Below are 57,217 nucleotides of genomic sequence, written 5' to 3' on the forward strand. Positions count from 1 at the left end.
ACGCCGCTGGGCCTGGCGTGGCGCCTGCACCGTGGCGCCCTGCTCGGCTGGACCATCGGGTATGCCGTGCTCGGCCTTGTCGTCGGCAGCATCGCCAGGTCCGTGGACCAGATCGCGACGAGCCCCGGCGTCGAGGAGATGCTGCGCAGCATGAGTGGCGGCCAGGGCACGCTGCTCGAGGTCTTCTTCGGCACGGAGCTGCGATTCCTGGCCATCGGCGTCGCGGGCTACGGCGTGGCCACCGCCCTGCGGCTGCGGTCCGAGGAGGGCTCCGGTCGCGCAGAGGTCGTGCTCGCGACCCCGGTGAGCCGACCCCGATGGGTCGCCAGCCACGTGCTCGTCGCGACCCTGGGCGCCCTGTGGTTGCTCGTCGTCGTCGGTGTCACGGCGGGGACGTCGGCCGCGTCCGCGAGCGAGGTCGGGATCGGCGACCTGCTGCCGGCCGCGCTCGCGACCGCTCCTGCGATCCTGCTCTGCGTGGCGCTGACGGTGCTGCTGTTCGGCGCGTTGCCGCGGTGGGCGAGTGCGGCATGGGCCCTGCTGGCGGTCTTCGTCCTGCTCGGCGAGCTGGGCGTCCTGCTGGGGCTGCCCGACTGGGCGCTGGGGCTGTCTCCGTTCGACCACCTCGGCAGCCTGCCCGGCGGCGACGCCAACGGCACCGGGCTCGCTGGGCTGCTGGTCGTGTCGCTCGCCGTGGGTGCCGCTGGTTTCGCGACCTTCCGGCGCCGCGACCTGACGACCTGATGGGCCTCGCGCCCAGCACAGGTTGGTGAAATCCGGACAGCCTGGAACCTGTCCAGATCTCACCAACCTCTGCTAGCAGGGGTTGGTGAGGTGGGTCAGGTGAGGTCGGTGCGGCCCTCGGCCTTGAGCTGGTCGACGACCGCCTTGACGTCCTGGGCGCGCTCGCGCGACATCACGAGCAGGGCGTCCGGGGTGTCGACGACCACCACGTCGTCGAGCCCCACGACGGCCACCAGCCGGTCACTCCCGGGGACCAGCACGCCGGTCGCGTCGACCAGCCGCACGGCGGAGGCGTCCCCGAGGACGTGCACCCCCGGCATACCGGCAGCCTCGGGGAGCAGGCTCCCCAGGGAGCTGAAGTCGCCCACGTCGTCCCACCCGAAGCCGCCGGGCACGACCGCGACCTTGCCCTGCTCCGCGGCGGGCTCGGCGACGGCGTGGTCGATCGCGATCTTCTCCAGTCCCGGCCACACCTCGTCGAGGCGCGAGGGGTCCTGAGCGAGCGTCCGCAGCCCCGCGGCCAGGTCGGGGTGCCACAGCGCGAGCAGGTCGAGCAGCACTCGGGCCTTGACCACGAACATGCCGGCGTTCCAGCGGAAACGTCCCGTCGCCAGGTACTCCTCGGCCCGGCTCCGGTCCGGCTTCTCGACGAACTGCGTGACGGCGCGCGCAGGCCCCTGGCCGAGAGGCGAACCCATCTCGATGTAGCCGAAACCCGTTGCGGCGTGGGTCGGTTCGATCCCGATGGTGACCACGAGGTCGAGCTGCGCGGCCTCGACAGCGGCAGCCACACAGGAGCGGAAGGCGTCCTCGTCGTCGATGACGTGGTCGGCCGCGAACGACCCGAGGACCGCCTCGGGGTCACGCGCCTCGAGCACCGCCGCAGCCCAGCCGATCGCGGCCATCGAGTCACGCGGCCACGGCTCGGCCAGCAGCTGGTCCGCGGGCAGGCCGGGCAGCTGGCGGCTCACGGCGTCCTCGTGGGCGCGCCCGGTCACGACGAGGATGCGCGCCCCGGTCAGGGGTTCGAGCCGGTCCCACGTGGCCTGCAGCAGCGACCGGCCGGTGCCGGTGAGGTCGTGGAGGAACTTCGGCGAGGAGGCTCGGGACAGCGGCCAGAGCCGGGTGCCCGCACCACCTGCGGGGATTACGGCCCAGAAGTGCTCACTGCTCGGCTCGGACATGCCCGGAACGCTAGCCCACGCACCAGCCCGTCATCCTCCCGTCACCCGACACACCCCGGTCCGTCGCCGCCCCCTCACCCGCGGTCAGGAGTCTTGAACCGTGCGGGTCGCGATCGTGTCGGAGTCCTTCCTCCCCAGCCTCAACGGGGTGACGACCAGTGTCTGCCGGGTGGCCGAGTGCCTGCGCGCGGCGGGCCACGAGGCCGTGATCCTCGCGCCTCGCCCTGCCCCCGACAGCTACGCCGGGTATGCCGTGCACGGCCTTGCGTCCGTCCCCGTCCGCCAGTTCCCGGTCGGCCTGCCGTCCGGCGAGGTGGAGGCCGCCCTGGCCGCGTTCGCCCCGGACGTCGTCCACGTGGCGTCACCGTTCGTGCTGGGGGCCAGTGCCCTGTCTGCGGCCCAGCGGCTCGGGCTGCCAGCCGTGGCGATCTACCAGACCGACATGCCCAGCTACATCGCGCAGCACGGCCCCGGGGCGGTGGGTCGCGGGGCAGCCCGAGCCGCCTGGCGGTGGGTCCGCCGGATCCACTCCATGGCCGACCTCACCCTCGCCCCGTCCACGGCGGCGCTGGCCGAGTTGGAGGCACACGGCATACCCCGCACCGCACTGTGGGCCCGCGGCGTGGACGCGGCCCAGTTCAACCCGGGCTGGCGCCTCGACGCCGGCACGCGGGCTCTGCGCCGCTCGCTGGCACCGCGAGGCGAGGTGCTGGTGGGCTACGTCGGCCGGCTCGCCCCCGAGAAGGAGCTGCACCGCCTCACCGCCCTCGCCGACGTCCCGGGGGCCCGGCTGGTGGTCGTGGGCGACGGCCCCTCCCGCGCCGAGGACGAGGCGACCCTGGCCGCCGCCGGCGTGGACGCCGTGTTCGTCGGCCGGCGCGAGGGGGACGACCTCGCGAGGGCGTATGCCGCGTGCGACCTCTTCGTGCACCCCGGCACGCGCGAGACCTTCGGACAGACCCTGCAGGAGGCGGCCGCCACCGGTCTGCCCGTCATCGCCCCCGCCCGGGGCGGCCCGCTCGACCTCGTCGACCACAGCCGTACCGGGATGCTGTTCGACCCGGACAGCGAGACGGCGCTGCGCGACTGCCTGAGCCACCTGGTCGGCGACCGGGTGAAGCGCGAGGCCCTCGGCGAGGCCGGGCGCGCCCGTGTGGCCGGTCGCTCATGGGCAACCCTCACCGACCAGCTGCTGGGGCACTACGCCGCGGCCCGGCACTCCCACACCCTCGTCGGCTGACCCTGCGCCCACCGCGGACGGCCGAGACGGGCCGCTGGTCAGCCCCAGAGGTGACTGGGCGGTAACCGGACCTGTTCCATTTCTCACAGGTGGGCCGTGCGCGACCGGACCGCCCATGCCGATAGCCTGACGGGCGAACTACGGCTGGTCCCGCCCCCTGCCCCGGCACCGGACAGCGACCGCCGTGACACTTCTGCTCGAAAGGGACGCGCAGTGGCGCAGGCAGCCAACGGGACCCTCTACCGCGGCCGCGAAGGCATGTGGTCGTGGGTGGCCCATCGCATCAGCGGGGTACTCCTCTTCCTCTTCCTGTTCGCCCACGTGCTCGACACGGCGCTGGTGCGGGTCTCCCCCGAGGCCTACAACGAGGTGATGGAGGCCTACAAGAACCCCATCGTGGGTCTCGGCGAGGCCGGGCTCGTGGCGGCCGTGATCTTCCACGCCCTCAACGGTCTGCGGATCATCGCGGTGGACTTCTGGTCCAAGGGGCCGCGGCTCCAGCGCCAGCTGTTCTGGGGCGTGGTCATCGGGTTCGTCGTGCTGTTCGCGCCCTTCGCGATCCGGCACCTGACCGTCGTGTTCACGCACTGAAAGGCCACTCACCCATGAGCGCACCCACGAGTGAGTCCACCAACTACCACGCCGGGCCCGACGCGGTCTCCAAGGCGACGTCGCGGTACCGCCGGGTCTCCAAGGGCCGCGGCAACTTCGAGCTCTGGTCCTGGGTCTTCATGCGGGCCAGCGGCGTCCTGCTGCTCGTGCTCGTCTTCGGCCACCTGTTCGTCAACCTCATGCTGGGCGAGGGCATCCACGGCGTCGACTTCGCGTTCGTCGCCGGCAAGTGGAGCAGCCCGTTCTGGCAGGTCTGGGACATGCTGATGCTCTGGCTCGGCATGCTGCACGGCTTCAACGGCGTCCGCACGATCGTCAACGACTACACCGAGAAGGACCGCACCCGGTGGGTCCTCAAGGGGCTGCTGGTCACGGCCACCGTGTTCACGATCGTGCTCGGCACGCTGGTCATCTTCACCTTCGACCCGTGCCTCGACCCGAACTCCACCCTCTCCGTGTGCGCCCGGTGACACCGGTGTCCACGATGACCTCGAACGCCGCGATCGCGAAGTAAGGAACAGCACAGATGCAGACGCACAGGTACGACGTCGTCATCGTCGGAGCGGGCGGCGCAGGCATGCGGGCAGCGCTCGAGTCGAGCAAGCGCACCCGCACCGCCGTGCTGACCAAGCTCTATCCCACCCGGTCCCACACCGGCGCGGCCCAGGGCGGCATGTGCGCCGCCCTCGCCAACGTCGAGGAGGACAACTGGGAGTGGCACACCTTCGACACGGTCAAGGGCGGCGACTACCTCGTCGACCAGGACGCTGCCGAGATCATGTGCCGCGAGGCGATCGACGCGGTCATCGACCTCGAGAAGATGGGTCTGCCGTTCAACCGCACGCCCGAGGGCAAGATCGACCAGCGCCGCTTCGGCGGTCACACGCGCAACCACGGTGAGGCCGCGGTCCGCCGCTCGTGCTTCGCCGCCGACCGCACCGGCCACATGATCCTGCAGACGCTCTACCAGAACTGCACCAAGCAGGGCGTCGAGTTCTACAACGAGTTCTACGTCCTCGACCTGCTGATGAACACCGGCGCCGACGGCATCCAGCGCGCGGCCGGTGTCGTGGCCTACGAGCTCGCCACCGGCGAGATCCACGTGTTCCAGGCCAAGTCCGTCGTCTTCGCGACCGGTGGCACCGGCAAGGTCTTCAAGACGACCTCCAACGCGCACACCCTCACCGGTGACGGCATGGGCGTGGCCTTCCGGCGCGGGATCCCGCTCGAGGACATGGAGTTCTTCCAGTTCCACCCGACAGGCCTGGCAGGTCTCGGCATCCTGCTCTCCGAGGCCGCCCGCGGCGAGGGCGGCATCCTGCGCAACGCCGACGGCGAGCGCTTCATGGAGCGCTACGCCCCCACCATCAAGGACCTCGCACCACGCGACATCGTCGCCCGGTCGATGGCCAACGAGGTGCGCGAGGGTCGCGGCGCCGGGCCCAACAAGGACTACGTCCTGCTCGACCTGACCCACCTCGAGCCGGCCCACATCGACGCCAAGCTCCCCGACATCACCGAGTTCGCCCGCACCTACCTCGGTGTCGAGCCCTACACCGAGCCGGTCCCGGTCTACCCGACCGCGCACTACGCGATGGGTGGCGTGCCGACCAACGTCGAGACCGAGGTGCTGCGCAACAACACCGACGTGGTCCCCGGCCTCTACGCCGCCGGCGAGGTCGCGTGCGTGTCCGTGCACGGCTCCAACCGCCTGGGCACCAACAGCCTGCTCGACATCAACGTGTTCGGGCGGCGGGCCGGCATCGCCGCCGCGGAGTATGCCGCGAACGCGCCGTTCGTCGACCTCCCCGCCAACCCGTCCGCGCTGGTCGACGACATGGTCGAGGGCATCCGCAGCCGCGAGAGCGGCGAGCGCGTGGCCGACCTGCGCAAGGCGCTGCAGGAGACCATGGACCGCAACGTCCAGGTGTTCCGCACGGAGGCGTCGATGAAGGAGGCGCTGGGCGTCATCGACGAGCTCAAGGAGCGCTACGCGAACGTCGTCGTCCAGGACAAGGGCAAGCGCTACAACACCGACCTGCTCGAAGCCGTCGAGCTCGGCTTCCTCATCGAGCTGGCCGAGGTCATCACCCTCGGCGCCCTGGCCCGCAAGGAGTCGCGCGGCGGTCACTTCCGCGAGGACTACGAGGCCCGCGACGACGTGAACTTCATGCGCCACACGATGGCCTACCGCGCTCCCGTCACCGCCGACACCCTCCAGTTCGCCGACGAGGTGCGCCTCGACTACAAGCCCGTGACCGTGACCCGCTACCAGCCGATGGAGCGCAAGTACTGATGACTGCCACCGCTGAGGCAGCGCCCAAGGCCGGCGCCGTCCCCTCCTTCACCGTCACCCTCAAGATCGCGCGGTTCAACCCCGAGGTCGACAGCGAGCAGCACTGGGAGACCTACGAGGTCACCTCGCACGCGACCGACCGGGTGCTCGACGCCTTGCACCAGATCAAGTGGGAGCAGGACGGTTCGCTGTCGTTCCGCCGGTCGTGCGCCCACGGGGTGTGCGGCTCCGACGCCATGCGCATCAACGGCAAGAACCGGCTGGCCTGCAAGACGCTGATCAAGGACGTCAACCCGGACAAGCCGATCACCGTCGAGCCGATCAAGGGCCTGCCCGTCGAGAAGGACCTCATCGTCGACATGGAGCCGTTCTTCGACGCCTACCGCGAGGTGATGCCGTTCCTCATCACCACGGGCAACGAGCCCACGCGCGAGCGCATCCAGAGCCAGGCCGACCGCGACCGGTTCGACGACACCACCAAGTGCATCCTGTGTGCGGCCTGCACGACGAGCTGCCCGGTGTTCTGGAACGACGGCCAGTACTTCGGCCCTGCCGCCATCGTCAACGCCCACCGCTTCATCTTCGACAGCCGTGACGAGGGCGCCGCCCAGCGTCTCGAGGTGCTCAACGACAAGGAGGGGGTGTGGCGCTGCCGCACGACCTTCAACTGCACCGACGCCTGCCCGCGAGGCATCCAGGTGACCCAGGCGATCCAGGAAGTGAAGCGGGCGCTCCTGACTTCCAGGTTCTGACCTCGGTGACCCGTCGCGACTCGTCGCGCACCCCGGAAGGGGCGCTTGCACCTCTCGCAGGCTCGTCTTACGGTGCGGCGCGCCCCTTCCGGCGCACACTCCTCGGGCTCTTGGTCGCGGCGGTCGCTCTCTCCCTGGGCGCTGCAGACGCAGGGTCCGCCGCCGGGGCGACCACGCCGAAACCCACGCCCTCGGCGACCACGCCGACGCTGCCGGTGCCGAGGGCGACGGTGGACCCGCAGGTCGCGGTGGGCGGCGAGAAGCTGGCCGGCATGGGGGTCATCGCCGACCTGCCGCCCGGAGTGCCTGCACCGCCGAAGCTGCGGAACGTCTCGTGGGTGCTGGCCGACGCGGACACGGGTGAGGTGATCGCGGCCAAGGCGCCGCACGCGCGGCTGTTGCCCGCGAGCACGCTCAAGGCACTCACCGCGCTGGTGCTGATCCCCCAGGTACCGCCGACGACGGTGGTCCGGGCCACCCCGGAGGACGCGAACGCCGACGGCACCCGGGTCGGCATCGTGCCGGGGCTGGACTACACGGCCAAGCAGCTGTTCCAGGCGCTGCTCATGGCGTCGGGCAACGACGCGGCATACGCCCTCGCGGAGGCGGGAGGCGGACGCGAGGCGACGCTCACGGCGATGAACGAGCGGGCCGCCTACCTCGGCGCGCACGACACGGTCGCGAAGGACCCCGCCGGCCTGGACGCTCCCGGTCAGACGTCGAGCGCCTACGATCTCGCGCTCATCGGGCGGGCGGCGCTGCAGGTGCCGGAGCTGCGCGGCTACGTGGCGACCAAGCAGGTGGACTTCCCGGGGCGGGTCGACCCGAAGACCAGGAAGCGGGCGACCTACAAGGTCAACAACCACAACAAGCTCCTCTACAACTACGAGGGCACCATCGGTCTCAAGAACGGCTACACGGAGAAGGCCCACCGCACCTTCATCTCGGCAGTCACGCGGGGTGGCAAGACGTACCTGCTCACCGAGATGTACGGGCTCGACGGGTCGTGGCGGCCCCAGGCGGCGATGTACGACTGGGCCTTCGCGCACGGCGACCAGGCGACTCCGATCGGTGAGCTCGTCGACCCCGGGACGGTCACGACGCCACCTGAGCTCGCACCCACCAGCCCGCCCACACTGACGGGTGCGATGCCGCCCGCCGCAGGGGACCGCTCCGCCACGAGCCCGGCGACGGTCGCCGCGGCTGCCGTGCCCCGCCTCGACCTGCTCGAGAGCCGGGCCGCACCGTGGGTCGGTGTCGTGTCACTCGGTGCGATCGTGCTGCTCCTGCTGGGGTTGTCCGCGGGCGCGCGGCGACGGCGCCAACGACCCCGCCACTGACAGGTCGCGGGGTCGGCCGGGTGGAGCCGCGTCAGCGTCGCCGGGTGAGGCTGCGTATGCCGCGGGCGAGGGTGCCGACCGCGACGGCGCCGAACACGCCGAGCACCGCGCCTGCGGCGACTGAGGTGCGGTCAGCGGCGCGCTGGCCGAAGGTGGGCAGCCCTGCGTCGGTGCGCTCCTGAATGGTCCGCAGGGGGCGCTCCTGTGGCCCCTCGGTCGCCTTGAGGGCCTGAGCCGAGCCCGGCCGGGGCACGATCGCAGCCGTGTCGAGGTCGTTGGCCGCCCACGCCGCCGAGATGAGGATGATCCGCGACATGAAGTTGAGCCACACGAGCAGGCCGACGACCGTCGCGATGGTCAGGAAGAGCGGGTTGGACGTCGTGCTCGAGAGCAGCAGGGCGCCGAACTTCTTGAGGAGGGTCAAGCCGATCCCGCCGAAGATCGCGGCGTTGCGCAAGCCCCGCCACGGCACGTCGACGCCGGTCAGGACCCGCAGCATCAGCATGATGATCGCGGCGTCGAGGAGCACACCCACCACCAGTGCGACGATCGTGAGCAGCCACGCCTGCGACTCCAGGCCGACCAGCTCGGCGGCCCACTGCGCCGCGGCTCCGGCGATGCCGCCGACGACCGCGGACAACAGGATCGCGACGCCGAGCAGGACGAGGACGCCGAGGTCGCGCAGCTTGGCGACGACGATGTTGCCCGGGGCGCCCTCGACCCCGAAGATCTGCCGGATGGCGTCGCGCAGGGCCGACAGCCAGCCCGTGCCGGCAAGGACCAGGCCGACACCGGCCACGATGCCGCTGATCGACAGGGCCGCCTTGGTCGGGGCGTTGACGTCGATGATGCCGTCAGGGTGCGACGCGGTCTTGACGAAGCCCGGGAGCATGCCGTTGATGGCGTCCTTGACCTGGTCGAGCAGGTCGGGCTGGCCGCGCAGGACGAACCCAAAGATCGTGAATGCCAGCAGCACCGCCGGGAAGACGGAGAAGAAGGCGAAGTAGCCGACCCCGCCAGCGAGCAGGTTGCCCCGGCTGTCGCCGTAACGCTTCCACGCCCGCCACGCGCCGGTCGACTGCAGGCGGGCCCACCACTGCTTCAGCGTCTGCACGTCAGGCCTCCGCAGTGCCGAGGGCGAAGGTGCGCACCGGACGCCAGACACCGTCCGAGCCGTGCTCGTAGAGGTGGAACTCGGTCACGTCGAACGTGCACTCGAAGTCGGCGAGCTCGGTGAAGGCGCGGTCGAGGTTCTCGTCCGGCACGTGGTGGGCCACCGTGACGTGCGGGTGGTAGTAGAAGTCCAGCTTGCGCTTGAGGGGCCCGCGCCGCACCCGCTTCTCGAGCAGCTCGCAGTCCGCGAGCCCGCCGGACACCTGGACGAACACGACGGGCGAGATGGGGCGGAAGGTCCCCGTGCCCCGCAGGACCATCCGGAACGGGTTGCCCTGCGCGGCAGCGCGACCCAGGTGCTCGACGGCGGAGTCGAGCTCGTCGTCGGCCAGCTCGGTGGGCGGCAGCAGGGTGACGTGGGTGGGGATGGACTCGGCGAGCGGGTCGCCGAAGGACGCCCGCTTCGCCTGCAGCATCTGTGCGTGCGGCGACGGGATGGCGATGGACACACCGATGGTGGGCACGGTCGCGACCTTACCGGGGTTGTCGTCGGGGCTCTCGGCCGCCGTCGTCAGCGAGCGCTCGGGAGCAGGCCGACGCGGCTGCGAACCCGTGCCATGGTCGCGTGGGCGACCTCCCGCGCCCGGTCCGCGCCGTCGGCCAGGATCTTGTCGAGCTCGGCGGGGTCGTCGAGCAGCTCGGCCATCCTGGTCTGGAACGGGGCCACGGCCTCGACGACGACCTCCGCCACGGCCTTCTTGAGGTCGCCGTAGCCCTGGCCCGCGAAAGCGTTCTCGAGGTCGGCGATCGGCGTGCCGGTCAGGGAGCTGTGGATGACCAGCAGGTTGGACACCCCCGCCTTGGTCTCGGGGTCGTAGCGCACCTCGGACTCGGTGTCCGTGACCGCGGACATGATCTTCTTGCGCAGCCTCGCCGGCTCGTCGGACAGCAGGAGCAGCCCCTTGTCCGGAGAGTTCGTGCCGGACATCTTTGAACTCGGGTCGGTGAGCTCCATGATCTTGGCCGAGCCCTTGACGATGTAGGCGTCGGGCACGACGAGGGCCTCGCCGAAGCGCGTGTTGAACCGCTCCGCGAGGTCACGGGTGATCTCGAGGTGCTGGCGCTGGTCCTCGCCCACCGGGACGTAGGCGGCGTCGTACATGAGGATGTCGGCAGCCATCAGCATCGGGTAGGCGAACAGGCCCACGTTGGCGTTCTGGCCCTTGGCCGTCTTGTCCTTGAACTGCGTCATGCGGCTGGCCTCGCCGAACGCCGTGAGGCAGTTCATCACCCAGCCGAGCTCGGCGTGCTCGGTGACGTGGCTCTGGCAGAACACGGCCGAGCGACGCGGGTCGACGCCACCGGCGATGAACTGGGCCGCGGTGACCCGGGTGCGGTGGCGCAGCACCTCGGGGTCGGTGGGCACCGTCAGCGCGTGCAGGTCGGCGACGAAGTAGTAGGCGTCGAAGTCGTCCTGCAGCTTGACCCAGTTCACCAGCGCCCCGAGGTAGTTGCCGAGGTGGAGGGAGTCGCTGGTCGGCTGCATCCCGGACAGGATCCGGGGCAGCACAGCGGGCGCGGACGTGTCAGGCATGCCGGCCATTCTGTCAGGTCAGGTGCATGAGGAATCCTTGGGCAGGTGAGAGCACCGGGAGCGCCAGGCCCACGTGTCCCAGCGCCGCTCCACTGACCGTGATGCCTTCCTCGAGGGCCAGGTCCCACCAGCTGGGTCCGCGTGCTTGGCTCACTGCGGGCAGCCCAGCTTCGCGACGCACTCGCAGGGTGTAGGTCCGCTCCGGGTCGAGCCCGGGCAGGGTGAGCAGGCCAGGCACCACCGAGGGACCGGTCCGGGTCCGCAGGACCGTGTATGCCGCCTGCTCGCCACCGGGCGCGACGGTGCCGGTCACGAGCAGGCCCTGCTGGTCGGGCAGGTCTGCGCGAACGAGGTCACCCGTGTGCAGGAGGGGCCGGAGCTCACGGAAGAGCGCCGACCACTCGCCCAGGGCGGTGAGCTCGTCGGGGGTGCACGTGGTGATGTCCCACTCGAGGCCGGCATGGCCCTGCAGCGCCAGGAGCATGCGGAAGGACAGGTCGATGGTGCGGTGGGTGGTGTGTGCGGTGGCGGGGCCGACATGGGTGCCCATCAGCTCGGCCGGCACCAGCAGCGAGGTCCAGCGCTGGATCTGCGCGCGCTCGAGCGCGTCGTTGCAGTCGCTGGTCCAGATCCGGTCCGTGCGGGCCAGGACCCCGAGGTCGACCCGGGCGCCACCGCTCGAGCAGGACTCGATCTCCAGTGCCGGGTGGGCAGCCCGCAGCCGGTCGAGGAGGGCGTAGAACGCGGTCGTCTGCGCGTGGACCGCGGGGCGATCGACCCCGACGGCTCCGGTCCGGACCGCCTCGTGCAGGTCGCGGTTGTGGTCCCACTTGATGAAGTCGATCCCGAGCTCGTCGACCCGGGCGCTGATCTGCTTTTCCACGTGGCTCGCTGCGTCCGGGTTGGCCAGGTCGAGCACGTGCTGGTGTCGTGAGGCACGTGGGTGGCCGGCACGGGGCCCCAGCACCCACTCCGGGTGCGCGCGCACCAGGTCGGAGTCGAGGTTGACCATCTCGGGCTCGAACCACAGCCCGAACTCCATGCCCAGACCCTTCACGTGCTCGACCAGGGGCTGCAGGCCGTGCGGCCACATGTCCTGCGAGACGACCCAGTCACCGAGCCCCCGGTGGTCGTCCCGCCGACTGCCGAACCAGCCGTCGTCCAAGACGAAGCGCTCCACGCCGATCCGCGCTGCCGTGTCGGCCAGCTCCGTGAGGCGGCCCATTTCGTGGTCGAAGTACACCGCCTCCCAGGTGTTCAGCACCAGTGGTCGGACGCCGTTGCTGTGTGTTGCCGTCGCGCGCTGGCTGCGGTGCAGCCGCCGGGACAGCCCGTCCAAGCCATCGGTGGCGTGGACGAAGACGACGTCCGGCGCCGTGTACGTCTCCCCCGGCCCGAGCCGCACCTCGCCGGGCTCGAGGAGCTCGCCGCCCCCGAGGACGGCGGCATGCACACCGGCTCCGTCGGGCAGCCGCTCGGCCAGGTGCTCGTGGTTGCCGCTCCAGGCCACGTGGACGGACCACACCTCACCGGACCGGAAGCCGAAGCCGGCCGTGCCGACGGTGAGCAGCAGGGTGGCGTCGTGACCGGTCCGCCCGCGGCGGGAGGCGCGCAGGTGGCTCCCGTCCTGGAGGCTCGACCGCTGCGGGGATCGCTCGCGGCACCAGCGACCGGTCAGGTCGAGGACCTCGGTGGCCCGGGACGGCAGCGGCAGCAGGGCGCGCAGGGCGCCGAGGTCCAAGGGCGCCTCGTCGCTGTCGTGGTCAGCGGTGTTGGTGACCGACAGCGACACCCGCAGGACGCCGTGCACGTCGAGGCTGTGGCGCACCACGACCCGGGTTGCACCATCGAGCGCCGTCGCCGTGAACGACTCCTCCTCCTGTGTGGTCGTCACCGACCAGCGGGGCGCTGCCGAACCGCCGCCCCGGTGCGTGGCATAACCGGGCGTGCCCAGCCAGCCGTCGCCGGTGGTGGGCAGGAGGGTCAGGCGCCACGGCTCGTCGAGGGCGTTGTGCGGAACCGGCCCACTCACGAGGCCGACGAGCTGGGACACGGCCTCGTCAGGCAGGTCGGCACCCCAGTGCAGCACTGTCGGCAGGCCCTCTTCGGGGACCTCGTAGACGAGGCACGTGCCAGCGGACCGCAGGACGATGGTCTGCGACTGTGAGGTCATCCCTTGGTGGCTCCGAGGGTCAGGCCCGCGACGAACTGCTTCTGCAGGAGGAAGAAGACGACCAGGGTCGGGATGGCGATGACGACCGAGCCTGCGGCGACCAGGTTGTTGTCGGTGAAGAACTGGCCGCGCAGGTTGTTGATCGAGCTGGTGATGGGGTACTTGTCCCCGGACTGGAGGAGGACCGTCGCCCAGAAGAACTCGTTGTAGATCCAGGTGACCTCGAGAGTCGCAAGGGCCGCCAGCGCCGGCCGGCACAGCGGCAGGGTCAGCTGGAGGAACTGGCGTAGCACCCCGGCTCCGTCGACGACCGCCGACTCGTAGAGCTCCCGCGGCAGGGCCTTCATGTAGTTGGACAGGACGAACGTGCAGAAGCCCGTCTGGAACGCGACGTTGACCGCGATCAGGCCCCAGTAGCTGTCGAGCAGGGTGCCCGAGCCACTGAACCAGAACGGCACCTCGACAGCGCGGAACATCCGGTACACGGGGATGAGCAGCGACTGGGGTGGCAGGAGGTTGGCCGCGGTGAACAGGCCGAGCAGCGCCAGGTTGAACCTGAACGAGAACCGCGCGACGACGAAGGCGACGCAGCAGGACAGGAACAGGGTCAGCAGCACGGCGGGAATGGTGACGATCGCCGAGTTGAGGAAGTGCCGCGTGAAGTCACCCTGCTCCCAGGCGTGCTTGTAGTTGTCCAGCGTGAAGCCGCCCCACGACACGTAGCCGTGCTGAGCGGTGAAGGCATAGTCGCGGAACGAGTTGACCAGAGCGAGGACGAGCGGCCCGAGCCAGAGCAGCGACACCGCCAGGAGGAACAGGGGAACGCCCCAGCGCGTCCCGCCCTTCGGCCCGCCCTCACGGGGCTTGCTCGTGAGGGTCTGGGTGGTCGCGGTCGTGGTGGTCATGAGTCCTCCCGCATGATGATGCGCAGCTGGATGGCGATGAAGATGGACGAGAAGACGAGCATGATCGTGGCGAGGGCCGAGCCGAAGCCGATGCGGCTCGCCTCCCCGACCACGTTCTGCACCACCAGTGCGCCGATGAGCTCCAGCCCGTTGCGGCCCTTGTTGATGACCCAGACCAGGTCGAAGGCCCGCAGCGACTCGATGACCGTGACGGTGAGGACGATCATGTTGATCGGGCGCATCACCGGGAAGATCACGCGGAAGAAGATGGACTTCTCGCTCGCGCCGTCGACCCGGGCGGCCTCTCGCAGGCTGGGGTCGACACCCTTGAGGCCCGCCAGGTAGAGCAGCATGATGTAGCCCACGTGCCGCCAGGTCTGCGCCACGAGCACGGCCCACAGGTTGACGTTCGCGTCGCCGTACCAGTCGGTCGTGCCGCCGGTCATCGCGTTGAGGATGCCCTGGTCGCGGCTGTAGATGAGCTGCCACATGAAACCGACCAGCGCGGTGGAGAGCACCACCGGCATGTACAACGTGGTCTGGTAGAAGCGGCTGCCGCGGACACCCTTGTCGATGAGCACTGCCAGGAACATCCCGAACGGCGTCGCGATCAGGAACATCACCGCGAACCAGATGATGTTGTGGCGGATCGCCGGCCAGAACGGCGGGTAGATGGACGCGACGTCCGAGTAGTTCTTGAGGCCCACCAGCTTGGCCCCGCTGACCGGGCCGATGCCGTCCCAGTTGGTGAAGGAGAGCAGCACCGACCCGATCGCGGGCACCCAGACGAGAGCGACGACGATGGCGGTCGGCACGAGCACCATGAGTGAGACCACCGCCCGGTCCCGGCCCGAGACCTGGTTGATTCCCTTGTACTTCGACACGCCGAGATCCCGTCGTCGACCCACGCCTCAGGAGGCGAAGATGCTCTTCTTCTGGTTCTCAATGCTGTTGCAGAGCCCGTCGATGTCCTTCGGGTTCTTGATGAAGGACTGGATCGCCGGGATCATCACCGTCGAGGCGAAGTCGGGGCGTGTGTCGCGGTCCATGAACTGGGCGATCGACTTGGCCGACTTCACGAACTCGACCGACTTCTTCTGCAGCGCCGTGTAGCCGGCCTGGTCGGCCTGGTCGTTCGTGGCGATCACGCTCGGGTCGGCCTTGACCGCGATGCCCTGCGCCTGCGCACCGCCGAGGTAACCGAGGAGCTTCTTGGCGCCGGCCTCGTTCTTGGGCCGCTTGCTCAGCATGTAGCCGTCGATCGGTGCCTCGATCGCGTCGCTGCCGATCGTGCTGTCGATCTCCGGGAAGGTGAAGAAGTCCAGGTCGTCCTGCTCGGCACCGGCCTTGAACTGCTGGGCCACGAAGGACCCGAGCAGGTAGGTGCCGCCCTTGCCCTGCTGCAGGGTCTGGGCCGCTTCCTGCCAGGTACGACCGAGGGAGTCGGCCTGGTGGAGGTCCAGGATCCCGGCCCACGTGTCGAACACCTTCTTCACCTTGTCGCCGTTCCAGGGCTCCTTGCCGGCCATCAGGTCGACGTGGAACTGGTAGCCGTTGACCCGGAGGTTGAGCTGGTCGAAGGTGCCCATGGCCGGCCAGCCGTCCTTGTCGCCGAATGCGATCGGCACGAGGCCGTCCTTCTTCATCGTCGCGCCGAGGGTCTTGAACTCGTCGAGCGTCTTGGGCACCGCGTACCCGTGCTTCTCGAACACGCTCTTGCGGTAGAAGAGGGCCCACGGGTAGTAGGTCGAGGGGACGAAGTACTGCTTGCCGTCGTCGCCGGTCGACGCCGTCTTGAGCGCGTCCGACATCCCGCCGAGGTTCTTCCAGACGTCGCTGACGTCACCGGCGAGCCCCTTGCTGGCGAAGAAGCGCATCCGGTAGCCGGAGAACCAGGTGAAGACGTCGTCCGGCGAGCCCTGGAGGTAGTTGTTGATGTTCTCCTGGAAGGAGTTGTGGTCGATCGTGTTGATCTTGACCGTCAGACCCGAGTTGGCCTTCTGGAAGGCGTCCATCACGGACTGGACGGCTGCCTTGGGCACGGCGTCGGACTGGTTGGACCCGAGGGTGACCGTGCCGGTGGCCGCGCCGCCGGAGCTGCCGCTGTCTCCGCCGCACGCGGCGAGCAGCGAGGGGGCCGTCAGGAGAGTGCCGGCGCCGATCGCGCCGCGCAGGAGGGTCCGGCGGCTGACACCGCGGACAGAGGCAGGGACGAGGCTGGCGAGGTACTCGGCCTCTGAGGTCGGGCGGGTCATTTCGGTCTCCTTTGACACGGTTCCACCGGCGAGATGGCTAGTCCGTCATCGGACAGATTCGATCAAAAACCATCAACAACAACCGAGGATGAACGTGGCCCCGGCCGATGTCAAGCGTTTCAGCGGGCGGTCTTTAATCGTTACCTACCAACGGAATCCGTGAAGCGAGGGCCATGCAACGTTGTAAATGCTCATTTCGGGTGCGCCAGTCTCCTCGCTCGCCCAATGTCGTTTTTTGTTGACATCTGTTCCGGCGGAGGACGACACTGTCGGCCATGCGTCAGTGGCCGAGCCGTCGAATCGCCCTGGGAGGCGACTACAACCCCGAGCAGTGGCCCCGGGAGGTCTGGTCCGAGGACATGGAGCTCATGCGGGAGTCGGGGGTCTCGTTCGTCACGCTCGGCGTCTTCTCCTGGTCGTGGCTCGAGCCCGCCAAGGGCGAGTACGACTTCGCCTGGCTCGACGACATCATGGGCCTGCTCCACACCCACGACATCGCCGTGGACCTGGCCACCGCCACCGCCACCCCGCCACCGTGGCTGTCAGCTGCGCACCCGGAGATCCTGCCCGTGGACCACGAGGGTCACACGCTCTGGCCCGGCAGCCGGCAGGCGTGGTGCCCGAGCTCGTCCCTCTACCGCGACTACGCGCTCGCCCTCACCACGCAGCTCGCCCAGCGCTACCACGACCATCCCGCCCTGGCCATGTGGCACGTCTCGAACGAGTACGCGTGCCACAACATCCCGTGCTACTGCGACAACTGCGCCGCCGGCTTCCGGGCGTGGTTGAAGGTGCGCCACGGGACCCTCGAGCACCTGAACGACGCGTGGGGCACGGCCTTCTGGAGCCAGCGCTACACCGACTGGCAGCAGATCCTGCCGCCCCGCCTCACCACGACGTTCGGCAACCCGACGCACGTCCTGGACTACAAGCGGTTCCAGTCCGACACCCTGCTCGACTTCCACCGCAGCGAGAAGGCGATCCTCGCCGAGCTGTCGCCGGGAGTCCCCGTGACCACGAACTTCATGACGCTCGCACACTTCGACCACCTCGACTACCACCAGTGGGCGCCCGAGCAGGACGTCATCAGCACGGACCACTACATCGTGAACGCGCTCGAGCACCCGAGGGCTGAGCTGGCCTTCAGCGGCGACCTCACCCGCGGTCTTGCCGGCGGCGCGCCGTGGATGCTCATGGAGCACTCGACGAGCGCTGTCAACTGGCAGCCGGTCAACCCCGCGAAGGCACCCGGACAGACCGTTCGCGACAGCCTTGCCCACGTGGCCCGTGGCGCCGACACGCTGGGCTTCTTCCAGTGGCGGCAGTCGCTGGCCGGGTCCGAGAAGTTCCACTCGGCGATCGTGCCGCACGCGGGTCGTGACAGCGCGCGGTTCCGCGAGGTGGTCCAGCTCGGTCAGGTCGCCCAGCGACTGGGTGAGGTCGTGGGGTCGCGAGTCCAGTCCGAGGTCGCCATCCTGTGGGACTACCAGGCCCAATGGGCCGCCTCCGGCCCGGCGATGCCGTCGAGCGAGCTCGGCTACACGACCACACCCCACGCGGTCCACCGGGTCCTGCGGGCTCGCGGCGTCACGGCTGACGTCGTGCATCCGAGCGCGGACCTCACGGCATACAAGGTCATCGTCGTCCCCACGCTGTACCTGGTGAGTGACGAGCACGCGGCCGCGGTGGCGGACGCGGCGGACGCCGGAGCACAGGTGCTGGTGACGTTCTTCTCGGGGATCAGCGACGAGGCGGACCACGTTCGACTGGGCGGCTACCCCGGTGCCTTCCGCGACCTGCTCGGGGTGCGGGTCGAGGAGTTCTTCCCCCTCGTGGACGGCGAGGAGGTGTCCGTCGGTGGCGGCACCGGTCGTCGATGGAGCGAGGACGTCGCTGCCGTCGACGCCGAGGTGCTCGACCGCTATACCGACGGACCGCTGGCGGGACGCCCTGCGATCACGCGGCGTGACGTCGGGGCGGGCGCTGCGTGGTACCTCAGCACGCTGCTCGACGACGCCTCGCTCGGCGTCCTGCTCGACTCCGTGATGGGCGCAGCAGGGGTCGCGCCGGCGGCCGACGTGCCCGAGGGGGTCGAGGCGGTGCGCCGCACGAGCGGTGAGGGGTCATGGCTCTTCCTCGTCAACGACACGGACCGGGACCAGTACATCGCGGTGACGGGTCACGACCTCGTCGCCGACCGTCCGTTCGGGCCGGACACCGCCCTTGCCGCCGGTACGGTGGCCGTCGTCAGGGAGGCCTAGTGCTCGCCAGCCAGCGCCGCGCCACCATCCTCGGCCTGGTCGAGGACCGGGGCGCCGCGCGCGTCTCTGAGCTCGTCGACCAGCTCGGCGTCTCTGACATGACCGTGCGCCGCGACATCGAGCAGCTCGCCGCCGAGGGCCTGGTCGAACGCGTCCACGGCGGTGCGCTGTCCATCGGCAGGCGCAGCAGCGAGGAGCCCGGGTTCACCGCGAAGTCCGCACTGATGCAGCTGCAGAAGATCGCCATCGCCCAGGCCGCCGCCCAGCTCGTCGAGCCCGGCGCGGCCATCGGCATCTCCGCCGGTACGACGACGTACGAGTTCGCGCGCGCCGTGCGGGACGTCCCGGACCTGACCGTCGTGACCAACTCTGTCCCCGTGGCGCAGCTGCTCCACGAGTCCGGTACGCCCGGTCAGACCGTGGTGCTCACCGGCGGGGTTCGCACACCGTCCGACGCCCTGGTCGGTCCTGTCGCCGTCGCAGCCTTGCGGATGCTGCACGTCGACCGGCTGTTCCTCGGGGTGCACGGCATGGACGCCCGCGCTGGACTCACCACGCCGAACCTCGTCGAGGCCGAGACGAACCAGGCCCTCGTCGACACTGCGCGCCGGATCTGCGTCCTGGCCGACCACACCAAGTGGGGCACGGTCGGCCTGAGCACCATCATCCCCCTGTCCGAGGTGGACCTGCTGGTGACCGACGCCGGACTCACGCCCCGGGCCCGCAAGTCCGTCAGCGACTCCGGGGTCGAGATCGTCCTCGCCACCCCCACCACCACCACCGGGATGCAGCGGTCACAGCGGAGGCAGGCATGACGGCGCGGCGCACCAGCCGCCGGCTCGCCGACGGGCGCGAGATCATCTACTTCGACGAGTCCCCGGGGGCGCCGGAGCGCATCGCAGAGGACACCCGCCCGCTGGGCGAGCGGGCCGCGTCGGGAGAGATCCGGCACGATGCCCTCACGGGCGACTGGGTCGCCGTGGCCGGGCACCGCAACGACCGCACCTTCCAGCCCCCCAAGCACGAATGCCCCCTGTGCCCCACAGGGACCGGCAGCGTCCCCTCCGAGGTGCCGGAGGCGGCCTACGACGTGGTGGTCTTCGAGAACCGGTTTCCCTCGTACTCACCGGTTTCCGATCACGCCGCAGCAGGGAGCGCTGGCGACCTCGTCCAGAGCCGCCCGGCCCTCGGCCGCTGTGAGGTCGTCTGCTTCACCAGCGACCACGAGTCGACGTTCGCAGACCTCACCCCCGAGCGGACCCGAACCGTCATCGACGCCTGGGCAGATCGCACCGAGGAGCTGGGTGCAGCCCCTGAGATCGAGCAGGTCTTCTGCTTCGAGAACCGGGGCCAGCAGATCGGCGTCACGCTCAGCCATCCGCACGGTCAGATCTACGCCTATCCCTACGTGCCGCAACGATCTGCCGCCCTCCTGGCGCAGGCGACCGCGCACCACGCCCGGACCGGCCGGCTCCTGGGAGCTGACATCCTGGCGGCCGAGCTGGCTGCCGAGGAACGGGTCGTCATCGACACCGACCACTGGACCGCCTATGTGCCCTTCGCCGCACGATGGCCCGTGGAGGTGCACCTCGCCCCGCGCCGGGACGTCCCGGACCTGCCGTCACTGACCGACGCGGAGCGCGACGACCTCGCCCGGGTCTACCTCGACCTCATGCAGCGGCTTGACCGCTACTACGTCGCCAAGGAGGGCAGTCCGATCCGGCTGCCCTACATCGCCGGGTGGCACCAGTCCCCCTCGCGCCAGGGCCGTGACGTGTCACGGCTGCACCTGCAGGTGATGTCGGTGCTGCGTTCGCCCAAGAAGCTCAAGTACCTCGCCGGCTCCGAGTCCGGTGTGGGTGGTTGGGTCAACGACGTACCACCGGAGCAGATCGCGGCCCGGCTCCGCGACGTCGCATCATGAGCGCCGACGTGGCATCCCAGCTGTTCCGCGACACCTTCGGCGCGCCGCCTGAGGGCATGTGGTCGGCGCCCGGTCGCGTCAACCTCATCGGTGAGCACACCGACTACAACGCCGGGCTCTGCCTGCCGATCGCCCTGCCGCAGCGCACCTTCGCGGCCGTGCGCCGACGCGACGACGACCTCGTCCGGATCGTGTCCGCCCAGGGCGACGGCGTGGTGGAGGTCGCCCTCGACGACGTCGCCCCGGGTCGCCCGGGTGGGTGGGCTGCCTACGTCGCCGGTGTGCCCTGGGCCCTGCGCCGGGCCGGGTATGCCGTGTCCGGCCTCGACGTGGCCGTGGACGGCCGCGTGCCGCTGGGTGCCGGGCTGTCGAGCTCGGCGGCCCTGGAGTGCGCCGTGGGCGCCGCCGCCTCGGATCTCGGCGACCTCGGCCTGATGTCGGACGCTCGTGGCCGGGCGGCGCTCGCCGCGGCCTGTGTCGATGCCGAGAACACGATCGCCCAGGCCCCTACCGGGGGCATGGACCAGTCGGCCTCCCTCCTCGCCACCGCTGGCCACGCGCTCCTGCTGGACTGCCGCGACCAGCACACCGAGCAGGTGCCGTTCGACCTCGAGGCCGCGGGGCTCGCGCTCCTCGTCGTCGACACCCGCGCAGAGCACGCCCTCGTCGACGGGCAGTACGCCGAGCGCCGTGAGTCGTGCGAGCGGGCCGCCGCCGAGCTCGGGGCCGAGAGCCTGCGCGAGGTGGACCCGAGCACCCTCGGGCAGTCGCTTGCCGCCCTCTCCTCAGATCTGTTGCGCCGCCGCACGAGGCACATCGTCACCGAGATCGCGCGGGTCGTCGCCGCCCGGGAAGCGTTGGCAGACAATGACTTCGAGACCCTCGGGCGCCTCTTCCTCGAGTCCCACGCCTCGATGCGCGATGACTTCGAGATCTCCGTCGCCCAGCTCGACACCGCCGTCGAGGCGACCGTCGACGCCGGAGCGCTCGGGGCCAGGATGACCGGTGGTGGATTCGGCGGGTCCGCTATCGCCCTGCTGCCGGCTGAGCGCGTCGAGGCGGCGACGACCGCGGTCGAGCAAGCCTTCAGCGCGCGCGGTTTCCACGCACCACGGTGCTTTGCCGTCACAGCATCAGCCGGCGCGGCGCGCGAGTCCTGAGGGCCCTGTCCCGAGGGTCCTTCGCGACAGGGATCATGGGAGCGAGGGTCAGTGGGCCGGCACCTGCACGACGTCGTAGTCCGTCCCGGCCGGCGCAGGCGCGCCGAGCGGAGGCGGGAAGCCCAGGTCGAACCGGGCGTTGACGACGACGATCCGGTCGCCCTGGACGTCCATCGTGGTCGGGATCCGGAACAGGTCACTCTGGGTCACCCGGGCCAGCGTCCCCGAGGACAGGTCGGCGGCCAGGTCCAGCTCCACGACCCGGTTGGCGAAGTTCTCCACGACCCACAGCGTCCTGCCGCGCAGCAGGATGCCGTCGGAGACACCGGACGGCACGGCGCCCGCCGGCAGGTCGATCGCGGTGCTGGTGCCCGAAACCGGGTCCACGGTGTACATGCCGCCGAGGAGCGTGTGGCCCACGACGAGCAGGTGGCCGGACTCCGTGGCGTCGATGCCGTTGAGGCCCGGGAAGCCGAGGTTCGCCCCAGCGGGCCCGGTGACGGCGAGCTCGTGCGGCGCCCCCACCGCCCCGCCCGACCCCAGGGGCACGACGAACAGCCGCGGCGTGAACGAGTCGGTGACGTAGACCGCGTCGGACGTGACGACCAGGTCGTTGAGCAGGGACGCTCCGGGCGGAGCCACCGCGACGTCGGCGAGGGTGGCGCCGGTCCGCGTGTCGTACGCGAAGACCCGGCCGCTCAGACCTCCGGCGACCCAGAGCCGGTCGCCCGCGACCTTCATGCCGGCCGCCTGCATCCCCGGCGGGGTGCCGGGCGGGTTCGCTCCCTGGCCGAGCGGCGGGCGATCCACCAGGATCCGTCCCGCGCCGGTGCGCAGGTCACCGGTGTAGATGTCGCCGTCCCACAGGGAGCCGGCGAAGAAGGTGTTGCCGTGCCCGACCGCGACCCCCTCCGGTGCGAAGTCGTCCGGCAGGGGCACCGACGGAGGGAAGGGAGCGGCAGCGGCGCCGAGGGACAGCGAGGCGGCGGCCAGCAGGGCGGTGACAGCGGAGATGCGGTTCATGGCGACCTCTTCAGGTGGGGGACCCTGCCTCCCACCGGGCTATCACGGGACCCCTGCCGAGGGATCCGCCAACTGGACTAGGCCCGGCGGTCGCCCGGCATGGGGCCGACGACAGGCTCGAGCCCACCACGACGGGCAGCAGCGCGGATTCCGTTGACGTTGGCCGAGATCAGACGCGCCCACCATTCTCCGTCTCGCCCCTGACACCAGCGCACTAGGGTGGCCCGCATGGCTGACGAGCAGCAGAAGGCGACGACCGGTGAGGCCCGCGCCGAGGGTGCGACCACCGCGACGACCACCGACACGACGACGGTCACGACGACCCCCGCCCCGCCCAAGGACGACCTCGTCACCACGAGGCACGCCCTCAAGGTCGGACGTCGGACCCTGCGCTACACCGCGACCGCAGGGCGCGTCGTGCTGCGGGAGGAGGTCTTCGAGGACGGGGTCTTCAAGGGGCACCAGTCCAAGGCCGAGATGGGCATCACGGCCTACGTCCTCGACGCGCCGGCTGGCAGCCAGAGGCCGGTCACCTTCGCCTTCAACGGCGGTCCGGGTTCCAGCTCCGTCTGGCTCCACCTGGGTCTCCTCGGCCCCCGCCGCGTGGACTCCGGCGACGTCGGCGCCCTCACCCCTCCGCCCTACGGCCTGCTCGACAACACCGAGACGCTGCTCGCGGTGTCGGACCTGGTGTTCATCGACCCGGTGTCCACCGGCTACTCCCGAGCCGTCGAGGGCGGCAAGGCCAAGGACTTCCACGGGTTCAAGGCCGACATCGAGAGCGTGGGCGAGCTGATCCGGCTGTGGACCACCCGCAACAACCGCTGGCTCTCCCCGAAGTTCATCATCGGCGAGTCCTATGGCACCACCCGGGCGGCCGCTCTCGCCGAGCACCTCCAGTCGGTGCACGGCCTGTACCCCAACGGGATCATGCTGATCAGCTCGGTGCTCGACTTCGCCACGATCGACTTCGACTTCCGCAACGACCGCGCCCACGCGGACTACCTGCCGACCTACGCCGCGACCGCGCACTTCCACGGCAAGCACGGGCGCAAGGCGCTCAGGACGGTGCTCGCCGAGGCGCAGGAGTATGCCGAGCGGGACTATCCCTGGGCCCTCTCACGCGGGTCGCGGCTCACCCCCGCCGAGCGCGCCGACCACGTCAGGCGGCTGGCTGCCCTGATCGGCCTCGGCGAGGACTACGTCGACCGGGCCAACCTGCGGATCGAGCACGTGCGGTTCTTCACCGAGCTGCTGCGCGACGAGCGGCTGGCCGTCGGCCGGCTCGACACCCGCTTCACCGGCCCGCTCGCGTCGGGGACCGCGGAGAAGTGGGACGCCGACCCCTCCCACGACGCCATCGCCGGCCCGTATGCCGCGGCGTGGAACCACTACGTGCGCCAGGAGCTGGGCTTCGAGAGCGACCTGCCCTACACCCAGATCTCCTCGGTGGCCCACCAGGAGTGGTCCTACAAGGAGTTCGAGGCCAAGCCGGTCGACGTCACCGGTCAGCTCTCCCGGGCGATGCGCGGAAACCCGCACCTCAAGGTCCACCTCGCCTACGGCTACTTCGACGGGGCCACGCCCCACTACGCGGCCGAGGACGTCGTCGCCCACCTGGACATCCCCGCCTCGCGGCGGGACGACATCCAGCACCACTACTACGAGGCCGGCCACATGATGTACGTGCACGAACCGAGCCGGCTCAGGCAGTCCCGCGACCTCGCGGAGTTCGTGACCCGGTCCAGCGGGGTCGCGTCCGGCTGACCAGCCGCGTCAGCGCCGGGCGCCCGCCCCGGCCCTGGCGCTCCGCTCCTGGGCCGGGGCGTTCAACCCCCGCGACCCACGAGCCGACCTGCCCTGTCGCGCCAGCTGGGCGGCCTTGACGCCCTCGGCCGCGGCCAGCGCGTGCTCGACAGCCGGGGCCGTCTCGACCGGCCGGAGGTGCTGCGACGACGATGGCCGGGGCTGGTGGGACGCCTCCCTGGACGAGGTGGGCTCGCTCGCCCGCTGCGTGGGTGCATCCGTGCCGTAGTAGCCGCCGTAGTAGCCACTGTCCGTCGACTTCGGCGGGACCCGGTTGAGCACGACGCCGAGGGTGTGGCCCTGCACGGCGTCGAGGCTGTCGAGCGCCGCTGCGAGCTGGGTGTCGAGAGTGCGGCCGGCAGTCACCACGACGATGGCTCCGTCCGCGGCGGCGGTGAGGACCGCGCCGTCGGTGACGGGGAGCAGCGGCGGCGCGTCGATGATGACCATGTGGCCGCTGTCGGCCAGCCGGTCGAGGAGCCTGCGCATCGCCTTGGACCCGAGCAGCTCGCTCGGGTTGGGCGGCGTCCCACCGGCCGCGAGCACCCAGAGGTTGGGCAGCGAGGCCACCTGCTGCGCCACGTCGTCGAACGCGACCCGGCCGATCAGCACGTCGGTCAGGCCGGCGCCCTCGACGAGGCCGAAGGACTCCGCCACCACGGGGCGGCGCAGGTCACCGTCGATCAGGACGACGCGACGGTCTGACATCGACAGGGCTGCTGCGAGGTTCGCCGCGATCGTCGACTTGCCGTCGCCGGGCAGCGGGCTGGTGACGACGATGACGCGCGGCGGGTTGTCGATGTCCATGAACTGCAGGTTGGTGCGCAGCTTGAGGAACGCCTCGGCCGCGTGGACCGGGTCCTTGGTGCGCAAGCCGCCGACGACGAGGGGCACGACGTCGCCGCGCTTGCGGACCATCGCCGGGCTGGCCGGGATGGTCGCGGCCACGGTGACACCGAACTGGCGGGCGAGGTCGTCCGCACGACGGATCTTGCGGTCGAGCTGGCTGCGCAGCACGGCATACGCCAGACCGAGCAGGAGGCCACCGACCACGCCGACCCCGACGTTGCGCTCGGTGTTGGGCGAGACCGGGGTGGTGGGCAGCGCCGCGGACTCGACCGGGACGACGCGCAGCGACTGCGTCGCGGCACCCGAGGGGTTCTCGACCTTGTCGACCTGCCGCGCCAAGGCCTGGACCCATGCGTCGGCGAGCTGCTGGGCCGCTCGCGGTGAGCCGTCGCGGGCACTCACCTTGATCAGGACCGTGTCGACGGGCTGGGTCACCGTGACCCTGCCGATCAGGCTCGCCGGTGCGGCCTGGAGCCCGAGCTCCTCGATCACCGTGACGGCCGTGGCCCGGGACCGGGCGAGGTCGACGTACGAGGCGGCACGCGACTTCGCCAGCATGTCGCCCACGGACGCCTCGCCCGCGCTGGAGCTGGAGCCGGCGCTGACGAAGCCACTGGCGTCAGCCTGGTAGATCCGCGGCTGGACCAGGGACAGGCCCGCGGCCGCGGCGGTACCGAGCAGGACGAAGACGACCATGCCGCGCCAGTAGGCGCGCACGATCCTCAGGTAGTCGGTCAGCTCCACTGTCGCCCCCTGGCCCTCGTGGTGGCGGCGCCTGACGTCGGCGTCGCTGCGGTTGCTCTACTGTGCGGCAGGTGACCTTCGTCGTCCCCGCGCCCGCCACCCAGGTGGATGCCTTCGGTGTGCGGGTCGAGATCCGGGTCGGCGGTGACCGCGGCACGCTTGTCGTGGACCGCGTCCCGGCCCTGTGGGAGTTCTGCTCCCCCGGCTCGGGTGGCCCCGCGGACGTCGTCGTCGAGGCCGTCCTCGACAGCGACCCTCAGGTGTGCGCCGCTGCCGACGAGGCGGGTCTGGTGTCCCGCCACGACATCGAGGACCTGCTCCAGGTACTCACGCAACGCATCACCGTGAGCGCCATCGACGCCAGCCAGGGTCGCCACCTCATGCTGCACGCGGCCTGCCTGGGCGACCCTGCCACCGGTGCCGCGGCGGCCTTCGTGGCCCCGGGCGGCACGGGCAAGACGACGCTCGTCCAGACCCTGGGTCCCGGCCGGTGGTACGTCACCGACGAGACGACGGTCGTGCTCGACGACGGCACCGTGCGTCCCTACCCCAAGCCCCTGTCCGTGCGACGCCGTCCCGACAGCCCCTTCAAGAACGAGACCGCGCCCAGCTCGGTCGGCCTGCAGCGGGTCGAAGGCGACGTCCACCTGGCCGCCCTCTGCCTCCTGGACCGCGACGACGGCCACGTCGGACCACCGCGGGTCGAGACCCTCTCCACGCTCGACGGCCTGGTCGCCCTGGTCCCCCAGACCTCGCACCTGCCGGAGCTGCCGCGACCGCTGCAGCGCGTCGCCGCGCTCTGCGAGTCGCTCGGTGGTCTTCATCGGGTCACCTATCGGGAGTCGGCCGACATGGCCGGGGTCGTGGATTCGTTGGTCGGGAGGAGCCGGTGAGGGCTCGACGGCTGCCGGTCGTGGACCGGGTGGTGCGGGACGGGGAGTCCGTGGTGCTGGTCGGTCGCGAGGTGATCCGCCTCTCGGCCCTCGCGACCCACCTGCTCGAGCGCTGTGCCGACTGGACCGACCTCGACGACCTCACGAGCGCCCTGCTGGCCGAGTTCGGCAGCACCCCCGAAGGGGTGGATGCCCACGCAGCCACCGAGGCCGCTGTCACCACGCTCGCCGAGCAGGGACTGCTCGAACGTGCCTGAGGCCCCCACCCGCTGGCAACGACACCCCCGTGTCGCCGTGGTCGACAGCGGCTCCCGCGTGGTCGTCCTCGTGCTCGACGACCCCACCAGGGCCAGACCGCTGGTCCTCGAAGGTCCGGCCGCCGCCGTCTGGCACGCCCTGGAGACGCCCCGCACCACCGAGGAGGTGGTGTCCGACGTCAGCGTCGACTTCGGCATCCCTGCTGCCGAAGTAGAGGCCGACGTCGCGGCGTTCCTGTCCGAGCTCGCGGCGAGCGGGCTCATCCGCCCAGCGAACCCGGACACGGGACGACCTAGCTGACCGGAACCACGAGGTCCGGGGACTGGGGCACTCCGTTGACCGAGTACTTGACCAGCACCGTCGGGCCTGAGTTGTTGCCTCCGCGCAGCAGGGCGAAGATCGCGCTCGTCTGCCCCCCGACCGTGAGGGTGACCGTCTGCGGGACGACGGTGAACGGCACCGTGCCCGACTGGGTCTGCGTGGTCACCTCGGTGATCGTCACCGTCACCTGCGTCCCCGGAGGCCCGGTGAGCAGGAACGGCAGGGTCAGGGTGTAGTTCTGTGAGGTTCCGTGGACCATCGACCCCGTCCCCGTGGCCCGGCCTCCGGCGCCCGACGCCGCGGCCGCCGGAGCGGCCGTCGCGACCATGATCACCGGCACGGTCCAGGCAGCGCCGAGCGCCACCGTTCGCCTGCTGACCAGCGGCTTTGCGCCCCCGACCGTGTTTCCCTGCTCACCCATGGGTGCCCCGCCCTTCCGGACTCGAGAGCCCGTTTGATTTCGTGTGCTGAACGTAGGGGGAAAGGTCTGGTCTTCACCAGCATTTGGTAAAGAAATAGTAAGGAGGCGGGCGTGTTTGTCCGGGTTTCGCCTCGTTCATTCGACGTATCCGCCTACTCCCGGGTAGTCCTTTCGGCTGAGGTTGGGTTTCGTGTCGCACGTGTACAAGTGGCGCGGGTGCGCAAGAGTGGTCCCGATGCGGGCCCGAGGCAGGCCCGCCGAGTTCTCGAGGAGAGTCGAATGCGGACACCGGCACTGAGCTCCAGGCTTCGCGCAGAGGCCCTGGGCACCTTCTGGCTGGTCTTCGGTGGTTGCGGCAGCGCCGTCTTCTCCGCGAAGTACCTCGCGCCCAACGTGGTCGCGGGGCAGAGCGTCCAGCTGGGGATCGGCTTCCTGGGGGTCGCGCTCGCCTTCGGCCTGAGCGTGATGACCATGGCGTATGCCGTGGGGCACATCTCGGGCGCCCACTTCAACCCCGCGGTCACCGTGGGGGTGGCGGTCGCCAAGCGCTTCCCGTGGAGGGACGTCCCCGCCTACGTCGCGGCCCAGGTCGTCGGCGGCCTGCTCGCCGGCCTGGCCCTGTGGGGGCTCGCACGAGGGGCCAGCGGCTTCGACGCCACCGGCAACCTCGCCGCCAACGGCTACGGCGACCACTCCCCCGGCGGCTACTCCCTCGCCGCGGTGCTCTGCGCGGAGGCGATCCTCACGGCCTTCTTCGTCTACGTCATCCTCGGAGCCACCGATGACCGCGCCCCGGTCGGCTTCGCGCCCATCGCCATCGGGTTCGCCCTCACCCTGATCCACCTCATCTCGATCCCGATCAGCAACACCTCGGTCAACCCGGCCCGCTCCACCGCCGTGGCGTTCTTCAACGGCAACGGCGCCCCCGCGCAGCTGTGGGCCTTCTGGCTGGCGCCGCTCGCGGGGGCCGCCATCGCCGGGGCCACCTACATCCTCGTGACCGGGGTCGACCGGCGCGACGAGGACATCACCGGGATCATCGCCGACGAGGACGTGCGCACCGACCGGTGAGCCGTCGCGCGCGGCGGGCCCGCCCGGCATACGTGCACCGCCGGCAGACCTGCCCCGTCACCGCCTCGCACCCCTGACGAGACCCCCGCACCACCTCGGTGCGGGGCTCTCGTCGTGGGCGGTCGTGCAATTGTCTTGATATCAAGATAATCTCCGCCCAGGGGCTCGCTCCGGCTCCGGCCGATAGCCTGAAGACCGCCCTCGCACGACCCGACGACATCCGCACACCACAGGAGAGAGCCGCGTCCATGGCCAAGATCATCTACACCCTCACCGACGAAGCCCCCATGCTGGCGACCTACTCGTTCCTCCCGGTCATCGAGGCGTTCGCGGGCACCGCCGGGGTCGACGTCGAGACGCGCGACATCTCGCTGTCGGGTCGCATCATCGCCGCCTTCGACGACCTGCTCCCCGAGGACCAGCGCATCGGCGACGCCCTCGCCGAGCTGGGGGCCCTGGCGACGACGCCCGAGGCCAACATCATCAAGCTGCCCAACGTGTCGGCCTCCGTTCCGCAGCTCAAGGCCGCGGTCGCCGAGCTCCAGTCACAGGGCTACGACCTCCCGGCCTACCCGGACGAGCCGACCACCGACGAGGAGCGCGATGCCCGCGCCCGCTACGACAGCGTCAAGGGCAGCGCCGTCAACCCCGTTCTGCGCGAAGGCAACTCGGACCGTCGGGCGCCCGCGGCCGTCAAGAACTACGCGCGCAAGCACCCCCACTCCATGGGCGCCTGGAGCAGTGACTCCAAGACCACGGTCGCCACCATGGGCAAGGACGACTTCCGCTCCAACGAGCAGTCCGTCGTCCTTCCCGCCGACGACACGCTGACCATCCAGCTGGTCACGGCCGACGGCACCACGACCCTCAAGAGCGGTCTCGCAGTCCTCGAGGGTGAGGTCGTCGACTCCACGGTCATGCGTGCCGCCGCCCTCGACGCGTTCCTCGCCGAGCAGGTCGCCCGGGCCAAGGCCGACGGCGTGCTGTTCTCGGTCCACCTCAAGGCGACCATGATGAAGGTCTCCGACCCCACCATCTTCGGGCACGTGGTCCGCGCGTTCCTCCCCGAGGTCTTCGCGCAGTACGGCTCCGACCTCGATGCTGCCGGGCTGTCGGCCAACAACGGGCTCGGCTCCATCCTGGACGGCCTCGCTGCCCTCGGCGACAAGGGCGCCGAGATCAGGTCCGCCATCGAGCAGGGCCTGGCCGACGGCCCGCGCCTCGCGATGGTCAACTCCGACAAGGGGATCACCAACCTGCACGTCCCCAGCGACGTCATCGTCGACGCCTCGATGCCCGCGATGATCCGCACCTCCGGCCACATGTGGGGCCCCGACGGCGCCGAGGCCGACACCCTCGCCGTCATCCCCGACAGCTCGTACGCCGGCGTCTACCAGGCGGTCATCGACGACTGCCGCACCCACGGCGCCTACGACCCCACGACGATGGGCTCGGTCCCCAACGTCGGGCTCATGGCCCAGAAGGCCGAGGAGTACGGCAGCCACGACAAGACGTTCGAGATCACGGAGGCAGGCACCGTCCAGGTCGTCAACGCCGCCGGCGAGGTGCTGATGTCGCACGAGGTCCAGCCGGGCGACATCTGGCGGGCCTGCCAGACCAAGGACGCCCCGATCCGCGACTGGGTCAAGCTGGCCGTGACCCGCGCCCGCGCCTCCAGGACCCCGGCCGTCTTCTGGCTCGACGAGTCCCGCGCCCACGACCGCAACCTGATCGCCAAGGTCAACGCCTACCTGCCCGAGCACGACACCGAGGGACTCGACCTGCAGATCCTGTCGCCGGTCGACGCGGCGACGCTCTCGGTCGAGCGCATCCGCAAGGGCGAGGACACCATCTCGGTCACCGGCAACGTCCTGCGCGACTACAACACCGACCTGTTCCCGATCCTCGAGCTCGGCACCAGCGCCAAGATGCTCTCCGTCGTCCCGTTGATGAACGGTGGAGGCCTGTTCGAGACCGGGGCCGGCGGCTCGGCGCCCAAGCACGTCCAGCAGCTCGTCCAGGAGAACTACCTGCGGTGGGACAGCCTCGGGGAGTTCCTCGCCCTCGGCGAGAGCCTGCGCCACATGGCGACCACGACCGACAACGCCCGGGCGCTGGTGCTGGCAGACACCCTCGACCGCGCGACCGAGCGGCTGCTCAACGAGAACAAGGGCCCGGCCCGCAAGGTCGGCCAGATCGACAACCGCGGCAGCCACTTCTATCTCGCGCACTTCTGGGCCGACGAGATCGCCTCGCAGGAGCAGGACGCCGAGCTTGCCGCAGCCTTCACCGAGGTCGCCAAGGCGTTGCGGGACAACGAGTCCCGGATCAACGACGAGCTGCTCGCCGTCCAGGGCCACCCCGCTGACATCGGCGGCTACTACCGGCCCGACGCCGCCAAGGCGGCTGCAGTGATGCGCCCGTCCGCGACGTTCAACGAGGTGCTCGCCAGCCTGCGCTGACCCACACCGCTGGTATGCCGTGTGGTCGCCGAGGGTGACCACACGGCATACCTGTCGCCAGGGGCGAGCCGTCCGGTTCGCCCGGAATGTGGGGCGTGGCCACGGGGTTGCACCGGACATGAGTGACTGGAACGAGGGTGTGGTCGCGGAGTTCCGCGCCAACGGGGGCAAGGTCGGCGGCTACTTCCAGGGGGCGCCGATGATCCTGCTGCACCACATCGGTGCCAGGAGCGGCACCGTGCGGGTGACGCCGCTCGTGTACTTCCCGCAGGACGACGGTTCGATGCTCGTTGTCGCGTCCAAGGGCGGCGCCCCGACCAACCCGGACTGGTACCACAACGTGGTCGCCAACCCGCGGTTCGAGGTGGAGGTGGGCACGCGGACCTTCACGGTCGACGCGGAGGAGCTCAGCCCCGCCGAGCGCGCAGAGCGCTGGCCGCGCATCGTCGCCGAGCGGCCTGGCTTCGGGGACTACGAGACCAGGACGACTCGTGTCATGCCGGTGCTCCGGCTGCGCCCCGTCGCCTGAGCGAGGCGGGTGGTCCGCAACGGTCGGGCGCGGGTCAGAGGGCTCGCATCCGGTTGTTGCGCGGGTTGTGCTCGACCTCGGCGAGTCCGAGCTCCTCGAGCAGCGGTGGCAGGTACATCCCCACCCGGCCCCGATACCCCTTGCGCAGGCCGTACCAGCCGCCGACCGGGTTGTCCTCGGCGCGACCCCAGGCCTCGACGGTGCCCTCCTTGGCGGGCTTCTGCTCGTCGGCACTGCCCAGTGGCACCCAGTCGCCCTGCTCACGCAGCCAGGCATGCAGGTCGTCGACCACCCGGGCGTCGTACAGCAGCTTGGTGGAGCCGACCTGGCAGACCAGCTGTGCCGGTTCCGCGGCGTCGTCGCGGTACATCGTGTAGTCACCTGTGCCGGGAGGCGTCTTCAGCTGCCAGGGGTCGTCCTTGGTGCCGGTGCCGCTCATCGCTTCTCCCTCGTCGGGCCGGAGGTGCTGCTCGTCAGCACCATCTTGAACCCCTCGTGCGTTGCCGTGAAACCCAACCGCTGGTAGAACCGGTGGGCATCGCCGCGGGACTTGTCGGTCGTGAGCTGGACCAGCGAGCACCCCCGGTCGACGGCCCACCCGACCGCCCACTGGAGCATCTGCTCGCCGAGGCCGTGACCGCGGTGGCTGGTCGCGACCCGGACGGCCTCGACCTGCAGCCTCGTCGAGCCGCCACGGGACAGGCCGGGGATGGTGGTCAGCTGCATCGTGCCCACCGGGGTCCCGCCGTCGTCGAGGACCACGAGCAGCTGCGCCGGGTCCGCGTCGATGGCCGCAAAGGCCCGCTCGTATGCCGTGAGGTCGTCTGGATCCTCGCGCGTCGCCCCGAGCTGGTCGTCGGCGATGAGGCCCACGACGGCAAGGAGGTCGGCGCGCGTCGCGCGCCGCAGCACCACCGCCCGGTCACCGGCCCGCAAGGACGCCAGGACAGGACCCGTCGACGCGCCATCAGCCGCGTGCCGGCCCTCGAACCACGCCGGGCCGTCCTGGGCGAGGGCTCGCTCCAACCGGGTCCGCGAGCGCTCCATGAGGTCGTCGGGCAGGGCGTCGAGAGCGAACCAACCCACCTCGGTCGACTCGTCGTCGTTGACCCGTGCCTCGCCGGAGACGTGGCGAGCGGTGAAGCAGAGGTCGAGGTACTGCGCCCGGTCGCCGTTGGGATAGGTGAGCGGCGGCAGGGTCCAGACGGCGTTGAGGGAGTCCAGCTCCGCCACCACGCCGGTCTCCTCCTCGATCTCTCGCAGGACGCCGGCCGCGGGCTGCTCCCCGGGCTCGAGGATGCCGCTGACCAGCGCCCACTGGCCGAGGTCGGCCCGACGGGCCAGCAGCACCTCACCGCGCTCGTTGCGCACGACGGCCGTCACGCCGGGCAGCCACAGCAGGTCGTGACCGACGCGCTCGCGCAGGCTCAGGACGAAGTCGGGAGTGGGCATGCGCCGACCCTAGCCACCCGGTCTGCGGGCACGGTGTCCCTGCTAGCGTCGTGCTCGCAGGTGTGCGGTTCCGCCGCCGCCAGCCCGCCGACACAGTCCCCAGAGTGAAGGGCCCTCCCGTGAGCACTACCCCCGTCAAGGTCGCCGTCACCGGTGCCGCCGGCCAGATCGGCTACAGCCTCCTGTTCCGCATCGCCAGTGGCTCGCTGTTCGGCCCCGACACCCCCGTCGAGCTGCGCCTGCTCGAGATCACGCCGGCGCTCAAGGCGCTCGAGGGTGTCGTCATGGAGCTCGACGACTGCGCGTTCCCGACCCTCGCCAAGGTCGAGATCGGCGACGACGCCGAGACCGTCTTCGACGGCGTCAACCACGCCCTGCTCGTGGGTGCCCGTCCGCGCGGCCCCGGCATGGAGCGAGGCGACCTGCTCGAGGCCAACGGCGGCATCTTCGCCCCGCAGGGCAAGGCCCTCAACAAGGTTGCCGCCGACGACATCCGCGTCACCGTGACCGGCAACCCGGCCAACACCAACGCCCTCATCGCCATGAGCAACGCCCCCGACATCCCCCGCGAGCGGTTCTCCGCGCTGACGCGCCTCGACCACAACCGCGCGATCTCCCAGCTCGCGGCCAAGCTGCAGGTGCCCGTGACCGAGATCCGCAAGATGACGATCTGGGGCAACCACTCGGCGACGCAGTACCCCGACCTGTTCCACGCCGAGGTCTCCGGCCGCAACGCCGCCGAGGTCGTCGGCGACCAGGAGTGGCTGGCCGGCACGTTCATCCCCACGGTCGCCAAGCGGGGCGCCGCCATCATCGACGCCCGCGGCGCGTCCTCGGCTGCCTCTGCGGCCTCGGCCACGGTCGACCACGCCCGTGACTGGGCGCTCGGCACCCCCGAGGGCGACTGGGTGTCCATGTCGGTCGTCTCCGACGGCTCCTACGGCGTGCCCGAGGGCCTCATCTCCTCGTTCCCCGTGACCGTCACCGACGGCGCCTGGTCGATCGTCGAGGGCCTCGAGATCGACGAGTTCTCGCGCGGCAAGATCGACGCCTCGACGGCCGAGCTGGCCGAGGAGCGCGAGGCGGTCAAGGGCCTGGGGCTGCTCGGCTGACCCAGCCGCCCGTCATACGCCGAAGCGGCCGTCCCCGGTGGGGAGGCCGCTTCGTCGTGTCGGCGCGGCGGGCCGGCACCGACGGCCAGGCGGGTCAGAGGCGCGGGTCGAGGTTCAGTGTGTAGGTGATGACGGCCAGCGCGAGCGCCAGCACCGTCATCGTCACGACGTCGACGCCCCGCGAGCGCACGCCGAGCCCGCCGCTGTGCGCCGAGGGCAGGACCAGGCGCAGCAACGCCCCCAGCCCGAGTCCGGCCGCGACGACGTAGCCGGCGAGCCGGACCTGGCCGGTGGTGAAGATCGCGGCACCCGCCAGCAGCACGACGGCGGACACCCACCACCAGCCCAGCCGCGGCGCGGTCACGAAGTCAGGCCGAGGTCTGGGCGAGCTGGCGCTCCGCCGCGGCCACGATGTTGGACAGCAGCATGGCGCGCGTCATCGGGCCGACGCCGCCGGGGTTGGGGCTGACCCACCCGGCCACTTCGGCGACGTCGTCGGCCACGTCTCCCGCGACCTTGGAGCGACCGTCCTCGGCGACGATCCGGCTGACACCGACGTCGAGCACCGCGGCGCCGGGCTTGACCATGTCGGCGGTGATGAGACCCGGCTGCCCAGCGGCCGCCACGACGATGTCAGCCTGGCGCACCTCCGCGGCGAGGTCACGGGTCCCGGTGTGGCACAACACGACGGTGGCGTTCTCGCTGCGTCGGGTGAGCATGAGGCCGAGCGGACGGCCGACGGTGATGCCACGCCCGACGAGGGCGACCCGGGCACCGGCGATCGGCACGTCGAACCGGCGCAGCAGCTCGATGCATCCGGCCGGCGTGCAGGGCAGGGGCGCCTCCTTGCCGAGCACCAGCCAGCCGAGGTTGGTGGGGTGCAGCCCGTCGACGTCCTTGACCGGGTCGACGCGCGAGAGCAGCGCGAACTCGTCGAGCCCGGTCGGCTGCTGCACGAGGAAGCCGGTGCAGGTGTCGTCGGCGTTCAGCTCGTCGATGACGGCCTCGACCTCGGCCTGGGTGGCGGTGCCGGGCAGGTCGCGGCGGATCGAGGTGATGCCCACCTCCTCGCAGTCTTTGTGCTTGGCGTTGACGTACCAGCGGCTGCCGGGGTCGTCGCCGACGAGCACCGTGCCGAGCCCCGGCACGACGCCGTGCTCGCGCAGGACGTCCACCCGCCCACGGAGCTCGTCCTTGATGGTCGCCAGGACCGCTTTGCCGTCGAGGATGCGTGCCGTCACGGTCGCCCATCCTGCCACGCGGGTGCGCGGTCCCCGCGCCACCGTCGCCGTCCGGTGCGCAGGTGGCCGACGACACGGACGGGGAATGCGGAAACAACCCACGCAGAACGGGCACACGTGGCAAGGTGTCCGACGGCTCGCGGTCGGCACAGGGTCGACCAGCCGCACGATGCAGAGGGGATGGGTACGTGTCGAACCTCAAGGGGCGGGTGGTCGCGGGAGTCGTGGCAGTGGCCGCGCTCGCGACGGGTCTGAGCAGCATGTCTGCCGCCCAGGCAAAGCCGATCGACCCGGGCGCGGGAACAGCGCGGACGCGCTCCTACGTCCCGCCGCCGGTGGCCTGGGGCGACTGCGCGAGCTCGTCGTTGCGCGCCGCCGGCGCCAAGTGCGGTCTCATGACCGTGCCGCTGGACTACTCCCAGCCGCGTGGCACGAAGGTCAAGATCGCCCTCTCGTGGATCAAGCACAAGCCCACCGTCCCGGGACAGGGGCTCATGCTCGTCAACCCGGGTGGCCCCGGGGGGTCCGGCCTCACCCTGTCGCGACTCGGGGCGTACATCCCCAAGGGTGCTGGTGACGCCTACGACTGGATCGGCTTCGACCCGCGCGGCGTGGGCTCGAGCCAGCCGACGCTCAGCTGCGACGGCGACTACTTCGGCTACGACCGCCCCGACTACGTGGCGACCACGCCCGAGCTCGAGAACGCCTGGCTGACCAAGTCGGCGGGCTACGCCTCCAAGTGCGACACGGCCGGCGGTGCGCTGCTCGACCACACCCGGACGGTCGACTGGGTCAAGGACATGGACGCCATCCGCGCCCTTTTCAAGGCCCGCCAGATCAACTTCTACGGCTTCTCCTACGGCACCTACCTCGGCCAGGCCTACGCCTCGACCTACCCGTCGCGGGTCCGTCGCATGGTCTGGGACGGCGTCGTGGACTGGACCAAGGTCTGGTACCAGGCGAACCTCGACCAGGACGTCGCCTTCGACGGCAACCTCGACCGCTACTTCACCTGGCTCGCCTCGCACAACTCGACCTACCAGCTCGGCGCGACCAAGGACGCCGTCAAGCAGAAGTGGCTCGACCAGCTGGCCGCCTCGCGCACCGCCCCGCTCGGCGGCAAGCTCGGCCCCGACGAGTGGACCGACGCCTTCGTCTCGGCCGGCTACTACGTCTACGGCTGGGCCGACCTGGCCGACGCGTTCGTCGCCGCCGTGGGTGGCGACTACGACCCGATGATCGCCGAGTACGACAGCGCCAACGGCGCCGGTCCGGGGTCGGACAACACCTTCGCCGTCTACAACGCGGTGCAGTGCACGGACGCCCCGTTCCCGGCCGACTGGTCCACGTGGAAGGCGGACACGGAGCGGGTCGCCGCGACCTCGCCGTTCCTCACCTGGAGCAACACCTGGTACAACGCGCCGTGCCTCACCTGGGGTGCGCCGCCCGCGGCCACCAAGCCGGTCATCAAGGGCGGCGACGCCCCGTCGGTCCTCATGGTCGGCGAGACGTACGACGCCGCGACGCCGTTCTCGGGCGCGCTGCAGGCTCGGGCGACGTTCCCGCGCTCCAGGCTCATCGAGGGCGTGGGGGGCACGACCCACTCGGGGTCGCTGTCGGGTGTCGACTGCGTCGACCTGCGGATCGCGGACTACCTGCTCACGGGCAAGCTCGACGCCCGCAAGGCCGGCAGCGTCTCGGACGTCAAGTGCGGCGCGGTTCCTCCCCCGGCGCCGAACACGTCCATGCTGGCCCGTGGGGCGTCACGTCCCGCGGACCGGCTCCCCGCCGACCTGCGCTCGGCCCTCGACGTGCTGACCGGCCGCCGCTAGCCCGACAGCACGACGACACAGCGGCCGGCGTCGCCCCTCGGGGCGGCGCCGGCCGCTGTCATGCCCGGTTCCGGTCCGGCTCGTCAGGCTCCCGTCGTGGCGTCCGCCAGTGCGGCCACGGCGGCACTGAAGCACTGGGCCGGTGGGGTCACCAGCCCCGCCCCGACCTGCCCCGTGCCCGCCACGCGGCCCGCCATACCCGTGTTGATCTGGGGCAGGATCCCCGTCCGCGCCACCGCGACGGCGTCGATGCCCGTGGGAGTTCCCCGGAACTCCAGGATCGGCACCTGGTATGCGGTGTGCTCACCCACCGTGATCTCGTACATCGTGCGCGTGGCCCGCAGTGCGAGCGGCACGTCGCCGCCGACGAAGCGCACGATCGCCGGGGCAGCGGCCATGGCGAACCCGCCGATGCCGGCGGTCTCCGTGATGGCCGAGTCGCCGATGTCGGGGTTGGCGTCGTCCGGACCGTACGAGCCGAGGAAGAGTCCCTCGGGGGTGTTGGCGGGACCCGTGAACCACTGGTCGCCGGTGCCCGCGGTGCGGATGCCGAAGTCGGTGCCGTTGCGGGCCATCGTCGTGACGACCGTCGACCCGGGGATGCCCTCGGCCGCGAGGGTGGACAGCTTGCAGGCGGGCATGCCCAGGTTGAGGAAGAAGTGCTCGTTGGCACCGGAGAACCGCACGGCCTCGGCGACGTCGGAGGCGCTGGCGTCCGCGGTGATGAGTGAAGGCAGCAGCTCGCGCAGCAGCATCAGGGACCCCGCACGGTTGCGGTTGTGCCCCTCGTCGCCCATCTGGAGCATCTGGGCGATGATGGACTTGATGTCGATGGGGCCGGCCTTGCGAATTGCCTGCTGCAGCAACGGTCCCAGCACCGAGTTCATCCAGCGGAGCCGATCGATCACCTCGGGCCCGAAGGCGCCGTAGCGCAGAACCTTGCCCAGCCCCTCGTTGAGCGAGCACCAGGACATGTGGTCGTGGACCTCGTCGCGCAGCTCGTAGACCCACATCGACGGCGAGACGACCCCGGCCATCGGGCCCACGGCGTCGCGGTGGTGGCAGGGCTCGAGCGTCACGTCACCACGACCGAGGGCGGCCTCGGCCTGCTCGGGCGAGTCGGCCAGTCCCTCGAACAGCATGGCCCCGATCAGGGCGCCCTTCATCGGTCCCGAGGCGCGCTCCCAGTCCAGGGGCGGTCCCGCGTGCAGGAAGGTGCCACGCTCCAGGCCCAACGCCTCGCTGGCCGGGCGCACGTCGACGAAGTCAGCCCCCGCCGCCGTCATCCTTTGCAGCGCAAGGGCGTTCGCCTCCCGGCGGCGAGGGTCAGCCATGAGGCGGGCCAATGCCGGGCCGGTGCCGTCGAGGGGCGGCTGCCACTGCGTCTCGGTGACCGGCACGGCCTGGTCACGCAGGGCGTCGGCGAACAGGCTCACGCCCGCGGTCGCGACGACCGGGTCGGTGGACAGCAGTCCCTGGAGCGGGCCGGTCATGCCGTCACCTCGTCGCGGTCGTCGGCGGGCAGGAGGGCGACCGCCTTGCGCGTAGCGGCGGCGTTGGACTGGAAGACCCAGGCGCCGGCGTCGGCGAGCGCCCGCGCCGTGCGCTCGAGCCCCTGGGGGTCGCGCTGGGTGCCGGTCATCGACACCACCACCGGCAGGTCGCGGCCGTCACGGGCCGCTCTCGCCCGGGCAGAGCCGATGGCTTCGGCCAGCTCGGGGCCCGGGTCGGGGTGGGCCCCGTGGCCGAGCACCAGGTCGAGGAGCAGCACCCCGCAGGTCGGGTCGGCCGCCTCGACCGCGATCCGATCGGTGCGCAGGCTCGGGTCGATCATCGGGTGGGCGCGACCGCGGGTCAGGCCGTCGTCGCCGAAGTCGATCACGACGTGGTCAGTCGCGCGCAGGTCGGCTGGCAGAGCGAGCTCGGGTGCGAGGGGGATGTTGGACCGGAGCCCGACACCGCCCAGCTCGTCGGACGCGACCAGCATCGCCTCGTCGGCCAGCGTCCCCCCGCAGAACAGCCCCCGCAGGTAGCGGCCCGCCGTCCCGGAGCCCGGAGTCTTCGGAGACTTCTCGGGGTCATCACCCCGGCGATCCTCCGAAGACTCTGGTGGGGCCGGCGCCCACGTGGGCCACCCCGCAGCCGGGGCGGGCGAGCCGGTGGCGGCGAGGACCGACTCGACGGCGGCGGTGAGGTCGGGGCGACCCGCGCCGAGGGTCGCCCAGTGGACGGGTGTCCCTAGGGCGGCGGCATACCGCTGCAGGTCGGCGAGCACCTCGGGAGCAGGCGGCTTCGAGACGACGACGATGGCCTGCGTGCCCTCGTCGGCGGCGAGCGCAGCGAGCGCCTGACGACTCGACCGGCCCGCGACGGCCGACGAGAGGTCGCGGCCACCCACGCCGAGGCAGTGGCTCACCCCGACCCCGGCGGCGTCGAGCAGGCAGAGCACCTGCTGGGCCCCGGTGCCCGAGGCTGCCACGATGCCCACCGGGCCACGCTCGACGACGTTCGCGAAGCCCAGGGCCACCCCGCCCACGACGGCCGTCCCGCAGTCCGGGCCCATCACCAGGACGTCCGCCTCCGCAGCCGCGTCCTTGAGCCGGACCTCGTCCTCCAGTGGCACGTTGTCCGAGAAGAGCATCACCGAGACGCCATGGCTGATCGCGTCGAACGCCTCGGTGGTCGCGTGCTCGCCCGGGACCGACACGAGCGCGAGGTTCGCACCGCCGACCGCGACCGCCGCACCGAGCGTACGCGGCGGCGGCGCCTCACCGAACCCGCCGGACTGCGAGGCTGCCGCCTTGAGGTCGGCCAGCACCTGGTCGAGGGTCGCGAGCCCGCTGGCGACCCCCTCGTCGGAGTCGGCGCGGATCGCGACGAGCAGGTCGTTCGGCACCACGTCGGCGGGCACCGCGAACCCCATGCCGGCGATGACGTCGAGGTTGAGCTCGGTCGCCATGGCCACCTGCGCGGCGACGACACCGGGAGCGGTGGCCACCTGGCGGGAGACCTGCATGAGGCTCACGGAGTCGTAGTAGGCACCTGATCGCACCTCGACGTGGTCGGTCACGGCACACTCCTGTTCGTGGTGAAGGCGTGAGAACCGCCGGCCTGAAGGGCGTCCAGCGCCCCGACGAGCCCGCCGAGCAGGTCGGCCCCGGAGGTGTGGCCGATGGTCCGCACCCGGAGCGCGGCCGCCCGCGCACCGTCGTGGTCACCGGCCGCGAGCGCGTCGAGGACCCGGCCGACCTCCGGCACGGCATACCCGGCGGCGGCCTCGGTCAGCAGGGCGGCGGACAGGCTCGTGGTGGAGCCCAGCCGTGACGCCACCGCGGCCCAGAGGGTGCGCCGCAGCGCAGGGCGCCCGGCGAGGCGCAGGCCCAGCAGGACGCCGCACAACGCGTCGTCGCCGCTCGGYGTGAGGCCCAGCCCGGCGCCGACCAGGGCTGCCACGGCAGGCTCGACCGGCTCGCCGTGCACCAGCGCCTCGGTGAGCCCGGCGGCAGGGTCGCGCCAGGCGAGGGGTCCGGGGTCGCCGGGCCAGGTGCGGGACGGGACCCCGGTCGAGGGGCAGCGCCGCGGGCTCCAGGTCCGGACTGCCCGCACCGTGGCACCGGGCAGCCGCACCTCTCCGGCGCCGACGACCACGACGTCCCCGGGCTGGACCCCCCAGCCGACCCAGGGCAGGTCGGTGGCGAGGGCGAGCGCGGTCGGCAGCCGCAGTCCCCTGCTCGTCACGACCGGCAGCACGTCCCCGTGTCCCCCGAACCGCAGGTAGAGCGCGGCCGGGAAGGCGGCCAGCACGGTGGCGGGTCGCGGGTCGGCCGACAGCCGGCCGGCCATCCGCGCGGACACGGCAGCCGGCCACAGCGTCGCCTGCACAGCCACCACTGACCTCCGGGAGGATCGGCGCACCCGCTCGGACAGGGGGATCCGACGGATCTGACGCAGCGACGCTACCGACTGGGATTACAGTCCCCTCATGGTGAATGTTGCCAATGATGCCGCCCCCGTTGGCGCGGACTTGCCATCCGCACGATCGGGCGGTGTGCTGCGCGACGTGGTCGGCGGGGTGACCCTCGAGGCCCTCCTCACGCTGCCGGCGCTCGCCGGGGCGGAGGTGGTCCACGGTCCCGGTCAGCTGCACCGCATGGTCACCCGGGCGTCGCTGCTCGGGTCGGTGCCGCGCCCGTCCCACCACCTCGTCTGCGCCGAGGCCGGTGCCCTCACGGCTGCCGAGTCGACCGGTCGCGACGTCGTGGCCGAGCTCGCCACCCAGGGCTGCGCCGCCCTGGCCGTCGTCGGCGGGGGCGTCGACGAGCAGGCGCGCTGGCGGGCGAGCGCCGGTGCCGTCGACCTGCCGCTCGCCCTCGCACCGAGCAGCTCCCGGGCCGAGCGCATGGTCACAGAGGCCCTCGACGCGGTGCTCGACCAGCAGGCAGGCATCCTCGAGCGCGTGGAGGAGGCCCACCAGATCCTCGTCGGGGTCGTGCTGGCCGGAGGCGGCCTCGAGGACCTCTGCCAGCGCCTGGCCGGGTTCCTCGGTGGCGCCGCGATGGTGGCCAGCAACGACGGCCGCGTCCTCGCCCAGGCCGGCGACGACCGGGCCCTGGCTGCGGCGCTGGCCCTCGACTGCTTCGACCGGACCGGACGCCTCATCACCGAGCACGAGCCGGTCGGCATCCGCGAGCCGCACAGCCCCGACGCCGGTCGCGCGATGGTGCGGATCGTCGCGGGCCACCTCAACCACGGGCTGCTCGCCGTGTTCGTCGAGGACCGGTCCCTCACCGCCGACGACGTGCACCTGCTCGAGCGCGCCGCCACCGTCGCCGCGCTCGCCATCACCAAGGAGCAGGCGGTCTCGGCCGTCGAGAGCAAGTACCGCGCCGAGTTCCTGCGGGACGCCCTCTCGGGCCGCGCCGGTTCCCCCACCGAGGCGGTCGCCCACGCCGCGGCGCTGGGGTGGGACATCGACCGCCGGCTGGTCGTCGTCGTGGCCGAGACCGACGAGGACGACGAGCACACCACCCGCTCCCCCGAGGAGGTCAGCACCCTCCAGCAGCGGTTCTCGCGCGCCTGGAGCCAGGCCATGTCGGTGCGCGACCCGCAGGCGCCCGTCATGGGGTTCAGCCAGGAGGTCGTGGCCCTGTACGCGGTGCCGCCCCAGGCCGACACCGAGGCGATCATGCGCACGGTCGGTGAGGTCGTCCGCGTCATCAGCGGCATCGGTGGCGGCGGTCGCCGCACCTTCTCGACCGGCGTCTCGCGGCCCATCGACTCGGTCGCGGACCTGCCGCAGGCCTACGAGGAGGCGCTGTCGGCGGTCAGCGTCGGCCGTCAGCTGCACGGCGACTCGGCCGTCACCCACTTCGACGGGCTCGGCATCTTCCGGCTCCTCGCGCTGATCCCCGACAGCGCCGACCTGCGCCGCTTCGTCGAGGAGTCGCTCGGCCCGCTGGCCACCGACGACGTCGCCGAGAACGCCGACCTGCGACGCACCCTGTCGATCCTCATCGACACCAACATGAACGTCGCCGAGACCGCCCGCCTGCTCTTCTTCCACTACAACACGCTGCGCTACCGGATCGTGAAGCTCGAGAAGATGCTGGGCCCGTTCACCTCCGACCCCCAGCTGCGGCTGAAGCTCGCCCTGGCGCTCAAGGTGCACCAGATGCGCGGCATCTGAGCGACGCGCGTATGACGGGTGCGCCCGTCCGCGCCCGCGTCACCCAGGACCGTGGCCCCGCGCCATACGGCAGCGGAGCGCCGCGCCCCCTGGCGGAGGGGACGCGGCGCAGTCCCCATTGGACCCCCTGTGGGGGCCCTCACGCGAGCGCGCCACACCGCACCTTCTGCCGAAACGCTCTGCATGGGCGGTATCAACAATTGCCCAATGCGCGGGCGTGCCGACCCGCTAGTTTTCGCGGTATCCCTGCGGGGACTGTGGCCCGCGTCACCCCCTCGGGACGCGGCGATCGAGAAGGAGTCCACATGAGCTTGGGCTGGAAGCTGCACGGAGACGGCAACCTCTCCGGACCCGACGACGTCGTCGCACCCGACGAACGTCTCGGCTGGGGCAAGACCGTCGGTCTCGGTGCCCAGCACGTCGTGGCCATGTTCGGCGCGACGTTCGTCTTCCCGTTGATCATGGGGCTCAACCCCCAGCTCGCGATCCTGATGAGCGGCATCGCGACGATCGTGTTCCTGCTGATCGTGCAGGGCAAGGTGCCGAGCTACCTGGGCACCTCGGCGTCGTTCGTCGGCGGTGTCGCGGCGATCCGCGCCCAGGGCGGCGACTCCAAGGAGGTCACCGGGGCGATCCTGGTGGCCGGTGTCGTCCTGGCCCTCGTCGGCCTGCTGATCCACGTCCTCGGCTCGGGCATCCTGCACAAGGTGCTGCCGCCCGTGGTCACCGGCGCCGTCGTCATGCTGATCGGCTTCAACCTCGCGCCGGTGGTGGCCAACATCTACTGGCCGCAGGACCAGTGGGTCGCCTTCTTCGTCATGGTGTTCACGATCGTGTGCGCCGTCGCCTTCAAGGGGTTCATCTCACGCATCGCCATCTTCCTGGCGCTCATCTTCGGCACCGTCCTCTCCTGGGTCCTCGACAAGACCGCCGGCGAGATCACCTCGGTCCTGGGCGGAGCCACCGAGGCGACCAGCCACTTCCGCACGAACTTCTCCGGCGTCAAGGACGCGGCCCTCTTCGGCTTCCCGTCCCAGACGACGGTCGCGGCGGACGGCAAGGAGGTCGTCGGCTGGCACACGCCCACGTTCTCCATGGCCGCAGTCCTGCTCGTCCTCCCGGCGGTCATCGCCCTCATCGCGGAGAACACCGGACACGTCAAGGCGGTCGCCGAGATGACCGGCCACGACCTCGACCCGGTGATGGGTCGCGCGATCGCCGGTGACGGCGTCGGCACGATCCTGGCCTCCGCCGTCGGTGGGTCCCCCACCACGACGTACGCCGAGAACATCGGCGTGATGGCGGCCACCAGGGTCTACTCGACGGCGGCCTACTACGTCGCGGCCCTCGTGGCGATCCTGTTCGGCTTCTCGCCCAAGTTCGGCGCCCTCGTGTCGTCGGTCCCCGGCGGCGTGCTCGGCGGGATCACCGTGGTCCTCTACGGCATGATCGGCCTGCTCGGCGCCAAGATCTGGAAGGAGAACGGCGTCGACTTCGGCAACCCGATCAATCTCGTGCCGATCGCGGCCGGCATCATCATGGGCGTCGGCGACGTGAAGCTGAAGTTCACCGACAACTTCTCCCTCACCGGCATCGCCCTCGGCACGATCGTCGCCGTCGGCGGCTACCACCTCGCCAAGGCGGTGGCGCCCCGCGAGCTGCGTGACCGCGCCAACGCCGGTGGTGCCGGTGGATCGGTGATCACGGTCGGCGGCAGGGAGACCTACGGCGACAGCGACGGCATCGACGACCTCTACCAGGACGACGACCGGCGCTGACCCTCCTGGTGTGGGCCCTCGCCGTGCCGCGAGGGCCCACACCCTTTCCCCCCACCGACCCGAGAAGGCAGGATCAGTCCGTGAAGCCCGCCCCGTTCGTGCACCACGCACCGCGATCGCTCGACGAGGCGGTGGCGACACTGGCCGAGGTGGGCCACGACGGCAAGGTGCTCGCCGGCGGGCAGAGCCTCATCCCGATCCTCAACATGCGCCTTGCCTCACCCGCGCACCTCGTGGACATCAACCAGGTGGCGGGTCTCGGCACCGTGACCGTGACCGACTCCGCGGTGCGGGTGGGTGCGACCGTGCGCCACGCGGAGCTCGAGCACGATGCCGGGGCGTATGCCGCGTTGCCGCTGCTGCGGCAGGCGCTCGTGAACGTCGCCCACCCCGCCATCCGCAACCGCGGCACCACCGTGGGCTCCATCGCGCACGCCGACGCAGCCGGCGAGATGCCCGCGATCCTGGCCGTGACCGACGGCGTCGTCGAGGTCGCCAGCGCCTCCGGCCGGCGTGAGATCGGCTGGCAGGACCTGTTCCTCGGCGCGCTGGAGACGTCCGTGGCCGCAGACGAGATCGTCGTCGCAGCGCGGTTCGGCACGATGCCGGCCGGCACCGGCACCGCCTTCCTCGAGCGCGCCCGGCGGCACGGCGACTACGCGATGGCCGGGGTGGGCGCGGCCGTGACCGTGGCCGACGGGGTCGTGTCCCGCGCGCTGCTGTCCTTCGTGTCGGTGACCGAGGTCCCGCTCGCCCTCGACGTGACCCAGGCCTTCGCGGGTCTTGAGCCGGCGGCTGTCGACTGGTCGGCGGCGGCAGACCTCGTCCGCGCCGCCATCGAGCCCGAGGGCGACATCCACGCCACTGCCGAGTACCGCGCCATGCTGGCGGTCGAGCTCACCCGGCTCAGCCTCGCGGCTGCGGCTGACCGGTCCGCAGGGAACACCTCCCCCGGCTCGGGCGACGGACTGCCCAGCACCGCCGCCGCCGCCACCACCAGCACCGAAGGGGGCGCGGCATGAGCGACGAGACCCCCGAACCCCTGCTCGACGTCACCGTCACCGTCAACGGCGTCCCGCGGCACGCCAAGGTCCCCGCCCGGAGGCTGCTGTCCGACTTCCTGCGCCACGACCTCGGGCTCACCGGCACGCACGTCGGCTGCGAGCACGGCGTGTGCGGGGCGTGCACCGTCCTCGTCGACGGCCGCCCGATGCGCGCGTGCCTGATGTTCGCGGTGAGCGCCCAGCCGCACGCCGTCACGACCGTCGAAGGGCTCGGCACGATCGACGCGATGGGCCCGGTGCAGCAGGCGTTCGCCGAGTGCCACGGGCTGCAGTGCGGGTTCTGCACACCCGGCTTCCTCACGACCATCACGGCCTACCTCGAGGACAACCCCGACCCGACGTCCGAGCAGGCGCGCGACGCGATCTCGGGCAACCTGTGCCGTTGCACCGGCTACCAGAACATCGTGAAGTCGGTCCTGCGCGCCGCCGAGATCAAGGCCGAGACCGCCGCGACCCAAGCCGGGGACGCATGACCACCCAGATGTTCGGCGCGCCCATCCGGCGCAAGGAGGACCCTCGCCTCGTGACCGGCGGCGGGCGCTACCTCGACGACCTCGGCAGGGGTGCGCTCGCCGCCGCGTTCGTCCGCAGCCCGCACGCCCACGCCCGCATCACCGACATCGACGTCACCGACGCGCTCGAGATCGACGGGCTCGTCGGCATCTGGACCCACGAGGACCTGCCCGGCAGGGTCGGCGAACCCCTCCCCCTGCTGATCCCGCACCCGACACTCACCCACGGCCGCACGGCATACGCACTCGCCAGGGACGAGGTCAACCACGTCGGCGAGCCCGTCGTCATGGTGGTCGCCCGCGACCGCTACGTCGCCGAGGACGTCTGCCAGCGGATCCGCGTCGACTACGAGCCGCTGCCGCCGGTCGTCGGCATCGAGAACTCAAGGGCCGCAACGCATCTCGTCCATGAGGACGTCCCGGGCAACGTCGCCGCGCACATGCTCCAGGAGGTCGGCGACGTCGAGGCAGCCATGGCCAGGGCGCCGCACACCCTCGAGCTCGACCTGTCCATCGAGCGCAGCGCCTGCATGCCCATGGAGGGCAAGGGCGTCTACGCCAGCTGGGACACCGACAAGGAGGAGCTGCGGATCTACTCGTCGACGCAGACCTCGACCGGGGTCCGCGCCGCGGTGGCCGCCAAGCTCGACCTGCCGCTGGCCAAGGTCGAGTGCATCGCCCCCGACGTGGGCGGCGGGTTCGGCGTCAAGATCGTGCACCCGTGGCCCGAGGAGGTCCTCGTACCCTGGGCGGCGCGAGCGCTGGGCCGGCCGGTCAAGTGGACCGAGGACCGCCGCGAGCACTTCATCTCCAGCGCCCACGAGCGGGGGCAGCTCCAGGAGGTCGAGGTCGGCTTCGACGACGAGGGACGGATCCTTGCGCTCGACGTGCGGTTCTGGCACGACAACGGCGCCTACACGCCCTACGGGATCATCGTCCCGATCATCACCAGCACCCAGCTCCTCGGGCCCTACAAGCCCGGCGCCTACCGCTGCGAGTTCTGGTCGCTCTACACCAACACCGTCCTCGTGACGCCGTACCGCGGCGCCGGCCGCCCGCAGGGATGCTTCGCGATGGAGCGCACCATGGACGCCATCGCCGACACCCTCGGGCTCGACCGCACGGTGGTGCGCGAGCGCAACTTCATCCTCCCGAGCGAGATGCCGTACGACCACGGCCTGCTCTTCCAGGACGGTCGCCCCCTGAAGTACGACTCGGGCGACTTCCCCGCCAGCCTCGCCAAGCTCAAGGCGCTGGTCGGCTGGGACGACTTCGCCGTCTACCGGTCGCGCGCCGAGGCCGAGGGGCGCCGTGTCGGGCTCGGCATCGGCTGCTACGTCGAGGGCACCGGCGTCGGCCCCTACGAGGGCGGCCACATCCAGATCGAGACCAGCGGCCGGGTCAACGTCGCCACCGGCCTCACCTCGCAGGGCCAGGGCCACGAGACCTCGTTCGCCCAGATCGTGGCGCAAGAGCTCGGGGTGCGGATGGAGGACGTCCACGTCACGACCGGCGACACCCGCCGGATGCCGTATGCCGTGGGGACGTTCGCCTCGCGCGCGGCGGTGATGAGCGGCAACGCGATCGCGCTCGCCGCCCGCAACGTCAGGGCCAAGGCCCTACGGATCGCGGCCGACGCGCTCGAGGTGTCGGCGGAGGACCTCGAGATCGTCGACGGGGACATCAGGGTCAAGGGCGCTCCCGGCACCCACATGTCCCTGGGCACGGTGTCGGTCATGTCCAACCCGCTGCGCTACGCGTTCGACGAGGCGGCCAAGGCGGCCACGCAGTTCGCGGGCAGCACCGACCTGTCCAAGCCACCGGTGGCGGAGGACGACGAGCCCGGCCTCGAGGGCAAGGACTTCTACTCCCCGCCGCAGGCAACCTTCGCGAACGGCATGCACGCCGCGATCGTCGAGACCGACCCGGTGACCGCCGAGATCACGATCCTGCGCTACTGCGTCATCCACGACTGCGGCACGATGATCAACCCGATGATCGTCGAGGGCCAGGTGCACGGTGGCGTGGCCCAGGGCGTGGGCGGCGCGTTGTACGAGCGGATGGTCTACGACGAGTCGGGGCAGCTGCTCAACGCCAGCTTCATGGACTTCCTCATGCCGTACGCCTCCGAGGTGCCCCACATCGAGACCGACCACCTCGAGACGCCCTCGCCGCTCAACCCGCTGGGCATCAAGGGTGCGGGCGAGGCGGGCTGCATCCCCGTGACGGCCGTCATCGCGTCGGCGATCGAGGACGCCGAGGGCTTCCCCATCACCTCCATGCCGATCTCCCCCGTCGAGCTGTGGGAGCTGCGCCAGCGCCACGCCCGCGGTGAGATCCCCTCGCTCGCCCACACGCGGCATACCCCCTCGTCCCAGGAGGCACCATGAAGATCGCCGGCACGGCCGCCCTCAAAGCGACCCCCCAGCAGGTGTGGGACGCGTTCCACGACCCCGAGGTGCTGGCGCGCTGCCTGCCCGGCTGCGAGTCGCTCACCGAGACCGGACCCGACGCCTACGCGATGACGGTGACCGCGGGCGTCGCGGCGATCAAGGGCACCTACGACGGCACGGTCGCGCTCACCGACCCCGAGCCGCCCGGCCAGTTCCGCATGCGCGCCAAGGGCGCCGGCGGTCCGGGCACGGTCGACGCGGACGTCCTCGTGCGGCTCGCCGCCTCGGCGACAGGCGGCACCGACCTGGCGTACGACGCCGACGCGACCGTCGGTGGCGTGATCGGCGGGGTCGGGCAGCGGATGCTGTCCGGCGTCACCAAGAAGATGGCGGGTCAGTTCTTCGAGGCGGTCGACGACGACATCGCCGGGGTCCGCAAGCCCGCCAAGGCCCCCAAGGTTCCCAGGCCCGGCGAGGTGCCCAGCGGCCCGCGCCCGATCGAGGCGGTCGGCACGTCGACGGCGTCTCGCGGCGGTCCCCGCGACTTCGGCTGGGGCGTCCTCACCGGCGGGGCCGTCGCGATCGCCGGGGTTATCGTGGGATGGCTGATCGGAGGACGCTGATGCGAACGTTCACTGCTGCTGCGGTCCAGGTCGCGCCGGTCCCGGGGCCGTTGTCGCCCGAGACGGTGCGCAAGAACCTCGACAAGTGCGTCGACTTCACCCGTCGCTGCGTCGACGCGACAAGCGCCGAGCTCGTCGTGCTGCCGGAGTCCGCGACGACCGGGTTCACCCCGGACTGCACGACCGAGGAGCTGTGGGACCTCGTGTCGCCGGTGCCGGGTCCGGTCACCGAGCCGGTGCAGGCCGTGGCCCGCGACCTCGGTGTGTATGTCGTGCTGGGCACCTACGAGCGGGGACCCGAGCGCGGGGTGGTCTACAACTCCTCGGTGCTCATCGACCGGTCCGGCGAGGTGGTCGGGGTCTACCGCAAGACCCACCCGTTCTGCACCGAGCACGTCGACGGCGGCGGCTGGGTCACGCCGGGTGACACGGTCACGGTCTGCGACACCGACCTCGGCAGGATCGGGATGATCATCTGCTTCGACGGCGACTACCCCGAGCTGTCCCGGATCCAGGCCGTGCAGGGCGCCGAGGTCATCGTGCGCCCGTCGGCGTTGCTGCGGTCGGCGGACATCTGGGAGCTCACGTCCAGGGCGCGGGCCTATGACAACCACGTGTTCGTCGTCGGCGCCAACGCGACCGGGGTCGACGCGGCCGGGGTGCTCTACTTCGGCAACTCGCACATCGTCACCCCGAACGCCACCATCGTCGCCAAGGCCGCCTCGCACGAGGGCTGGGTGTCGGCGGTGCTCGACCCGGCGACCGCGCTGTCGTCACTGACGCCGGGGTCCAACATCGGCCAAGGCTTCGACCACCTGCGTGACCGCAACCTCGACCTGATCCGCCGCCACCGCGACGAGCTCGAGCGCCCCGCGGAGACCTCCTTCCCCCACTGAGCTGCCCTCGCGTCGCTCACGCCGCCCCTGCTCGACGGGACGAACTCGTGGCACTTATGGCACGAGTTCGCCCGCGCGAGCCAGACCGGGACACATTCGTGGCGTTTGTGCCACCAATCCACCTGCCCGGTGCGGACCCGGGTGCATTTCTGGCACTGGTGGCAGGAATGCACCCGGCCCGCGAGACTGGCCGGCATGCCCCTGCCGACCAGCACCCCGTCCGCCCAGGGCGTCGACGCGCGGGGAGTACTCGCGCTCGTCGACGGCCTGGAGTCAGGTGGCCACGACCCGCACAGCCTCGTCCTCGCGCGGCACGGGCACGTGATCGCCCGCGGCTGGTGGGCGCCGTACGCACCCGAGCGCATCCAGCTGGTCTACTCCCTGAGCAAGTCGTTCACCGCCACCGCCGTCGGCCTGCTCGTCGACGAGGGGCGCGTGTCCCTGGACGACCTGGTGCTCGACCTGCTGCCCGACGGTGACCTGCCGCCGGGAGTCCAGGTCCCCGAGCGCTACCGCCGGCTGACCCTGCGCCACTGCCTCACGATGGCGACCGGCCACGACGTCGAGGCGTGGACGGAGCCGGCGATGCGGGCAGCCCAGGTGGCCGCCACCGACTCGACCGACCCCGTCCTGGCAGCGATCCTGGCGGCGCCGCCCGAGCACGAGCCCGGGACCGCGTGGGCCTACAACCAGGTCGCGACCTACCTCGCCGCCGGAGCCGTCCGCGGGGTGACCGGCGCAGGTCTGCTCGACCTCCTGCGCCCGCGCGTGCTCTCCGCCATCGACCCGTACGGTGGCTCCGAGGTCCGGTGGCACCGTACGGCGACGGGGCGTGAGCTCGGGTTCTCGGGCATCCACATCGGCACCGACGCCATCCTCGGCCTCGCGCAGCTGCACCTCGACGGCGGCTCGTGGAACGGCTCCCAGCTGCTCTCCGCGGACTGGGTCGACACCGCCACCACGCCGACCGGCCTGCCCAACCGCGAGCCGGACGCCAACCCCGACTGGCGCGAGGGCTACGGCTGTTCGTTCTGGGGAGCGCGGCACGGCTACCGGGGTGACGGCGCCTACGGCCAGTTCGCCATCGTGCTGCCCGAGCAGGACGTGGCCCTCGCGATCACCGGGGAGACCACCGACATGCAGGCCGTCCTCGACCTGGTGTGGGAGCACCTGCTCCCGGCGCTTGCCGGTGTTGGCGACGCCGAGGCCGACGCCGCACTCGACGAGCGCCTGGCCGCCTTGCGGGTCCCGACCCCTTCGTCATCCGGCACGGGTCCGCCGCGCGCGTCGTGGACGCGCGCGGCCGACAGCCAGCTGCCCCCCTCGTATGGCGCGGTGCGCCTGGAACCGGGCGACGCGGCGCCATACCGGGTGGTCCTGGACGTGCACGGCACGCCGGTGGGGATCGACGTCGGGGACGGCGCATGGGCCGAGTCGACCCTCGCCGTGGGTGGGGTGGAGCTGCCCGTCGTCGCCTCGGGCGGGTGGGATGCGCAGGGCTGCTTCAGCGCGGACATGCGGCTGGTCGAGACGCCGCACACCGTGGAGCTGCGGAGCAGGCCCGACGGGACGGTGCACCTCGGCTGGCACGAGGTGCCGCTGCACGGAGGGGACCCACTGGCGCTGGCCGTCCGTGGCCCTGCCCTGCCCCCACAGTCCTGACAGCGACCGTCCACCGGCCAGCGCGGAGGGGGCTCAGTCACGCCCGCAGTCCGTGGTGCATGCAAAGGCCGCGCGTGAGCCCTCGAACGCCACTCGCCGAATGTCTGCGGGCTCGACCATCTCGCTGGCCAACAGCGGCGTCTCAGCCCAGTACAACTGACCGAGCCGCGGGTCTTTTGTCGCTGCCAGGTTGGCTTCGACGTCTCCAGCGGGCGTCTGGACGACGACGCGTGTGACGTCCCCGCGCACCAATCCTGCGACGACCACGTGCGCGACGGTCCCGCTGGGAAGGTTGCCCAGCTTGCTGTACATGACGCCACCAAAGAAGCCTGCATGGGGAAGGCGGCCCAACGGCTGACATGCGCTAGGGCTCGGCTCGGACACCACCGAAACCGCGGTGCCCTGGCAAAGGCTTGCGCCTGAAGTCACGTACAGGACGGGCAATCGCCCGTCCACGTCCCTCTCGAGTGAGACAACGTGCTTCTCCCCCCACACCGACTGCGGGTCCAGACCTCCGCTGATGATGGACGAGGCAGTCGGACCCTTGCCCACGGCAACCGGCAGCGCCGGGCCGCCAGACGACTCGACCACCTTCCGATGAGCTGCAAACGGCTCCGCGCGCGCAACAAGACCGAACACGAGAGCGACCCCCGCGACAGCCACCAACCCCGCCCGTGCACGTTGGCGAAGACGGATGCGTTTGCCCTGCGATTGAGCTCGGGCGGCAAGGTCGCTGGGAGGTGCCGGATCTGCATAGCTGAGGTCAAGGGTCGGAACGGGAGTGGTCATCGTGCTGCCTCACTTTCGACGAGTGGTTTGAAGTCGGCGGCGGCGACGTTGAGGGCGTCGTCGTCCTTGAGCTTCCCGAGGGCCCGCGCTGCAGTGCTCTTGACCGTCCCCGGCGCAATGCCCAGTTCTTCGGCGATCTGTTGCTCCGTCAGGTCGTACCAGTACCGAAGGACGACGACCGCACGCTCACGCTTCGTCAGTCCCCGCAACGCCTGTTGGACGACTGCGCGCCGAGCAACCTCGGGTGCGAAGTCCGGCACCTGGACGGCTCGCCCCGCGCCCGCATCGAGAACCTCTCGTGGTCGAACGCGTCGCCACCAGTCGAGGTAAGCGTGCAGCATCACCTTGCGGACGTACCCCTCGGGGTTTCCCTCGCAGATGGAGTTCCAACGCAGGTAGGCCTGGGCGAGGGCATGCTGGACAAGGTCCTCCGCGCGGGCCCTGGACCCGGTCAGCAGGTCGGCCGCGTGCAATAGCCGGCCCGACCTGGCCGCCACGAATGACGAGAAATCGGCGTCCAGCCGCACGCGGGCAGGGTCTGGGCTGGGGTTCTTCATGCCCACTAGACGCTGCACGCACGTCACGGGTTCTGTGCGATCCAGCTTTGCCCCGGGGCGGACCCCCTGACGGCGCGCTCGTGTGCGTGACGAAGGAGCACAGCGTGGCCAGGTCTCGTTGGCAAGTTGTGCCAAGGCGAGCCCTCGCGCAGACCTGTTGAATCTCACGCATGGCTCAGCGGCAGATCAGGATCGGGATCGACACCGGCGGCACGTTCACCGACGTGGTGGCGTTCGACGAGGGCACCGGCGAGCTGGTGACGACCAAGACACCGTCGACGCCGAGCAACCCGGCGGACGGGTTCATCAACGGCGTCACCAAGGTGCTCGACCTGATGGGGGCCACCGGCGACGACATCACTGCCGTCTGCCACGGCACCACCGTCGCCACCAACAAGCTGCTCGAGGGCAAGGTCGAGCGGCTCGGGTTCATCACCACCGAGGGCTACGAGTTCATGCTCGAGATCGCCCGGCAGGCGGTGCCGGACGGCTACGGCAACTCCTACTTCTGGGTGAAGCCGCCGCGCATCGTCCCGGCCGACAACGTGCGCACCGTCGGCGGACGGATGGACTTCGAGGGCAACGAGCTGCGGCCCCTCGACGAGGACGCTGCCGTCGCAGCGGTGCGGTGGTTCAAGGACCGGGGCATCACGACGATCGGCGTCTGCCTGCTGCACTCCTACGCCAACGACTCGCACGAGCTGGCCCTGCGCGAGATCCTGCGCCGCGAGCACCCCGCTGCGGTTGTCTCGATCTCGTCGGAGGTGCTGCGCGAGTACCGCGAGTACGAGCGCTCCATGACCACCCTCGTCGACGCCGCGGTCAAGCCCAACGTCAGCCGCCACGTCACCAACATCCACACCCGCCTCGCGCAGTTCTCCGCCAAGGAGATCCCCTTCTACATCATGAAGTCCAACGGCGGCGTGCTGTCGGCGGACGAGGTCGTGCACCAGCCGATCACCACCGTCCTCTCGGGTCCGGCGGCCGGTGCCCTCGGCGCAGGGCTCATCGCGAAGCGCGCCGGGTTCCCCAAGGTGCTGACCTGCGACGGTGGCGGCACGTCGACGGATGTGTCGGTGGTGCTCGACGGCGAACCCACCCTCACGACCGAGGGGACGGTGGGCGCCTACCCCAGCAAGATCCCGATGATCGACGTCGTGACGGTCGGGGCGGGCGGTGGCTCGATCGCGTGGACCTCGCCGGAGGGGTCGCTCAAGGTCGGGCCGCAGTCGGCGGGCGCCGACCCGGGCCCGCTCTGCTACGCCAAGGGCGGCACCGAGCCGACCATCACCGACGCCCACGTCACGCTCGGCAGGATCCCGCCGCACCTGCTCGGCGGCGAGATCCCGCTCGACGTCGACGCGGCCCGCGCCGGCATCGAGGAGCTGGCCGGGCGCCTCGGGCTGGACTTCGAGCGCTGCGCGACGGGGATCCTCGAGATCTCGGCGTGGAACCAGGCCAACGCGCTGCGCCAGGTCTCGGTCAAGCGCGGCCTCGACGTCCGCGACTTCATGCTGACGACCTTCGGTGGGTCGGGGTCGCTGCTCGCGTGCCGGCTCGTCGACATCCTCGACCTGGCCGGCGTCGTGGTCCCGCAGAACCCGGGCAACGTCAGCGCCTTCGGGCTGCTCACGGTCGACGTCAAGAACGACTACGTGCAGACCATGGTGTCCAAGCACGCGACCCTCGACCACGCCGCCGTCCAGAAGACGTTCGACCAGCTCACCGACAAGGCCGCGAGCGCCCTTGACGGAGAGGGCTTCCCGCGCGAGCAGCACCGCTACACCCGCACCGTCGACCTGCGCTACTTCGGCCAGGCCTTCGAGGTGCGCGTCACCGCGCCCGAGGGCACCGTCGACGAGGCGTATGCCGACGAAGTCGCCGACGCGTTCCACGAGGCCCACCGGGCACTCTACGGCTACGACTTCTCCAGCGACCCGACCCAGCAGGTCGAGTGGGTCAACCTGCGCGTCACCGGCGTCGGACCCATCACGCGCCCGGAGCTGCGCGACATCGAGGCCCGCAGCCCTCGGTCTTCGGAGGATCGGGGTGATCACCCCGACAAGGCTCCGAAGACCCGCAGCACGCGGCCGGTCTGCTTCGACCCCGAGGACGGCTACGTCGAGACCCCCGTCCACTGGCGACCCGACCTGCTCGCCGGCGACACCCTGGCCGGCCCGGCGATCGTCGAGGAGTTCGGCTCGACCGTCCCGGTCCACCCCGGCTTCTCGGTCCGCGTCGACTCGATCGGCAACCTGGTGATCACCAAGGATGGTGCGCGATGAACCCCGCTGGCCTGCCCACGGCATACGAGCACGGCAACCGGCTGACCCCCGAGGGGAGCACGGTCGACCCGATCCTCGTCGAGATCGTGCAGGGCACCCTGGCGAGCGTCGAGATGGAGGTCGAGACCGCCATCGCCCGCACGAGTCGCTCCCCCATGATCCGCGACGCGCACGACTTCCGCGCCGGCATCCACGACCGCCAGCTGCGCAAGCTGACCGGCCGCTCCTACAGCGCGCTCGTGCACCCCATCGCCCGTGACTTCCCGCTCGACGAGATGAACGAGGGCGACGTCTTCTTCCACAACGACGTCTACGAGTCCGAGGGCGGCATCGGGCACCTGCCGGACCTCTGCGTCACGGTGCCGGTGTTCAGCGGTGGCGAGGTCGTGGCGTTCGTCCAAGCGTTCGGTCACCACGACGACATCGGCGGTGCGGTGCCCGGCTCGATGCCGAGCAACGCGACCAGCGTCCACGAGGAAGGCCTGGCCGTCCCGCCGATCAAGCTGTGGGACAAGGGAGTTCCCAACAAGGCGGCCCTGCGGATCATGACGCGCAACAGCCGCATGCCCGACTCCCTGGCCGCCGACCTCGACGCCGAGTGCTCCGCCTGCCTCATGGGCGCGCGGCGGCTCTCGGAGCTGTTCGAGCGCTACGGCCGCGACACGATCGAGGCGGCCTTCGACGCCATCCTCGACCAGACGACCGAGACCTACCGGCGCGAGATCCTGTCCAAGATCCCCGACGGCACCTACGTCTGGGAGGACTACGCCGAGCACGACGGAGTCGACGAGCCGCGGCTGCACACCCAGCGGATCACCCTGACCAAGGAACCCACGGGTGGGCCCGGGCCGGGCGACGGCGGACCGCGACTGGTCATCGACTTCACCGGCACGGCCCCGCAGGCCAAGGGCCCGATCAACCACTGCGGCGACTACGTCGGCGGCAACTTCCTCAAGAAGTGGCTCGCCCCGATCCTGCGCAACCTCGCCGACACCCCGGAGCGGATGGCCGAGCTCGACGTCAACGAGGGCATCGTGCCACTCATCGAGATGCGCTTCCCCGACAAGGGAACGCTGCTGACGCCGATCTTCCCTGCGCCGACCAACGCGCGCACCTTCGTGATCCTGCGGCTGCTCGGCGTGCTGGCCGGCGTGGTCGCCAAGGCGGTCGACGGCAAGATGCCCGCCGACCAGGAGACGATCCGCTACACGGGCGTCTACGGCAAGGACCGCGACGGCAACGACTACCTCATGCGCGAGGTGCTCGGCGGTGGATCCGGTGGGCGCTACTACGCCGACGGCGAGGACACCATCCACGTCGTCCCCGACTCGCGCAACCTGCCGACGGAGTTCACCGAGAGCCGTTTCCCGTTCATCGTCGAACGGCTCGGGCTCGCCGTCGACTC

At 71.0% G+C, this 57,217-nt stretch carries 49 protein-coding genes and 1 pseudogene (1 of these 50 cut by a window edge); 30 read left to right on the forward strand and 20 right to left on the reverse strand.

Annotated elements, in window-relative coordinates; genetic code table 11:
- Nucleotides 1–744 (forward strand): annotated as a pseudogene (locus tag AC1DV7_RS06490) (ABC transporter permease); the annotation flags it as partial.
- A gap of 95 nt (nucleotides 745–839) precedes the next feature.
- Here AC1DV7_RS06490 and AC1DV7_RS06495 read toward each other — a convergent pair.
- Nucleotides 840–1,928, reverse strand: coding sequence for a mannose-1-phosphate guanylyltransferase (locus AC1DV7_RS06495; protein WP_477595755.1), 1,089 nt, complete (start codon nucleotides 1,926–1,928; stop codon nucleotides 840–842).
- Nucleotides 1,929–2,028: 100 nt separating this feature from the next.
- Here AC1DV7_RS06495 and AC1DV7_RS06500 point away from each other — a divergent pair, with 100 nt between their 5' ends.
- The 6 genes from AC1DV7_RS06500 to AC1DV7_RS06525 all read left to right on the forward strand — a co-directional run bounded on the left by AC1DV7_RS06500 (nucleotide 2,029) and on the right by AC1DV7_RS06525 (nucleotide 8,168).
- Nucleotides 2,029–3,168: a glycosyltransferase family 4 protein gene (locus AC1DV7_RS06500; protein WP_477595757.1), complete on the forward strand. Its 1,140-nt coding sequence runs from the start codon at nucleotides 2,029–2,031 to the stop codon at nucleotides 3,166–3,168.
- 213 nt (nucleotides 3,169–3,381) lie between these two features.
- On the forward strand, nucleotides 3,382–3,759 hold the full coding sequence (gene sdhC / locus AC1DV7_RS06505; RefSeq protein WP_477595759.1) for a succinate dehydrogenase, cytochrome b556 subunit: 378 nt from the start codon (nucleotides 3,382–3,384) through the stop codon (nucleotides 3,757–3,759).
- A gap of 14 nt (nucleotides 3,760–3,773) precedes the next feature.
- Nucleotides 3,774–4,250 (forward strand): succinate dehydrogenase hydrophobic membrane anchor subunit, encoded by a 477-nt coding sequence (locus AC1DV7_RS06510; RefSeq protein ID WP_477595761.1) that lies wholly within the window; start codon nucleotides 3,774–3,776, stop codon nucleotides 4,248–4,250.
- Nucleotides 4,251–4,306: 56 nt separating this feature from the next.
- Complete coding sequence (sdhA, locus tag AC1DV7_RS06515; RefSeq protein ID WP_477595762.1) at nucleotides 4,307–6,076, forward strand: succinate dehydrogenase flavoprotein subunit; 1,770 nt, start codon at nucleotides 4,307–4,309, stop codon at nucleotides 6,074–6,076.
- Nucleotides 6,076–6,828 carry a succinate dehydrogenase iron-sulfur subunit gene (locus tag AC1DV7_RS06520; RefSeq protein ID WP_477595764.1) on the forward strand — a complete coding sequence of 251 codons (753 nt, stop codon included), beginning with the start codon at nucleotides 6,076–6,078 and terminating at the stop codon, nucleotides 6,826–6,828. Before sdhA ends, AC1DV7_RS06520 begins: the two co-directional genes overlap by 1 nt.
- 215 nt (nucleotides 6,829–7,043) lie before the next feature.
- A complete protein-coding gene (locus AC1DV7_RS06525; protein ID WP_477595766.1) occupies nucleotides 7,044–8,168 on the forward strand; it encodes a D-alanyl-D-alanine carboxypeptidase family protein in 1,125 nt (374 codons plus the stop codon).
- 31 nt (nucleotides 8,169–8,199) lie between these two features.
- Here the strand turns inward: AC1DV7_RS06525 and AC1DV7_RS06530 are convergent, their stop codons facing one another.
- From AC1DV7_RS06530 to AC1DV7_RS06560, 7 genes are read right to left on the reverse strand one after another with little or no spacing between them, the layout of a single operon-like run.
- Nucleotides 8,200–9,282 carry a YihY/virulence factor BrkB family protein gene (locus AC1DV7_RS06530; protein ID WP_477595768.1) on the reverse strand — a complete coding sequence of 361 codons (1,083 nt, stop codon included), beginning with the start codon at nucleotides 9,280–9,282 and terminating at the stop codon, nucleotides 8,200–8,202.
- A gap of 1 nt (nucleotide 9,283) precedes the next feature.
- Entirely contained in the window at nucleotides 9,284–9,805 is a 522-nt protein-coding gene (locus tag AC1DV7_RS06535) for a 2'-5' RNA ligase family protein (RefSeq protein ID WP_477595770.1), read from the reverse strand.
- Nucleotides 9,806–9,852: 47 nt separating this feature from the next.
- Entirely contained in the window at nucleotides 9,853–10,884 is a 1,032-nt protein-coding gene (gene trpS, locus AC1DV7_RS06540) for a tryptophan--tRNA ligase (RefSeq protein ID WP_477595772.1), read from the reverse strand.
- Between the two features lie 4 nt (nucleotides 10,885–10,888).
- On the reverse strand, nucleotides 10,889–13,048 hold the full coding sequence (locus tag AC1DV7_RS06545) for an alpha-galactosidase (protein ID WP_477595774.1): 2,160 nt from the start codon (nucleotides 13,046–13,048) through the stop codon (nucleotides 10,889–10,891).
- Complete coding sequence (locus AC1DV7_RS06550; RefSeq protein ID WP_477595776.1) at nucleotides 13,045–13,953, reverse strand: carbohydrate ABC transporter permease; 909 nt, start codon at nucleotides 13,951–13,953, stop codon at nucleotides 13,045–13,047. Before AC1DV7_RS06550 ends, AC1DV7_RS06545 begins: the two co-directional genes overlap by 4 nt.
- A complete protein-coding gene (locus AC1DV7_RS06555) occupies nucleotides 13,950–14,837 on the reverse strand; it encodes a carbohydrate ABC transporter permease (RefSeq protein ID WP_477595778.1) in 888 nt (295 codons plus the stop codon). Before AC1DV7_RS06555 ends, AC1DV7_RS06550 begins: the two co-directional genes overlap by 4 nt.
- A gap of 27 nt (nucleotides 14,838–14,864) precedes the next feature.
- The gene (locus AC1DV7_RS06560; protein WP_477595780.1) at nucleotides 14,865–16,208 is read right to left on the reverse strand and encodes an ABC transporter substrate-binding protein; all 1,344 of its coding nucleotides are present in this window, start codon (nucleotides 16,206–16,208) and stop codon (nucleotides 14,865–14,867) included.
- A 275-nt stretch (nucleotides 16,209–16,483) separates the two neighbouring features.
- Here AC1DV7_RS06560 and AC1DV7_RS06565 point away from each other — a divergent pair, with 275 nt between their 5' ends.
- Genes AC1DV7_RS06565 through galK form a run of 4 tightly spaced genes read left to right on the forward strand, consistent with a single transcriptional unit; the run spans nucleotide 16,484 to nucleotide 21,553 of the window.
- Nucleotides 16,484–18,469, forward strand: coding sequence for a beta-galactosidase (locus AC1DV7_RS06565; RefSeq protein WP_477595782.1), 1,986 nt, complete (start codon nucleotides 16,484–16,486; stop codon nucleotides 18,467–18,469).
- Nucleotides 18,469–19,284 (forward strand): DeoR/GlpR family DNA-binding transcription regulator, encoded by an 816-nt coding sequence (locus AC1DV7_RS06570; protein WP_477595784.1) that lies wholly within the window; start codon nucleotides 18,469–18,471, stop codon nucleotides 19,282–19,284. Before AC1DV7_RS06565 ends, AC1DV7_RS06570 begins: the two co-directional genes overlap by 1 nt.
- Entirely contained in the window at nucleotides 19,281–20,393 is a 1,113-nt protein-coding gene (galT, locus tag AC1DV7_RS06575; RefSeq protein WP_477595786.1) for a galactose-1-phosphate uridylyltransferase, read from the forward strand. Before AC1DV7_RS06570 ends, galT begins: the two co-directional genes overlap by 4 nt.
- Nucleotides 20,390–21,553, forward strand: a complete 1,164-nt coding sequence (gene galK, locus AC1DV7_RS06580; protein ID WP_477595788.1) for a galactokinase — start codon at nucleotides 20,390–20,392, stop codon at nucleotides 21,551–21,553. The genes galT and galK overlap by 4 nt, the downstream gene beginning before the upstream one ends.
- Nucleotides 21,554–21,601: 48 nt before the next feature.
- Here galK and AC1DV7_RS06585 read toward each other — a convergent pair whose 3' ends face one another.
- The gene (locus AC1DV7_RS06585; RefSeq protein WP_477595789.1) at nucleotides 21,602–22,576 is read right to left on the reverse strand and encodes an NHL repeat-containing protein; all 975 of its coding nucleotides are present in this window, start codon (nucleotides 22,574–22,576) and stop codon (nucleotides 21,602–21,604) included.
- Between the two features lie 228 nt (nucleotides 22,577–22,804).
- Here AC1DV7_RS06585 and AC1DV7_RS06590 point away from each other — a divergent pair, with 228 nt between their 5' ends.
- On the forward strand, nucleotides 22,805–24,343 hold the full coding sequence (locus AC1DV7_RS06590; RefSeq protein ID WP_477595791.1) for a S10 family peptidase: 1,539 nt from the start codon (nucleotides 22,805–22,807) through the stop codon (nucleotides 24,341–24,343).
- A 9-nt stretch (nucleotides 24,344–24,352) separates the two neighbouring features.
- Here the strand turns inward: AC1DV7_RS06590 and AC1DV7_RS06595 are convergent, their stop codons facing one another.
- On the reverse strand, nucleotides 24,353–25,975 hold the full coding sequence (locus AC1DV7_RS06595) for a tyrosine-protein kinase domain-containing protein (RefSeq protein ID WP_477595793.1): 1,623 nt from the start codon (nucleotides 25,973–25,975) through the stop codon (nucleotides 24,353–24,355).
- A gap of 71 nt (nucleotides 25,976–26,046) precedes the next feature.
- On the opposite strand from AC1DV7_RS06595, the gene AC1DV7_RS06600 reads away from it, so the two are divergent.
- Genes AC1DV7_RS06600 through AC1DV7_RS06610 form a run of 3 tightly spaced genes read left to right on the forward strand, consistent with a single transcriptional unit; the run spans nucleotide 26,047 to nucleotide 27,426 of the window.
- The gene (locus tag AC1DV7_RS06600) at nucleotides 26,047–26,868 is read left to right on the forward strand and encodes a hypothetical protein (protein ID WP_477595795.1); all 822 of its coding nucleotides are present in this window, start codon (nucleotides 26,047–26,049) and stop codon (nucleotides 26,866–26,868) included.
- Entirely contained in the window at nucleotides 26,865–27,125 is a 261-nt protein-coding gene (locus tag AC1DV7_RS06605; RefSeq protein ID WP_477595797.1) for a PqqD family protein, read from the forward strand. The genes AC1DV7_RS06600 and AC1DV7_RS06605 overlap by 4 nt, the downstream gene beginning before the upstream one ends.
- Nucleotides 27,118–27,426, forward strand: coding sequence for a PqqD family protein (locus AC1DV7_RS06610; RefSeq protein WP_477595799.1), 309 nt, complete (start codon nucleotides 27,118–27,120; stop codon nucleotides 27,424–27,426). Before AC1DV7_RS06605 ends, AC1DV7_RS06610 begins: the two co-directional genes overlap by 8 nt.
- Here the strand turns inward: AC1DV7_RS06610 and AC1DV7_RS06615 are convergent.
- Nucleotides 27,419–27,868, reverse strand: coding sequence for a hypothetical protein (locus tag AC1DV7_RS06615; protein ID WP_477595801.1), 450 nt, complete (start codon nucleotides 27,866–27,868; stop codon nucleotides 27,419–27,421). The genes AC1DV7_RS06610 and AC1DV7_RS06615 overlap by 8 nt on opposite strands.
- Nucleotides 27,869–28,147: 279 nt before the next feature.
- Here AC1DV7_RS06615 and aqpZ point away from each other — a divergent pair, with 279 nt between their 5' ends.
- The 3 genes from aqpZ to AC1DV7_RS06630 all read left to right on the forward strand — a co-directional run bounded on the left by aqpZ (nucleotide 28,148) and on the right by AC1DV7_RS06630 (nucleotide 31,930).
- Nucleotides 28,148–28,939, forward strand: coding sequence for an aquaporin Z (aqpZ, locus tag AC1DV7_RS06620; RefSeq protein ID WP_477595803.1), 792 nt, complete (start codon nucleotides 28,148–28,150; stop codon nucleotides 28,937–28,939).
- A 248-nt stretch (nucleotides 28,940–29,187) separates the two neighbouring features.
- The gene (locus AC1DV7_RS06625) at nucleotides 29,188–31,401 is read left to right on the forward strand and encodes an NADP-dependent isocitrate dehydrogenase (protein WP_477595805.1); all 2,214 of its coding nucleotides are present in this window, start codon (nucleotides 29,188–29,190) and stop codon (nucleotides 31,399–31,401) included.
- A 118-nt stretch (nucleotides 31,402–31,519) separates the two neighbouring features.
- Entirely contained in the window at nucleotides 31,520–31,930 is a 411-nt protein-coding gene (locus AC1DV7_RS06630; RefSeq protein ID WP_477595807.1) for a nitroreductase family deazaflavin-dependent oxidoreductase, read from the forward strand.
- Between the two features lie 34 nt (nucleotides 31,931–31,964).
- Here the strand turns inward: AC1DV7_RS06630 and AC1DV7_RS06635 are convergent, their stop codons facing one another.
- Both AC1DV7_RS06635 and AC1DV7_RS06640 read right to left on the reverse strand, forming a co-directional pair.
- Nucleotides 31,965–32,369, reverse strand: a complete 405-nt coding sequence (locus AC1DV7_RS06635) for a DUF6855 family protein (protein ID WP_477595809.1) — start codon at nucleotides 32,367–32,369, stop codon at nucleotides 31,965–31,967.
- Nucleotides 32,366–33,382: a GNAT family N-acetyltransferase gene (locus tag AC1DV7_RS06640; RefSeq protein WP_477595811.1), complete on the reverse strand. Its 1,017-nt coding sequence runs from the start codon at nucleotides 33,380–33,382 to the stop codon at nucleotides 32,366–32,368. Before AC1DV7_RS06640 ends, AC1DV7_RS06635 begins: the two co-directional genes overlap by 4 nt.
- A gap of 119 nt (nucleotides 33,383–33,501) precedes the next feature.
- Between AC1DV7_RS06640 and AC1DV7_RS06645 the strand changes: the two genes are divergently transcribed.
- A complete protein-coding gene (locus tag AC1DV7_RS06645; RefSeq protein ID WP_477595813.1) occupies nucleotides 33,502–34,494 on the forward strand; it encodes a malate dehydrogenase in 993 nt (330 codons plus the stop codon).
- A 94-nt stretch (nucleotides 34,495–34,588) separates the two neighbouring features.
- Here the strand turns inward: AC1DV7_RS06645 and AC1DV7_RS06650 are convergent, their stop codons facing one another.
- Entirely contained in the window at nucleotides 34,589–34,858 is a 270-nt protein-coding gene (locus tag AC1DV7_RS06650; RefSeq protein WP_477595815.1) for a DUF3017 domain-containing protein, read from the reverse strand.
- A 4-nt stretch (nucleotides 34,859–34,862) separates the two neighbouring features.
- Nucleotides 34,863–35,735, reverse strand: coding sequence for a bifunctional methylenetetrahydrofolate dehydrogenase/methenyltetrahydrofolate cyclohydrolase (locus AC1DV7_RS06655; RefSeq protein WP_477595816.1), 873 nt, complete (start codon nucleotides 35,733–35,735; stop codon nucleotides 34,863–34,865).
- A gap of 188 nt (nucleotides 35,736–35,923) precedes the next feature.
- Between AC1DV7_RS06655 and AC1DV7_RS06660 the strand changes: the two genes are divergently transcribed.
- Complete coding sequence (locus tag AC1DV7_RS06660; protein WP_477595818.1) at nucleotides 35,924–37,567, forward strand: alpha/beta hydrolase; 1,644 nt, start codon at nucleotides 35,924–35,926, stop codon at nucleotides 37,565–37,567.
- An 83-nt stretch (nucleotides 37,568–37,650) separates the two neighbouring features.
- Here AC1DV7_RS06660 and AC1DV7_RS06665 read toward each other — a convergent pair whose 3' ends face one another.
- Genes AC1DV7_RS06665 through AC1DV7_RS06675 form a run of 3 tightly spaced genes read right to left on the reverse strand, consistent with a single transcriptional unit; the run spans nucleotide 37,651 to nucleotide 41,455 of the window.
- Entirely contained in the window at nucleotides 37,651–39,060 is a 1,410-nt protein-coding gene (locus tag AC1DV7_RS06665) for a YlbE family protein (RefSeq protein ID WP_477595820.1), read from the reverse strand.
- Nucleotides 39,057–40,637, reverse strand: coding sequence for an FdrA family protein (locus AC1DV7_RS06670; protein ID WP_477595822.1), 1,581 nt, complete (start codon nucleotides 40,635–40,637; stop codon nucleotides 39,057–39,059). The genes AC1DV7_RS06665 and AC1DV7_RS06670 overlap by 4 nt, the downstream gene beginning before the upstream one ends.
- Entirely contained in the window at nucleotides 40,634–41,455 is an 822-nt protein-coding gene (locus tag AC1DV7_RS06675) for an oxamate carbamoyltransferase subunit AllH family protein (protein ID WP_477595824.1), read from the reverse strand. The genes AC1DV7_RS06670 and AC1DV7_RS06675 overlap by 4 nt, the downstream gene beginning before the upstream one ends.
- Before the next feature lie 160 nt (nucleotides 41,456–41,615).
- On the opposite strand from AC1DV7_RS06675, the gene AC1DV7_RS06680 reads away from it, so the two are divergent.
- The 8 genes from AC1DV7_RS06680 to AC1DV7_RS06715 all read left to right on the forward strand — a co-directional run bounded on the left by AC1DV7_RS06680 (nucleotide 41,616) and on the right by AC1DV7_RS06715 (nucleotide 52,181).
- Complete coding sequence (locus tag AC1DV7_RS06680) at nucleotides 41,616–43,253, forward strand: helix-turn-helix domain-containing protein (protein WP_477595826.1); 1,638 nt, start codon at nucleotides 41,616–41,618, stop codon at nucleotides 43,251–43,253.
- 305 nt (nucleotides 43,254–43,558) lie between these two features.
- Nucleotides 43,559–45,031 carry a uracil-xanthine permease family protein gene (locus tag AC1DV7_RS06685; RefSeq protein WP_477595828.1) on the forward strand — a complete coding sequence of 491 codons (1,473 nt, stop codon included), beginning with the start codon at nucleotides 43,559–43,561 and terminating at the stop codon, nucleotides 45,029–45,031.
- A gap of 80 nt (nucleotides 45,032–45,111) precedes the next feature.
- Entirely contained in the window at nucleotides 45,112–46,053 is a 942-nt protein-coding gene (locus tag AC1DV7_RS06690) for an FAD binding domain-containing protein (protein ID WP_477595830.1), read from the forward strand.
- Nucleotides 46,050–46,568 (forward strand): (2Fe-2S)-binding protein, encoded by a 519-nt coding sequence (locus AC1DV7_RS06695; RefSeq protein ID WP_477595832.1) that lies wholly within the window; start codon nucleotides 46,050–46,052, stop codon nucleotides 46,566–46,568. Before AC1DV7_RS06690 ends, AC1DV7_RS06695 begins: the two co-directional genes overlap by 4 nt.
- Nucleotides 46,565–48,997 (forward strand): aerobic carbon-monoxide dehydrogenase large subunit, encoded by a 2,433-nt coding sequence (cutA, locus tag AC1DV7_RS06700; protein WP_477595834.1) that lies wholly within the window; start codon nucleotides 46,565–46,567, stop codon nucleotides 48,995–48,997. Before AC1DV7_RS06695 ends, cutA begins: the two co-directional genes overlap by 4 nt.
- Entirely contained in the window at nucleotides 48,994–49,623 is a 630-nt protein-coding gene (locus tag AC1DV7_RS06705) for an SRPBCC family protein (protein WP_477595836.1), read from the forward strand. The genes cutA and AC1DV7_RS06705 overlap by 4 nt, the downstream gene beginning before the upstream one ends.
- Nucleotides 49,623–50,519, forward strand: coding sequence for a carbon-nitrogen hydrolase family protein (locus AC1DV7_RS06710; RefSeq protein ID WP_477595838.1), 897 nt, complete (start codon nucleotides 49,623–49,625; stop codon nucleotides 50,517–50,519). Before AC1DV7_RS06705 ends, AC1DV7_RS06710 begins: the two co-directional genes overlap by 1 nt.
- 195 nt (nucleotides 50,520–50,714) lie before the next feature.
- Nucleotides 50,715–52,181, forward strand: coding sequence for a serine hydrolase domain-containing protein (locus AC1DV7_RS06715; protein ID WP_477595840.1), 1,467 nt, complete (start codon nucleotides 50,715–50,717; stop codon nucleotides 52,179–52,181).
- Nucleotides 52,182–52,214: 33 nt separating this feature from the next.
- Here the strand turns inward: AC1DV7_RS06715 and AC1DV7_RS06720 are convergent, their stop codons facing one another.
- Entirely contained in the window at nucleotides 52,215–52,493 is a 279-nt protein-coding gene (locus AC1DV7_RS06720; protein ID WP_477595842.1) for a hypothetical protein, read from the reverse strand.
- Nucleotides 52,494–52,966: 473 nt separating this feature from the next.
- Complete coding sequence (locus AC1DV7_RS06725; RefSeq protein WP_477595844.1) at nucleotides 52,967–53,497, reverse strand: SigE family RNA polymerase sigma factor; 531 nt, start codon at nucleotides 53,495–53,497, stop codon at nucleotides 52,967–52,969.
- A gap of 200 nt (nucleotides 53,498–53,697) precedes the next feature.
- On the opposite strand from AC1DV7_RS06725, the gene AC1DV7_RS06730 reads away from it, so the two are divergent.
- Both AC1DV7_RS06730 and AC1DV7_RS06735 read left to right on the forward strand, forming a co-directional pair.
- Nucleotides 53,698–55,812, forward strand: coding sequence for a hydantoinase/oxoprolinase family protein (locus AC1DV7_RS06730; RefSeq protein WP_477595846.1), 2,115 nt, complete (start codon nucleotides 53,698–53,700; stop codon nucleotides 55,810–55,812).
- Nucleotides 55,809–57,217, forward strand: partial view of a hydantoinase B/oxoprolinase family protein gene (locus tag AC1DV7_RS06735; protein WP_477595847.1) — the 5' portion only. 520 nt of this gene lie beyond the right edge of the window; only the first 1,409 of its 1,929 coding nucleotides appear in the window; the start codon lies at nucleotides 55,809–55,811; its stop codon lies off the right edge, out of view. Before AC1DV7_RS06730 ends, AC1DV7_RS06735 begins: the two co-directional genes overlap by 4 nt.

The organism is Pedococcus sp. P2_E4 (assembly GCF_056403935.1).

What these genes read in the sequence shown, in the direction of transcription:
- AC1DV7_RS06545 (WP_477595774.1), bottom strand. Translation starts at nt 13,048, where the DNA reads ATGACCTCACAGTCGCAGACCATCGTCCTGCGGTCCGCTGGCACGTGC.
- AC1DV7_RS06550 (WP_477595776.1), bottom strand. Translation starts at nt 13,953, where the DNA reads ATGACCACCACGACCGCGACCACCCAGACCCTCACGAGCAAGCCCCGT.
- galK (WP_477595788.1), top strand. Translation starts at nt 20,390, where the DNA reads ATGAGCGCCGACGTGGCATCCCAGCTGTTCCGCGACACCTTCGGCGCG.
- AC1DV7_RS06715 (WP_477595840.1), top strand. Translation starts at nt 50,715, where the DNA reads ATGCCCCTGCCGACCAGCACCCCGTCCGCCCAGGGCGTCGACGCGCGG.
- AC1DV7_RS06585 (WP_477595789.1), bottom strand. Translation starts at nt 22,576, where the DNA reads ATGAACCGCATCTCCGCTGTCACCGCCCTGCTGGCCGCCGCCTCGCTG.
- cutA (WP_477595834.1), top strand. Translation starts at nt 46,565, where the DNA reads ATGACCACCCAGATGTTCGGCGCGCCCATCCGGCGCAAGGAGGACCCT.
- AC1DV7_RS06630 (WP_477595807.1), top strand. Translation starts at nt 31,520, where the DNA reads ATGAGTGACTGGAACGAGGGTGTGGTCGCGGAGTTCCGCGCCAACGGG.
- AC1DV7_RS06520 (WP_477595764.1), top strand. Translation starts at nt 6,076, where the DNA reads ATGACTGCCACCGCTGAGGCAGCGCCCAAGGCCGGCGCCGTCCCCTCC.
- AC1DV7_RS06590 (WP_477595791.1), top strand. Translation starts at nt 22,805, where the DNA reads ATGGCTGACGAGCAGCAGAAGGCGACGACCGGTGAGGCCCGCGCCGAG.
- AC1DV7_RS06615 (WP_477595801.1), bottom strand. Translation starts at nt 27,868, where the DNA reads ATGGGTGAGCAGGGAAACACGGTCGGGGGCGCAAAGCCGCTGGTCAGC.
- aqpZ (WP_477595803.1), top strand. Translation starts at nt 28,148, where the DNA reads ATGCGGACACCGGCACTGAGCTCCAGGCTTCGCGCAGAGGCCCTGGGC.
- AC1DV7_RS06720 (WP_477595842.1), bottom strand. Translation starts at nt 52,493, where the DNA reads ATGTACAGCAAGCTGGGCAACCTTCCCAGCGGGACCGTCGCGCACGTG.
- AC1DV7_RS06710 (WP_477595838.1), top strand. Translation starts at nt 49,623, where the DNA reads ATGCGAACGTTCACTGCTGCTGCGGTCCAGGTCGCGCCGGTCCCGGGG.
- sdhA (WP_477595762.1), top strand. Translation starts at nt 4,307, where the DNA reads ATGCAGACGCACAGGTACGACGTCGTCATCGTCGGAGCGGGCGGCGCA.
- AC1DV7_RS06705 (WP_477595836.1), top strand. Translation starts at nt 48,994, where the DNA reads ATGAAGATCGCCGGCACGGCCGCCCTCAAAGCGACCCCCCAGCAGGTG.
- AC1DV7_RS06665 (WP_477595820.1), bottom strand. Translation starts at nt 39,060, where the DNA reads ATGACCGGCCCGCTCCAGGGACTGCTGTCCACCGACCCGGTCGTCGCG.
- AC1DV7_RS06565 (WP_477595782.1), top strand. Translation starts at nt 16,484, where the DNA reads ATGCGTCAGTGGCCGAGCCGTCGAATCGCCCTGGGAGGCGACTACAAC.
- AC1DV7_RS06495 (WP_477595755.1), bottom strand. Translation starts at nt 1,928, where the DNA reads ATGTCCGAGCCGAGCAGTGAGCACTTCTGGGCCGTAATCCCCGCAGGT.
- galT (WP_477595786.1), top strand. Translation starts at nt 19,281, where the DNA reads ATGACGGCGCGGCGCACCAGCCGCCGGCTCGCCGACGGGCGCGAGATC.
- AC1DV7_RS06635 (WP_477595809.1), bottom strand. Translation starts at nt 32,369, where the DNA reads ATGAGCGGCACCGGCACCAAGGACGACCCCTGGCAGCTGAAGACGCCT.
- AC1DV7_RS06510 (WP_477595761.1), top strand. Translation starts at nt 3,774, where the DNA reads ATGAGCGCACCCACGAGTGAGTCCACCAACTACCACGCCGGGCCCGAC.
- AC1DV7_RS06640 (WP_477595811.1), bottom strand. Translation starts at nt 33,382, where the DNA reads ATGCCCACTCCCGACTTCGTCCTGAGCCTGCGCGAGCGCGTCGGTCAC.
- AC1DV7_RS06625 (WP_477595805.1), top strand. Translation starts at nt 29,188, where the DNA reads ATGGCCAAGATCATCTACACCCTCACCGACGAAGCCCCCATGCTGGCG.
- AC1DV7_RS06695 (WP_477595832.1), top strand. Translation starts at nt 46,050, where the DNA reads ATGAGCGACGAGACCCCCGAACCCCTGCTCGACGTCACCGTCACCGTC.
- AC1DV7_RS06685 (WP_477595828.1), top strand. Translation starts at nt 43,559, where the DNA reads ATGAGCTTGGGCTGGAAGCTGCACGGAGACGGCAACCTCTCCGGACCC.
- AC1DV7_RS06730 (WP_477595846.1), top strand. Translation starts at nt 53,698, where the DNA reads ATGGCTCAGCGGCAGATCAGGATCGGGATCGACACCGGCGGCACGTTC.
- AC1DV7_RS06560 (WP_477595780.1), bottom strand. Translation starts at nt 16,208, where the DNA reads ATGACCCGCCCGACCTCAGAGGCCGAGTACCTCGCCAGCCTCGTCCCT.
- trpS (WP_477595772.1), bottom strand. Translation starts at nt 10,884, where the DNA reads ATGGCCGGCATGCCTGACACGTCCGCGCCCGCTGTGCTGCCCCGGATC.